Source organism: Ruegeria hyattellae, assembly GCF_041537925.1.
Classification (GTDB): domain Bacteria; phylum Pseudomonadota; class Alphaproteobacteria; order Rhodobacterales; family Rhodobacteraceae; genus Ruegeria_C.
In genome coordinates this window covers 57,672-115,342 of record NZ_JBGOSH010000007.1, presented here as the reverse complement: position 1 = coordinate 115,342, position 57,671 = coordinate 57,672, and the positions used below count along the sequence as shown (strand labels likewise).

Here is a 57,671-nt window from a genome sequence, read left to right as displayed (position 1 = left end):
CTCGACGCGGAGGATCTTTGTAAAGTCCGCCTTTTTGGTTGTCAGCAGCCGTTCGTAAAGGATGTCCGAGATTTTTCCTTTTGCAAGGTCAGCGGCAGCGGCGGCTCCAACCACCTGACCACTTTTCTGTCCCAGTTTTTTGGGGTTTTTAGCCATCCACTTGGATACCTCTAGTTCAACCTCCCCGCTTGAACTGAGCAATTTGCTTAAACCACCGGTCCCAAACCTTATGAAGAATTTCATCAAGGCCTGCGAGACCACCTTGTCGGGGAAATTCTTGATCCCAAGCGAAAAGGCGGCCAGATCTTTCTTTGCCAGTTCTTTGGCAAGAATGGCGGCTTCTTTTTCCAGTACGCGTGACACGACCCTGCTCTGAGACAGGCGGACGACTTGAGCCGAGATCATCGGTCGTGACGCGAGCGCGCTCAAAAGCGGCTTAGCCGCGTATTTCGCAATTCCGCCTGCAATCGCCGAGCCTGCGGCGCCCGCGAGGGCGTTTGTCATAGTCCGCGTGGCGATCTCACCAGCTGAACGCTGCTTCAATCCTGAGTCCCATCGACCCAATGCGTCGGCTCCGTCAAATGCAAGATTGACCCCTGCGCTTGAGAGCCCCCCGACAAGTGCCGCTGCCGGAAGACTGGCGGGGGCCGTGATGGTGACGGCTACAACCGTACCGCAGAATATTCCCGCTTCCTTGACCACTTTGAGACCCGCGACGGTGCTCTCGGCCGTTCCGATTAGCCCCCCAACCCATTTGTGAACATCGTTGGTATAGGCTGTGATTTCTTTGTCTGCCGCTTCTACATGTTTTGCGAAAACACCGTATTTTCGGCCTTTCGTTGTTTGGGCGAGCTGCTTGATTGCGTTGGTGGCAAGTTTTCTTGTTCGTTTCGGCTCGCTTGCCGATGAAAATGTCTCGACGACGGATGACACGAACCACTGATCGTCATTGATCTTGCGCTGGGTATCGTGCCGGCCAATAGCATAATCGTATTTCAGCCGAATAGCGGTAAGGGCGCGATCCATCGTCTTGTGAACGTTCGTCAGATAGGTCCTGTAGTCTTTCTCGTTCAGGACCATCTGCCCTTTCGGTCCGTTCACAACATAAACCTTCGCTTTTGGATCGGGGACCCAGACCACGGTTCCCTTCTTCAGGGCGGAGCCTTTCTTGAGCAGCGGCAGGACCTTCCGGTTCTGGGGATGCTTCAGAACCGCATTCGGATCCTTGATCTTGTACTGCTTGGTGACCGACTGAAGGGTATCGCTTTCATTGGCTTTGTGTTTAACCCACATGGGTAATCCTCGTTACTGAATAATAGGTTGAAATGATTCCTTCGACGCTCGGCGGTCGAAGTGTGTCTATTGAAGGAACGGATCTGGCCGGATGTTCTCAAGAGCACCGTCCCATTTTGTGAATACGGATCGGTCCAAGAAAGCGCGGGTTTAGCAAGAGACGCTCCGGCGCGTCTAAGGGACACGCCATGTGGTCGATCACCTGTTCGCCGTCTCATTCGATTGAAGTTTGCCTTTTCAGTTCACCGGCACTCCTGAAACACTGCCAAACGGTGCGAAGAACAGGTAGCGCGGGCTCTATGCGCCTTCGACAATCAAGAAGTCAGCGTCTGCATTGGCGATGCGAATATTCCGCGCGACGCCGTATTCCGGCGATTGATAACAGGCCAGTGCCGTGTCGTAGTCTTTGAACTCAACGACAACGTTGCGATCACGGGCAATTCCTTCCGGGGCGGTATAGCGACCACCGCGCACAAGAAACTTCGCTCTAAATTTCTCAAATGCTGGCCGGGCAGCGGCCAGATAGCTCGGATAAGTTTCTGTGTCTCTGATAGAAACACGAACCACCCAATATCCTTTTGACAAGATCTTATCTCCTTTTTTATGCGGTTCTTTGGGTTGAGCCAACGGCACTTATGGCGCCCTCTGCTGCTCCCTTGAGCATCTGTTCTGCAATCAGTTGGTAAGCTTGCGACCAGGCGTGATAGGTTTCTTCGGTCCATGCTTCGCCCAAGGCTTGCTCCAATGTCCAAAGCAAAGCCGAACCAACGAGATCATAGTGGTCTGCGGTCACACCATAGCCCGCATGCCGCTGGCCCAGATCTAAGATGTCCTGCAACATTGGCGTGGGGGCATGCAGGCTGGAAATAACGGTGGCCAGCGTCTGCAGCAACTTGACCTTTTGCTCTGCCATATCTGTTGTTGCGAACAATTCCGCGGCTGCGGGATCAAGCTCGAATAGCCGATCATAAAACAGGTCTGCCGCAGTCTTGGCAATCGGCACCACCTTCTGCCAAGTGTGTTGAACCAAATGAATGTCTCTGGGATCCATAATGAAAAACCTTTCTCCAGTTCCGTTCCAACGGCTGTCATTGATCCTCCTGTTGATTGTTTAGGGCTTTTTCCGACTCAGAAAAAATGAATAATGAAGATGGTTATGTTCTCGAAATGAGATTAATGGATCTGCAGGAACTCAGAATTTTTGTCGCCGTTGTACAGGAAGGTGGCATTACAAAAGCGGCGCTGCGCCTGAACCGGGTGCAGTCCAACGTGACCACCCGCGTTCGTCAGCTCGAGGATCGCCTGCAGGTCACCCTGTTTCACCGGGAGGGCAAGAAACTCATCCTGAGCGATGCCGGCCGTACGCTCTACGACTATGCGCAACGTCTGCTTGCCTTGGCAAACGAGGCAGAGGCGGCGTTACAAGAGGACGAGCCGCGAGGTCTGTTCCGTCTTGGCTCAATGGAAAGCACCGCTGCCGTGCGGCTACCGGAGCCGCTGTCTATCTTTTCCCAGAAGTATCCAAAAGTCATTCTGGAGATGCGTACAGGTAATCCGGTGCTTTTGGCCAAAGCCCTTCTGGCCGGTGAGATTGATGCGGCCCTTGTCGCCGAGCCAGTGGCTGAGGCCAAATTCGACTCGATCGTGGCTTTCGAGGAAGAGCCGGTGATCGTGACCGCGCAGAACCATCCACCGATTGGCGATGATGAAGACGTGCCGGCGACCGTCCTTGTATTCGAGAACGGCTGCCCGCACCGTCGTCGCCTCGAAGAGTGGTATGCAGAGCGCAAGGAAGTCCCGCGCAGAACGATCGAGCTCGGATCCTACCACGCCATGTTGGGATGCGTTTTGACAGGCATGGGCGCAGCACTTGTCCCACGCAGCGTGATTTCGACATTTCCGGAAAGCAAACGCTTGCAAATTCACCGGCTGCCCAAGGCCAGGCAAAAACTGAGAACATATATGATCTGGCCGAAGGGTCTCTGCTCTCCCAAAGTCGCAGCTCTCAAACGCATTCTGATGGCGGACAAAAGCGCCCACTAGGGCTCTGTCGGACTGTGTTGCAGGGATCGGTCGCTCAAAGTATTCTCAGCGTTTTCTGTGACGTGAGCGACGGTCGATGCCCCACAAATTCAATGATGCCCGTCGCGACAAGTTTCCCAAAGCTAAGTACCGGGTCTCGAACTGCTCGGAATACAATGAAAGTCTCCGGCGTCGAGGTGACGTGACGATCTGGGTTTCTGATGATGTGGTGCAGAAATGGAGATCGCCGCGCCGCAAGACACGCGGCGGTCAGTCGCGGTACTCTGATTTGGCTATCGAGATCTGCCTCACTCTGCGCGTCGTGTTTCGGCTCCCGCTCAGGCAAACTCAGGGCTTTGTGCGGTCGACTGCCAAGCTGATGGGCATGGCCCTTGTGGTGCCGGACTTCTCGTTCTTGTCGCGGCGCGGTAAGGGGTTGAAGATCACCCCAAACCGGAGCGTTTCAGACAAGTCTATCACCCTCATCGTGGACAGCACGGGACTGAAAGTGCATGGCGGCAACGGCTGGCATGAAGAAAAACACGGCACCAAGAAAGCCCGCAAAACATGGCGTAAGCTCCACATCGGACTCGACCCGGAAACTGGCGATATCGTTGCCTCGAAGTTGACCACGGAGCATGTGGGCGATGAAACGGCGCTGCCTGAGCTACTCACTGACATGGATGCTGATGTGAGCCGGTTTCTAGCGGATGGTGCCTATGACGGCCAGGGGGTGGCAGACTGCCTGATTGGAAAGTTCGGGCGCGGGGTTGAGGTCATTATCCCTCCGCCGAAGAACGCAGCTCACGGCGAGAATGCACAGCGCAATCACCACATCGATGCCATCGCTCAACATGGCAGAATGAGCTGGCAAACGAAGACGGGATACAACGAGAGATCGCGGATTGAGGCCCAGATCGGCAGATGGAAACAGGTCATCGGCGATCGCCTGCAAGCGCGTGACTTCGACAATCAAATAGCTGAGGTGAAAATAGCATCAAAGGCGCTCAACCGCATGACTGGTCTCGGTCGTGCGGCGTATGAACGTGTCTTCTGAAGTGATGGAGTATGGGGCAAATTCGCCTCAATTCTGATCCATGCAAGACGGTCCCAGATTTCTAAAAATGCCCGATCTGACATCCAACCCTCCCCCAAAAGGGAGCAGTCTCCGGCAGTACATATCAACCGTCAATCACAATACCTGTTCATGCCTTGTTCCAAACTATGCCCAAATTTGCAGCTTCGGGCCAGTTAGGCCATATAGCGACTGAACTGCGTCCGAGACAGCTTCTTGCGAAATACAACCGATCCATCTCTGGCAGCCCCGTGCAAATGAAAAACGCGCTTGGCCAACCTCTCATTGATCGCCAGGCGATCAACTGCCGGTCAGTGATCGACCCCAATTAGTGTAACATCGTCCTTGGATACCCTTCTCGTTGCTTGGTGATACTTCATCATTCTGGCACATTGCGATGCCGTAGAGCGGGGGTATCCACTCAATCACAGTCGCGACAGATCCATTTTAGGTCCTTGCGTATTCAAAGTCAGCCCAAACTCTTTCCAGTATTTCGATGTTGAAATCAGGTTCCCTGGCCGGGCCAAGGACGATTGCTTCGCTGGTAATAACGGTTCTGATCGCGTTCTCGAGTGTGGGGAAAATCTCGGCGGGTATTACCAATGCACCGTGGCGGTCTGCGTGAATCAGGTCATTCTGAGATACGCGCATTCCCAAGATGTCCACCTGTGCGCCGATATCTACTGTGTGGACATAGCCATGGCTTGGTCCGACGGAGCCGGCTAGTACCGGAAAGCCCTCGTCAATGACGTCGAGATCCCGCATCACGCCGTTGGTCACTGCTCCCGCGAGCCCCAATCCCTTATGTACCGCGACATGGACCTCCCCCCACCACCCGGCGACGCAATTTGGAAAGTCGACGTCCTCGACCGCTGCAACCGCGGGCCAGGGTCCTGCTGCCATGGACCGGAAATAGTCCATGCGGCGCGCACGGATAACCTCGGGGTCCTCTTGCGGCGGAGCCAGACCCGAAATTCGGGCAGTGCGTGCAAAGCCGACCATCGCCGGTTCTCCCGGACGCGAATGCAGCATGGTGCCGCGTGTAAAGCGGTTGAAACCTCTGCGTCCTTGCGCGACCTCAATCGCATTGCAGACGGTGGGCGTGTCGACCTGGCGTAGAAGAGCCAGCAGGTCGGCGGGGATCATCTGTTCAGCCATTGCAATAGTTCCTTGTTGGTCTCTTCCGGTCGCTCCAGAACCGGCAGGTGGCCGGCGCCGTTGATCAGGGAAAGTTTCGCGCCGGGGATCAGGTCGCGCATAAGTTCGTGTCGTTGTGGCGGGCAAACGGTGTCAAGCGCCCCACACAGGACGAGCGTTGGCACGCCAACGTGCCTCAGCGTTTTCCGCTGGTCGGGGCGGGTTTTCAGTGCGCGCGACTGATCCACAAAGACCTGCGCGCCGAGTGAGGTCGCCATCTCCATACAGAGATCGAGAATTGCCTGCCGGTTCGCTACTTTGGCAAGGTATTTCGGCTTCATTTCTTCCCGCATGACCTTCCGCAGCCCACCGGCGTGTACGGTTTGGATCTGCGGCTCTCGCCCAGCGGCTACCTCCACAAGCTCTGCATTGGGGTTGGTGTCGAGCAGCGCGAGCCGGGACACCCGTTCCGGCGCCTGACGGATGACTTCCATTGCAACGATACCACCCATCGACAGCCCGGCCAAAGCGAAGCGATCCGGTGTTCGTGACAGGATGTCGGCGGCCAGACCTTGGACACTGCTGCGGCCCGTAAGAGGCATGGTCATGACCGGGTGGCCGCCAGAAAACGCTGCAACTTGCGGAGCGAAGAGCCGCCCGTCACACATCATGCCGGGTAGCAGAACAAGTGGCTCGCGCATTAGTTCAGCGGCATGGTTTTGCCCGCAGGATCGTCATTGCTGCGGATCCGGTACATGCTGACCTCTCCGGTCATCGATGGAGCGATCGATCGCGAGAGACCGGCGGGGATAAGGCAGGTATCACCGGCATTCAGGACCGTTTCTCCGCCAACCCATGTCAGCCGCCAGTTGCCGCGCATGGGCATCAGAACTTCTGCAACGTTGCACTTATAGGTGTCCGCCGAGATCGAACCACGCGTGATGAAATCGGCCTCGAATCCAGGGCGGTCCCGCAAAACAGCGTCGGGACCGATAACCTTGGCCGGTTGGCGGTCAGCCAGCGCCATCAGATCCCAGTACCGGGCGACGTAGTTGGGGATGACATCCGCTGTCGTCGGTTCGCTGCGCTTGGCAAGTTCCTCGTCAGACATCGCCGGCATTGGCGCGACGTCATAGGGAAGGCTCTCGCCTTTTTTGCTGTCATAGAGCGTGCCATTTTCACCCAGGATCAATCCGTGATCGGCGGCGTCGTCAATCACCTGTGGGGCCCAGAGTACGCCACCACCAGCGTCATCGCCCCCGAGAAAGGCCATGATCATGCCGTAGTCTTTCCCGATGTTTTCAAAACCCCGAAAGATCCCGGTCGGAATGTTGAAGATATCGCCCTCCTTTAGCAACACCTCACCCGCTGAGCCCCAGCGGCCCCAAAAGAACCGCCAGCAACCTTTGAGAACAAAAAATGCCTCGGCTGTGTTATGGTCGTGCAACGAGTTGCGGCATCTTGGCGGTTGGCCAGCAGCCCCGATGTTGAAGCCGGGCGTTTCGCGGATATGCACATGTTGGTCAGGACTTTCCGACACACCGCCGCCGATGATGGTGAAGTTCTCTTTCTGATCAGAACCGGGGGTGTGAGCATCGATGAAGGCGGCTTTGCACGGCTTCAGTTCGCCATATCGGACGATATTGCTTTCCATCTGTTGCGGGGTCATGTCAAAGCTCCGATCTGTATCAGCTGTGTTTCACGCATTGCGGGTCAGCCCCTTTGGAATGCGAGCTGAGCCGCGTATGACGAGCGCACTTTCAATCTCGATCCGGCCTGGCGACGCCGCACCATTCTCGATCATTGAGAGCAAGATGCTGACTGTGGCCTCCGCCATGCGATTGGCAGGCTGGCGAAGTGTGGTCAGATCAAATGTTTTCCAGGCGGCCATTGCGACATCGTCATAGCCAACAACCGATACATCGCCGGGTACGCTGAGGCCAAGATCCTCGCGTAGGGTCTCCAGCACAGCAAAGGCCATGTGATCATTGCCAACGAAAATCGCGTCTGGCACTCGCGGACCTGAAAATAGATTGCGCGTGGCTTCAACCGCAACGGCCCGGCGATAGTGGCAATCCACCACGTGAAAAGGCGCAAGGCCAGCCTCTTGTAATCCGGCCAGAAACCCCGCGCGTCGCTCTCGACCGTTGAGCGATTTCTGCCAACCCGCGATATGGGCGATATGCTTATGACCGCCCGCAACAAGAAACTCGGCCGCGCGCCTGCCGCCATCGAAATTCGCCGCTGTCACTGAAGCCAGCGAACGGTCCGGCTGGCCACGGTTGAACAGCACGAAAGGGATGCCGTAGTGCTGCAGACGCCCGGTCAGGGTGTTTGACATACTGACAGAGGCAAGGATGATCCCGTCGACCTGATGGGCCAGCAGGTCTTCGACAACCTCGTCGACGTCTTCGGCCATGTTTGACGCGAAAAAGGTCATGATGTGGTAGCCATGCGCGCGGAACCCGGCAGAGAGCTTTTCCAGCGCCTCGGTGTAGAATGGGTTCTTCAGATAGGCGAGCACGATACCAATGGTGCGCGACCGGCCCGTGTTTAGCGACCGGGCCAGCGTATTGGGCAGGTAGCCCAATTGCTGCGCAGCATCACGGACCCATTCTTGCTTTTCCTTAGAGACCTTGGAATTCGGAGTGAAAACGCGGCTGACGGTGGGTTGACTGACGCCCGCCAGTTTGGCCACTTCCGCTGCTGTCACCCGTGTCTTTCGCATCAGCGGAGCCATACCTGCAAAATTGGCGCGGTTGCACGGTGCGGGAAATCAATGCAGCATTTCTCAGCATCGGTCCGATAGGCACCCGATTTGTTGAGTTTGACATTCTCGATGGCCAACTCCTCAATCCTTCCAAATTCGGTTGCCGGTTTCTGGATCGAACAAGTAGAGATGCTCGGTCGACAGCGATATCCCAACGATATCGTCCTGGTTTTTTCGTAGATGCCGGTCACCGCGTGCAATCACGCGTTGCTTACCCCATTGTACCGTCAGCAAGGTGTTTTCACCGGTGTTTTCGAAGGCATAAATAGAGACATCTATGTCGCCCTCGCCGGGGTCGAACACCTTCATGTCGTCTGCGCGTACACCAAGAATGACCGCGGAACGATCTGGAATTCCCACCTGAACCAACCGAGTGCCGCCTGTTGTGATGAACATGCCGCCCTGAACCGAGCCTTTGATCAGGTTCATCGCCGGGGACCCGATGAAACCGGCCACAAACAGGTTGGCCGGGTCGTTGTAGATTTCATCAGGCGTTCCCAGTTGCTGGATCATGCCATGCTTCATGACCGCCACACGATCCGCCAGCGTCATCGCTTCGATCTGGTCATGGGTGACATAGACCGTTGTGATCTTCATCTGGCGGCTCAGGTGTTTCAGCTCTGCCCGCATCGTCACCCGAAGTTTGGCATCGAGGTTGGAAAGCGGTTCATCCATCAGGAATACCTTGGGCGTGCGCACTATGGCGCGGGCAAGGGCCACGCGCTGCCTCTGCCCGCCTGACAATGCCTTTGGCTTGCGATCCAGAAACTCGGTCAGTTCAACCTTTTCGGCAGCTTCATTCACTTTGGGCGCGATGTCCGACTTCGGTGTACCACGCACTTTCAGCGGATACGCGATGTTTTCGAAAATCGACATGTGGGGGTAGAGACCGTAGTTCTGGAACACCATCGCCACATCGCGATCTTTCGGCAGATCGTCATTGACCATGCGGTCGCCGATCCAAATCTCGCCTTCGGTTGGGTCTTCGAGCCCTGCAATCATCCGCATCGTCGTTGTCTTGCCGCAGCCCGAGGGGCCAAGCAGCACCAGAAACTCGCGATCCTGAATGGACAGCGACTGCTTGTCGACGCCGATGAAATCGCCCCAACGTTTGGTCAGGTTCTTGAGAACAACCTCGGCCATCAGCGCACCGCCCCCATTGTCATGCCTTGCACGAAGTATTTCCGGATGATCAGCGCAAGGACGAACATCGGCAGCATGATGATGATCCCCGCTGCGCTCAGTAGGTTCCAGAGATCCCCTTCCTCGCCCTTGAAGAGCGCAAGCCCGATGGGCAGCGTCACGGCGTCCTTGTTGGTGAGGATCAGCGCAAAGAGGAACTCGTTCCAGGCGATAATGAAGCAGAAGATACCAGCGGTTAGCAGGCCCGGAGCCGCCATTGGCAGGACAATGTTCACGATCACCTGCATGCGTGACGACCCGTCAACCATCGCGGCCTCTTCTGTGTCCAAGGGAATGCCGTCGATGAACCCTTTGATCATCCAAATCGCAAAAGGCATGACGATGGCGAGGTTCACCAGGATCAAGCCGAGGCGCGTGTCCAGCAACCCGATATCGCGGAACATCACAAAGAAGGGCAGGATAATGACCACGGCAGGCACGAATTGCGTGGCGAGGATCATCACCAGAATGGCCGTCTCACCCGTCAGGCGAAATCGCGAAAAGGAATAGGCTGCCAGCGTCGCGATCGGGATCGCAAAGACGACCGTGACCAGCGCCACAATGGTGGAGTTCAACAGCTTGTCGCCCAAATTGTAGGGCGCATCGAAGACAGTTCCGAAATTCTCCAAAGTGGGTGTGAAGAAAAGCTTCAACTGATAGACATCGACATGGTTTTTGAAGGCGGCCAGAAAGATCCAGAGGATCGGAACCAACATGATGAAGATGGCGATCAGGATCAGGATGATCTGGATCGCGTTGATGATCTGCCTTTTCTGCCGCCCGGTCATGATGTCTTTTTCCGGAACACGAACTTGGCATAGGCGAATGTCAGAAAGATCATCGGGATCACCATCAGCCAGGCAACGGCTGCGGAATATCCGATCTGGCCGTATTTCATGCCATTGAAATAGATGTAGTGACTCAGCGTCTGCGTGGCGGTACCAGGGCCTCCGTTCGTCAGCATGAAGATTTGGTCGAAGGTCTTGAGGCTAAAGATCGATTTCAGGATGATGACCACGGCAAGGACCGGCGCAAGTTGTGGCAAGGTCACGTCGCGAAAGACACGCCAACCCGAGGCGCCGTCCACTTGCGCCGCTTCGACCGTTTCGGGCGGGACCGACGCTAGGCCGCCGATCAAGACCAGCGTTAGAAATGGGATCCAGCCCCAGACATCCGCCATGACGCAGACCGCAAAGGCCAGTTGCGGATGAGCCAGCCAGCTTACATCTGCCAGCGGCGGGAAAACCGTGCTGAAAAAGGCGTCAAATAGTCCAAATTCAGGATTGAACATGAACCGGAACGAGACACCGATCAGTGCAGGCGACATGGCGAAAGGCAGAATCAACAACGTCTGCACACCCGAGCGCAGCTTGCCGCCGGGTGCCAGCAACATCGCCAGGCCAAGCGCCAGAAGGGTTGTCAGCGCGACGGTCAGAACGGTGTAGATCCCCGTCACCCAGACAGAATTCCAGAAGGCAGGCTCGTCAAGAAAGGCCCAAGTATAATTCTCGACGCCCAGGTAGCCTTGCGGGAAATTCGGCCTGTTCAATCGCCCTACCGTAAAAGAAAGACGGAGCGACTCGATCAAGGGCCAGATCGCGGTGGCAAAGACCACCAGAACTGCTGGCAGCACCAGCAGGTATTTCAGCGTATTGTCACGCATCACGCGTCCAATCTGATGAGGGCGGGCGCGGCTTTCATCAGCCGCACCCGAAAGACGATCACTCGATGCGACCGGCGCGTTTGAGGACGCGGTTGGATTGTTCAGCGGCCTCGGTCATCAGCGCACGGACATCACCACCGGCAGCGGCCTTGGCAATGGCCGCGGACAGGATGTCGCCAACCTCAGGCCATTCCGGGATCTGCGGCATGATGTTTGACTCCTCGAGCGAGGCCCAGGCCGCGGCCTGGATGCCATCATTGGCGGCGTTGACCTCTTCGTCCTGCAGGGACGAGATATGGGTCACCACATTGTTGACGATGGGTTTGCCCGCAACTTCGCGCTCGACCGCGTTGGCCTTGTCCATCTCGGGGTTGGAGAGCCATTTGAGGAACTCCCAGGCCGCTTCCTTGTTGTTGGAATACTCCGAGACGGAGAAGGGCATCGAGATTGCGTAGGTCTTGGTCGCTCCGTCATAAGAGGGCATGCCGGTAAAGCCGACTTGATCCTTGGTCAGCGTCGAGGAATCCGGGTTGTAGAAGCCCGAATAGGCCCACCACCAGACCGGGATCATGGCCGATTTGCCCTGCATGAAACTCTGGCGGGCATCCTGTTCGACAAAGGCGAGACTGTTGGGGTTGGTTATTCCGTGCACCGTGTGCAGCGCGATGTAATCCTCGGTGGCTTTCAGCGCCTCTTCGCTTGTCCAGGCCGCAGTCCAGTCATCGTTGAAAACATCCGCACCTGCGGCCCAAAGGAAGTTGATCCAGATAAACAGGTTCTGCCGGTTGCCGTCATTGTTGTAGTAAAGCGCAAGCGGCGCCACGTCCGGGTTGGTCTCTTTAAGGCTCTTGCCGATCTCGATCACTTCTTCCCAGCTTGTGGGCGGTTCAGCGATCAGATCCTTGCGATAGAACATGAGCTGGGGATGGGCGCGCAGTGGGAAGCCAAGCGTCTTGCCCTCGAACTGCGCGGAACGCGCAAAGGCCGCCGGATAGCGATCCATCGAGATCCCATCACGCTTCATAAGGTCGTCGATCGGCATCAGCCAATGGGCGTTGGGCGGCCCCCAGCTATCGAGGTAATTGACCACGTCAAAGGTGCCGTTGGCAGCAATGCCTTCGGCGTTAATCTTCTCCTGCAGCGATCCGAAGGGAATGAATGTCCATTCGGTTTCGATCCCAGTCAGCTCGGTGAATTCGTCATCACGCAGCATCAGCCCGTCGAACTGGGGCGTCACCACGCTTAGAATGTTGAGCTTGGAACCGGCATAGGGCTTCCCCTCTTGCAGGTTGTAGGGCATGTCGTCTGCACTTGCCGCGAGTGGCATGAGCGAGAGGGCAGCCGCCGCCATCCCAGTTTTCAAGAAACTCCGTTTGTGCATTTCCAACCTCCCCGACGATTCGTATCTGCTGACCCTAGGTTACCCGTGCTGTGAATGCGTATTCAAGACTTTTGTGAATACGCATTCTTGGACCTGGTTGCATGGATCGCAGAGCCGCAGTATCTCCGGCGTTCACTCTGACGCGAGCGACGGTCGATGCCCCACAAATTCAATGATGCCCGTCGCGACAAGTTTCCCAAAGCTAAGTACCGGGTCACGAACTGCTCGGAATACAATGAAAGTCTCCGGCGTCGAGGTGATGTGACGATCTGGATCTCTGATGATGTGGTGAAGAGCTGGAGATCGCCGCGCCGCAAGACACGCGGTGGTCAGTCCCATTACTCCAATATGGCGATCGAGATCTGTCTCACTCTACGGGCCGTGTTTCGGCTTGCCTTAAGGCAAACACAAGGCTTCATGCGGTCGATTGCCAGGCTGATGGGCATTGACGTTGTGGCGCCGGACTTCTCGACCTTGTCGCGTCGCGGTAAAGGGCTGAGGATCACCCCACACTGGCGAGCTGCAAGTAAGCCAATCACGCTCGTTGTGGACAGCTCGGGTCTGAAAGTGCATGGCGGCGACGGCTGGCATGAAGAAAAGCACGGCACCAGGAAAGCCCGCAAAACATGGCGCAAGCTCCACATCGGGCTCGACCGGGAAACTGGCGATATTGTTGCCTCGCAAGCTGACCACGGAACATGTGGGCGATGAAGCAGCGCTGCCAGACTTGATTGCTGAAATGGATGCCGATGTGAGCCGGTTTCTGGCAGATGGCGCCTATGACGGCCAAGGTATGGTTGACTGCCTGGAGGACAGGTTCGGGTCTGGGATAGAGATCCTTATCCCTCCACCGAAGACCGCGGTTCGCGGCGAGAATGCACGGCGCAATCGACACATCGCTACCATCGCTGTACACGGCCGAATGAACTGGCAAACGGAGACGGGATACAACCAACGATCACAAGTTGAAGCCCAGATCGGTAGATGGAAACGAGTTATCGGTGATTGCCTGCAAGCACGTGATTTCGACCGTCAAATAGCCGAAGCGAAGATTGCATCAAAGGGGGCGTGTTGCATGGATCGATCTGCCGAGGTACTTCCAGCGTTTTCTCTGACGAGAGCGACGGTAGATGCCATACAAATTCAATGATGCCGGTCGCGACAAGTTCCCCAAAGCAAAATACCGGGTCACGAACTGCTCGGAATACAACGAAAGTCTCCGGCGTCGAGGTGACTTGACGATCTGGGTTTCTGACGATGTGGTGAAGAATTGGGCTTCGCCACGTCGCAAGACGCGCGGCGGGCAGGCACGTTATTCCGATCTGGCAATCGAGATTTGCCTCACGCTGCGGGTCGTGTTTCGACTTCCGTTCAGGCAAACTCAGGGTTTCATGCGGTCTATTGCCAGGCTGATGGGCATGGACCTCGTGGTACCGGATTTCTCGACCTTGTCGCGACGCGGCAAGGGGCTGAGGATCGCCCAAAACCGGCGAGCTGCAAGTAAGCCGATCACCCTCATTGTGGACAGCACGGGTCTGAAAGTGCGTGGCGACAACGGCTGGCATGAAGAGAAGCACGGTGCCAAAAAGGCCCGCAAAACATGGCGCAAGCTCCACATCGCCCTCGATCCGGTAACGGGCAAAATCGCCGCGACGGAGTTGACCTCTGAACATGTGGGCGATGAAACGGCACTGTCAGCTTTGCTCACTGACATTGATGACGATGTGAGCCGGTTTCTGGCGGATGGTGCGTATGACGGCCAAGGGGTGGTTGACTGCCTGATTGAGAAGTTTGGACACGAGGTTGAGATCATTATTCCTCCGCCGAAAAACGCGGTTCACGGCAAGAACGCACAACGCAACCACCACATCGATGTCATCGCTCAAAATGGCAGAATGAACTGGCAAACGAAGACGGGATACAACGAGCGATCACGGGTCGAAGCCCAGATCGGCAGATGGAAACAAGCTATCGGCGATCGCCTGCAAGCGCGTGATTTCGACAGTCAGATCGCTGAAGCGAAAATTGCGTCAAAAACGCTCAACCGCATGACAGCTCTCGGTCGTGCGGCGTATGAGCGCGTCGTCTGAAGTGAGGGGGTAAGGGGCAAATCCGCCTCAGTCCTGATCCATGCAACACAGCCATCAGAAACCCAGATCGTCACATCGCCCCGCTGCCGGAGGCTTTCGTTGCATTCCGAGCAGTTCGTGACCCGGTACTTTGCTTTGAGAAACTTGTCGCGACGAGCATCATTGAATTTGTATGGCATCGACCGTCGCTCACGTCACAGAATACGTTGGAACACTCTGAGCGACCGATCCCTGCATCAAGGTCGTTTGTTCCCTAGTCAGTCAGATATGTACGCACGCGCGCCGCTGCACTGGCGCCAGCCATATCTCCGATCTTGCTTTCCAAATGAGAAAGCTCGTCTATGTCGAGCGGTAGGCCTTGAAGCTTGCTCCTCCAAATACTCAATGAATGGCGCATGAACGTTGCATCAAGTTCAGCGCCAACATTCTTACAGTGACTAATTGCTTTCTCGAAATTGGCAATCACGGGTTTGCTGTCGCCTCCGTCAATCGACAGGCGAGCCTCGATTTCACAACACCTCGCCAATAGATACTCGTTATCTATGTCTTCCCAGAATATCCTCGACTTCAAGACGAACTCACGACATTCCTCGCGAGAATCAACGGTCCATTCTTTTAGCGCCTTTTGAGCTTTAACCAAATTTATTAGGGCAGAAACTTCAGCGGATGGATAGTCGCCGATCAATTTTTCGACTGTCTTCATGTAGTTGTCAAAACTGCGTCCTTCATCATCAGATTCCAAAGATGCAACTGCGGGTTCTAAGGATGCAACTGTCGCAAGCGAGAGAAAGACGCGTGGCCGTAACTCATGATCCGCAATATAGTCGGCATGCGGTTTAGCGTTTCTTAGGAAGTGTTTCGAACCATCGAAATCAAATCTGGCTAGGCAAATATCCCCCAGAATCAATAAGTCACGTACCACGCCGTGTTTACGGTTTAGTCGGACATTTATTTCTTTGGCTTCTTCCGCCAGTTGTTTCGCCACGTCTAACCTACCCCAAACCATTTGATTGCGAGCCAAAAGGTTCAAGTTGTCAGCGGAGCACGATATTCGCTCCTTTCTCACGTTGATATCATAAGAGATGCGGGCTTTTGCTTCTGCTTCAACGAATTTGCCTTTTGATTGAAGTGTTAGCGCGAGTTCGTTGAGCGCATCAGCTTTGCCAGAATCATAATTGCGCTCGTCGAAAATGCTCAGCGCCTCGTATAGCCGCTGCTCTGCTTGGACAAAATCACCGTTTAAGCGACAGATACGTCCGTAGCAGCGTAAGCTGTCGGCTTTGCCAAGCTCGTGTCCGAGCTCTTCGTTTCCAACAAGAGAATGGGTGATTAACTCTTCTGCCGTGCGAAAATTTCCACGCGCCACCTCAATCGTAGACAAATTGGCATTTGCGCGCGCTTTCCAACCAACTTCTGTGTCGCCGCATCTTTCTAATATTAAATGATAATTCTTCGCAGCGTTGCTGTACTCTCCGATTCTATATAAAAATTTCGCGCAATCACTCAATACGAGAAAAGAGTTTGGATAGATCGCAAGTAATTCTGCATAAATTCTCCTTGCGCCTTCTATGTCGCTATCATCGGCTCTCTTGTCCGCTTCTTCTATTCGGCTAATAAATTCCGCAGATTCATATACTTCTGGCCCAGATTCTCCCGGAAATGGTAGATGGTTGATGTGCTTGCTAGCAAATGGGCTGAATTGCCATTCTTGCCGATCTTGTATGACACCATCTTTGATGTCATTCAGCCACTGATTAAACAAGCTCTGCAGCCTAGACTTGAATGCCGCCAAATCATCAAATGGTTGACTTATACCAAGTCGCTCATCTTGAAATTTTTTTCTGAACTCAATGACTCGACCCAATTGTTTACCTGGGTCAGCTAGAAGTTCTTGGTCGATATCCTTAAACAGCACAGCGATGTCTCGCATTGGCATATTCGGGTCATTGATAATCTCCCGTGCTCGCTTATACTCCTCTTCGGATCCCGATGTGTGCTCATCGTGTCCTGTAGGGCTTCCCCAACGTTTCCACATCAACAAAACTAAGAAGTCACATTTTTCCAAGCTTTGAATTATTCGTGCCTGTGGCCGTTGGTTGCCGCCCGGCGCTATCTCTTCCCAGTAGATCGGCCAAAAGTACACCGCACGCTTCAGCGCTACATTTGAGTTGAAAGAACTTAGCTCTCGCAGAAAAACTTCGCGCTCTGCATCGACGTCGCTAGGAGAAGCAAGAAAGACGCGAACGATTTCTGCCTTGAAACTCAATGGCAACCTCCTGATTGGAAGTCGCAGTTTAACAATCCCGGCTGCTCGAGTCGATATCTCAGGACAATGGCCTGAGGGCCATGGTTCTCGATTTAATGTTGACCATGGATTGGTTCGTAACTAACGCCCAGATTCTCCGCTCAGCCTAAAGATAAGTGTGTGTTTGGGTCTCCTTTTGGTTGGTAGCGGACTGATGCGACCGCAGAAGTGAGGTCAAGGAGCATGAACACTCTTGGCTCGCAGCCCGGTTTCGTTTGAGCTTAAATCAATGAGTCTGGAGCCTAAGTGTTCAGCTAGAAATTCATGAATTTTAGAGTCCCAGAAACTCAAATCTCTAAGTGATTGATTTTGTTGAAACCCCTGTCTCACTATCAAAGAGATCCGACAACGGCTTTGATGGAATGGACATCCCCTGTTTTCTCATCTGATAGGTTTTGGGGATGGAGCCATCAAAGCCGAAAACAGAAGCCGGGATCGGCGTCCGAGTTCTCAACCGGATGACCGGCCTTGGTCGCCCAAGTTTCGAACGCACCGCCTGAATTCCGTCTCGGGTAGGGCGCGTTCCGAGCTCCAGATCATCCGTGCAACAAGCCCTATCCACACATGCAACAACGTCCCCTCAAGGTACGGTCGCTCCCGCAGCCGAAGCGCGCTCGTTAAGGTTCTGGACTTCTGACTCGGATCGGTCAGGCCACAGCCGCACCGAGAGCGCCAAGTAGCGCCTCCCTGCCTCGATCATCGCCGCTTCGAACGCGCCAGCCGGAAAGACCTTCGGCTCGATATATTCACCTTTCAATTCGATCTCATCTCCATTTCGCTGCATTGCGATCTTCTCGTCAGAGGCGAAGAGATCCAAGGTGTATTCGCCCGATTTTCGCAGCGCGACGATCCCGTCGAAGCACAGGGCCGGCACCATCCATTGCAAGGCATCACTGATGTCCACCATGACCTCACGCGTTGAAATCTGCAGGCTGCCCTCCTGCTGGTAACTGACATCAAGCCGGGATCGTTCGAACCCAGCCAGTTCGGCCTCGGGCACTATCTCATCAGGTGGGACAAAAATGAACAACGTCACCGAAACGGGTTGGTCCATCATAGATCGGTCCCTTCTGTTGTTTTACGTGAGTGCATCTTTCATCCCGTGCATATCGAGGTTCTTGATTTGTAGGACATTTGTACCGCCGCGAGGAAAAAATTGGCCAACCCAAGCTGCCTGCGGATTGGCGCCCGAATTCGGATCCTTGTTGAAACCAATCTTCGCCGTCCCACCGTTACCATCATTTACATTGTCTTCGTAGGAATAGGTACCGCCGTTGTTCAACGCGGTTTCGTCAAGTGGCTGTGGATTCGCCAAATGTTCCAACGCCCCTTTGACTTTTCCCTCGATATTTGTGACATCGGTGCCTCTGGGATAAAGCGTGACGGGCGAGTTGTTGTTCGGTGGGCTCAGAGTGAAGTTGCAGTGCTTGCGCGTATGCCGTTCGACGATGTGATCCAAACGCACCTCTGTCGCGACACCGCCGGTCGGTGTAACCGAGGTTCGCGGAGGATGCGTGGTATCGTGTTCGAGCGAAGCGGCATGCTGGATCAGTTCGTCTTGACTGAGCCTTGGAACGTTAGCGGGACCGCCCGCGGTTGGGTCATTGGCGCGCTGATCGAGCTGGGTGAAGAACTTGCTGTGCAAATGGGTCACGTTGCCGCCATGGCCTGGCGCGCAGACTACGTTTTGCATCCCTTTGCCAGGCTGGTTGGGCTCCTTCGCCTTCGACTCCTCCAGAATCCAATCCTCGGCGGTCTCCATCGCATCCAGCATCGAATCCAGATCACCCAGATGATCGCCCGCATTGTTCTTGAAGGCGTTATAAAGCTCTTTGAGCTTCTTTCCATCCGGCTTCGTGCCGCCTTTGGGCGTGAACCCGTAACGCATGACGCTGGCCAGTCGGTCACGGTGGATGTCGCGTCCACCAATATTGGCCTTGCCGCGCTTGGCAAACCCGCCCGCTGTCAGCAAGTCATTGAATTTGGCCGCCTCGGTATCGCCCCGGAATTCGCCCACCATGTCGATCAGGATCTGCGGGTCCTTCGCTCCGGCCCCGTCCACTGGACCGGTGGAATCATCCAGACAACCGTGCTTGTAGAGCGACCCGAGGACCTCGGGATGGTGCCCCAGCACGCCGGTGGTCATCACACCCTTCAGATCGCTCAGCGCGTTGGGGTTGGCCGTTGTATCGCTCAGCCCCTTCATCAGCTTGATCAATTCGGCGGGATCGCCATCACAACCCGGCTCGAATAGGCTGCCCAGACATTTTGCACTGGTTCCCGTGGGTTTATTCGCATCGTCCCGGGTGCCCAGACCACCCTTCTGCAGCAAATCGGTCAGGTTGCTCTTGTTTTGTCCCTTGGTCAGTTCAGTTGTCAATGCCCCAAGTTTGGCGCCGTCTCCCTTGCAGCCAATGCCCACAAGATGCCCCAACACCACAGGGTCATTGCCCAGGCCGCTGTCCTCCAGCACCTCTTTCAGCGCATCGCACTCAATATTTCCCATACCGTCGCACAAAACCGCCAGCGCCTTTGCACGACGGGTATCCTCGGGATCAACCGCTGCGTCGGGACGCGGGCCGCCACTGTGTTTGAGCAGTTGCGCCAGACAGGTTGGATCGACCTTAGGCCTGCCATCGACGCCCACAACGCTGCTATCCAGCCCGCCCTTCTTCAGCATCTTCGCCAACCCCTCGCGCTTGGGCTTGTCATCGAACGCGCCGATCGTCGCCTTCAGCTTGGCGAGATTGCCATCACACCCGACACCGATCAGATGGCCCAGAGGCTCGGGCGCCTGACCCAGACCGCCTTCGCCCAGCACATCCTTGAGGGTTTCGCAATCGCCCTTTTCCAGCCCATTGATCAAATCGGCCATCTTACCCATTCGGGTATTGGCATTAGCTGGGGTTGGGCCTGCGCCATGTTTCAGAATTTGACCCAGGCATTTCGGATCGATATCTCCGGACGCCAGCGGGCCGGATTTACCTTTTAACCCGCCATCCGTCAGCAATTGCTTCAACTTATTCGGACCCGGGTTGACCTTGAAGGCACCTGCGAAGGCCGTAAGCTGTGCCGCATCGCCACCGCAGCCGATGCCAATGGCGTGGCCCAAAGCTTCCGGCGCCTGACCCAATCCGCCGTCGCTCAGAGCAAGTCTGAGATCCTTGCATCCGTCTTCGTCCATGTTGGTGAACAGTTTTGCAAGCGCGTCGGAGCGGCGCCTCGCGTCATTGTCGGCAAACCCGTGCGGTGCGGGCCCGGCAGCGTGTTTCAGCATCATCGCCAGACATTTGGCGTCAATCTCCTTATCCGCCAATGGAGGCGGTGCTGTCCTGCCGGCCAGTCCGCCATCGGACAACATCCGCTTCATCCCATCGCGCTTTTCATCGGTATCAAAGGCGCCACCAAGATCGATCAGTTTGGCCGGATCGCCATCGCATCCGGTAGCCAGCAGTTCCCCAAATGCCTCGGGCGCATCCCCCATCCCGCCTTTGTCAACAAGACCTTTGAGGTTTGCGCGTTTGAGATTGTCGGCGTCCTCGTCTCCGGAGAAACTGGTGCAAAGGGCCTGAAACTTGTTGGAATCGCCCTCGCATCCAGTCGTGAACAACGCCATCATGGCCTTTGGTTTGGCGCTCAGCCCTGCATCCTTGGCCAGAGTTTTGAAATCACCGACTTTGTCGCCGATGGCCGCATGTAGTTTTTCGATGTCCTTTGCACTGACACCGGCACCCAACATATCAGCCACCAGCTTGGGTTCCAGATCGGCGCAAAGCTTCTTGATCTCTTTGTCATCCAAATTGGTGTCGTTGAAAAGTTTGAGCAGAGCGTCCTTCCCGCCAAGCTCGCTCAGTAATTTCTGCAACTCTTCAGCATCGCCCAATTCTTTGATCAGTGCCCCAAGCTTGTCGGCACCGCCTAGGTCTTTGCACAGACCTCCAAGCTCTGTCGCAGAAAATACGGCGCGGCATGCCAGCATTTCTCTCCGGTTGCCCAAGCCGTCTTCTAACTCCTGATATTTATCGTGTGTGACACCAGCCGCGTCGCAAAGGTCTTGGATGCCCTTGGCATCACCCAGAACAGCCAATTCATCCGAAACACTGGTCGCGATCTTTTGCAACTCTTCAAGCTTGGATTGCGCGGCTTCGTTGTTTTCCTTTGTCACATCTTTGGAAAGCTCGAAAGCCAGCTCTTCGCGCGCGGTTTTCAGCATTTCAAGCTGATCTGCCAGAATCCCGACAACCTCGACATGTTCGCCATCTCTTTGGATCTGATCGTGAGTGTCGCGTCGGATTTGGGCGGCTTCGCTCAGATCACGTGCTTTCTGTTTTGCTTGTTCCAGCAGCGATTGAGCATCATCCAATACTGTCTGTATCAACGGCGTTTCAGCCAGCTTGTTCGCAACCTTATCCCGGGCCTCAGCCAGCGCAGTCTTTTCCTGCTCAACGGCATCACCATGATCCTCGAGCTGTTCGGCCTCGGAAATGATCCGCCGTTTTTCTTCCTGACGTTTCTGCACCGCTTCCCGGATACGTTCGGCCAGAACCTCGGCTTCCTCCAGTGCTACGGCGGCTTCCGCCAGCACCTGATCGGTCAGTGGCGTCTCGGCCAGCGTGTTCGCAACCTTCTCCCGCGCTTCAGCCAGCGTCGACTTTTCGTCCTCATCGGCATCACCATGATCCTTAAGCTGTTCGGCCTCGGAAATGATCCGCCGTTTTTCTTCCTGACGTTTCTGCACCGCTTCCCGGTTACGTTCGGCCAGAACCTCGGCTTCCTCCAGTGCTACGGCGGCTTCCGCCAGCGCCTGATCGGTCAGTGGCGTCTCGGCCAGCGTGTTCGCAACCTTCTCCCGCGCTTCAGCCAGCGTCGACTTTTCGTCCTCATCGGCATCGGCATGTTCCTCAAGCTGTTCAGCCTCGGAAATGATCCGCTGTCTTTCTTCCTGACGTTTTTGCACCGCTTCCCGGATACGTTCGGCCCGTTTCCTGGCTTCCTCCAGTGCCAAGGCGGCGTCCGTCAGCACCTGATCGGTCAGTGGCGTCTCGGCCAGCGTGTTCGCAACCTTCTCCCGCGCCTCCGTCAAGGCCTGTCTATCTTCGTCATTCGCACCGGCGTCCAACTCTATCCCGGACAGTTCTTCGGAAATTTTCCGGTGGTTCTCTAGCCGGCGATTCACATCGGTTTCGATTTCAGACGCGACATTCTTCGCAGCTGTTAACGCAGCATCAGCCTTCGTAAGGGCCTCATCCGTCAAGGGTTGAACTGCAAGCAGATCCGTGACCTTCTTTCGAGCTTCTTCGAGCCGCCGTTTTTCGCTGTCATGCGCCGTTTCCGGCACAGATATGTGGGCTTCTTCATTCCGGATACGGTCGGCCTCGTGGTTTCGGCTGGCAACCTTTTGTTTGATTTCCGCGACTTCATCTTCGACCGCGGGCACATCGTTTCCCGCGTAGGACCGTAGGGTTTGCAGATCGGCGGTTGCGATTTTTGCCAACAGATCTTCGGCCTGCAGAATAAGACTGATGAGTTCGGCAGGATCCGACCCCGGCACTACATCCTCGCTGGTTGATTTTTCCGGAACGACAGCGCGAACGCGGCGATGCAGTTGCTCGCGCAAATTGTCCGCTTCTTTTTCTTCCGGGTCATCATCTTCGGGTTCGTCAGGATCACGTTTGTCCTCGTCTTGGTCTCCCTCGTTGCCTGCTTCGTTCTCATCCGCGCCGTGATCTTTGGGCGGTGGAAAGTTTTCGTCGTCCTCGCTGTCTTCATTGTCGTCGCGGTCTGTCCCTCGGCTTTGTTGATCCTGCTGAGAGCCTCCGCCTTTGCTCAAAGACACGCCGTAGTGAGGAGCCAGCGCCTTCCCCCAATCCACGTAATCGGACGGAGGGTTTTCATTTTCCTCGGTGCCGTTTTCGTTTTCGTTGTTGTTGTTGTTCGGCATGGCGAAAGCCTTTCCGATCAGGCAGCCAGTGCGCGATCAATCTCATCCAAAGCGTTGGTCAACGTCACCCTGATTTTCAGAGGCACTTTCAGAGGATTGGCGTCCAGCAACGGCAGGATCGGGCTGGTTTCGACGAAACTGCGCATATTCTGCATGGCGGCGCGCAGCGTCTGCTCGGCCTTGGTTCGCGTGTCGGCGTCCGCTGCCGCGTCAACCTCCAACAATCCAACCTGTAAGGCGACCAGCCGGGTTTCTGTGGCACTGTTCAGACCCACGTCCGCTATGCGTTCAAGGAGCGGCACGCCACTGTTCTTCATCGCATCTTGCAATTGACCAAGCTGGTCATTCGTGTCGTCCTTGGCATTACGCCAGATCGGCAGGGTCAGCGGAATTCCGACCTGAACCGGCTGTAGCGCTTCGCGCAACTCCGCAATATGGGTGATGGCCTTGTCCGGGTCTTGGGCTTTCAGCGCAGCACTGCCGTCTTGTGCCATCGCGATTAGGGTTTTGCGTTTTGGAGCATCAATCCCCTCGACCGTCGCGATCTGACCGGCCAAGTCCTTGAGCCGCCCATGCAACGCGGTCACATTGATCGGTGGAGGAGGTGGTGGTTCTGGAACGGCAGCGTCCTGCGCGGCAGGGCTGACTTTTTGCAGCGCCGCCTGCACCGACCTGATGCCCTTTGCAGACGCTTCACTATGCCCTGAATCGAGCATTTGCCCGATCTTCTGAAGCGCCTGTCTCAGTTTGCCTTTCACCGCTTCATCACGATGCGCACCCACAAGCTCAGTCAGCCGGGCATGCGCCTGTCGCAGCTTTTCAAGCTTCGGATCTGCCGCTCCGTGCTGGACCTGATCACCATCGCTTTGCGTAACGCAGGCCAAAGCCTGGTCCAGCTTGTCCAGCAATCCCGCCGCCGCTGTCAGTTTGCCGCCTTTCATCAACGCGGCGGCCTGCATCATCGCGGCGGACAGCTTGGCGCGTTGAGGGTCGGAAACCGCCTGAATCTGTGGTTGCAGCGCCTTGAACCGCAGTGCCAGCGCGCGCGCGTCAAGCGAGGAAACGGCCGGTTCAGGACCTCCTGCAGATGCGGATGGTTTGTCGGCGGGTGCGGTCTCTTCGAGGATCGCTGGTTTGGTGCCATCGCCGTCGCCGTCATCGATGTCCGACTCGAACACCGAACCGTCCGGTCCCAGAACCTGAACGTCAAGAGGCGCACCGTTGAGCTTTAGAAACGCCTTCAGCTTCTTTGCCATCGTCGGCAGCGGTTCTTCGCAAACCAGAGTCATCAACTTGCCATCGACAGAACATGTCCCAAAGGCGGCCTTGGCACCCGGCCCTGATTTCTTGACCGACCGGCCAACCAAATCGGGGGCCTTGCGCTTATCCAATCCGAACATGTGCTCGTCGGGCCCTTTTCCCGGATTGAAAGCGAACGAGAGTGAGGTTTTGCGGGCGAGCGTCACCAATTTTTTCAGAGCACCGCCAGAAACCGCAAAGTCAGACATGAATCCGTCTCCAACAGTGCTATCAAGTAGGTGTGCCTAGAGTCTCCGACATCCGCCGTCTCAAATCAAGCCAGTTGAAATCAACTTTACCGCGAGAGACGCGGATTCGGGCGGCAAAACAGTTTTTGGCAATCGGGCCATCCATTGTGACTGGAGCTTGTCCGTGATGACCCGATCAGAAATGAGACCAAGGGGACCTGTTGCAAAGTGGATGTGTCGCAAACTTTTGGAACGGCCAGCGCCAGCGACCTACCGGACACACCTATCCTGCGATCTCGGCAAACAGCCGAAAGCCCGACGTGGTAGTGTTGGAGAATTGCTGCTTTCGGATCATGTTGGCGACCTCAATGCCGTCCAGAGTAGCCGAGGCGGATCTGAACGATTTGAACCCACACATGTGCCGTATGCGACGCTTGATGAACCTATGATCCTGCTCGATCAGGTTGTTCAAATACTTGGACCTGACCGTTTGGATTTTGGTTGAGCAGCCAAACCGATTAAGGATTTTGTTCACTTCTCGAATGCCCGCCGCATTAGCTCCACTTTTGTCGATAACGATCTTTTCTGGAATTCCATTAGAAGACAGCGCTTTGGCAAAGAAACTAGCTGCTGCTGGACGGTTCCTCCGCTCAGACAGCATGAAATCAAGGGTATTTCCAGCTTTGTCGACGGCCCGATAAAGGTACATCCATTTGCCGCGAACACGAACGTATGTCTCGTCCATGCGCCAGGAACTCAGCGTTGGTCGCTTCTTCGATTGCGCGTTCACAGCGATCATCGGTGAATACTTAACAACCCACCTATTGAGAGTGGCGTGGTCCACCTGCACGCCTCGTTCAGCCATGATTTCTTCCAAATCCCGATACGACACTGTGTACCGCAGATAGAAAAAAACAGCGTACAAAACTGCGTCTTTGGGGAAGTGACAGCCTTTCAATGAGATCATGTCGAAACCTGTTCGAAAACTATTCGGCGGGAACAAACGCCAGATCCGGCGTGCCCGTCAATCGGGCATCGAAGTTTGCGACACATCCAGTTGAAGCCCAGATCGGTAGATGGAAACAAGTTATCGGTGATTGCCTGCAAGCACGTGACTTCGACCGTCAAATAGCCGAAGCGAAGATTGCATCAAAGGCACTCAACCGCATGACATCTCTCGGTCGTGCGGAATATCAACGCGTCTTCTAAAGTTTTGGGGTTTGGGGCAATCTCGCCTCACTTATGATCCGCGCAACACGGTCGTCGGTAGGTTGCAACTTCGCCCGGTTTGATCCAACTGGTGCTTGGTCTGTAACGCTATTCGGGAATGTCCGGTGATAAATTTCAAAGGTGCGCACTATCCGCAATCGGTGATCCTGTACGCGGTCTATTTCTACGTTCGCTTTTGCACCTCGACAGGAGCCAAGGGAGAGAATTTCACTACCCATATGCTGAGCTTCGCGTGATCGACCGCGACGCCGCGCTTGGCCAGGATCTCCTCCAGATCTCGAAGGGAGACCGAGTATCGCAGGTGGAAAAATACCGCATGAAGAATGGCTTGCTTTGGTAGATCGTAACCTTTGAACGCGATCAAATTGTGCACTTGCTCCACAAATTCTCACATACATCATGTCGGTAGGGGGTGCACCAGGCAATCAAGTCAAAAAGTTAACGACAAAGCCGCGACAGATCCACACACGGCTCTTCAGATCCATGTTTTTGTTCATACTTTTTTCAGAACAAGGTCAGCGCATCTTTCTCCGAGCATCATTGCAGGCGCATTTGTGTTGCCAGCATTTATGTCTGGAACAGCTGACATGTCGCACACCCGCAACCCTTCGATACCACGTACGCGCATTCGTGCGTCGAGTACGGCCATGGCGTCGCCATCCTGGCCCATCCTGGCAGTTCCCGCCGGATGATAGTTTGTCTTCACGAAGCGCTTGCAGTGGGCGCGGAGCGTTTCATCGTCATCCGCTGTTGGTATCACGATCTCTCTGGTGCGTTTTGCCAGAGGACCGGTTGAAAACGCTTTGCGGAAGAACCTTTGGCCGCGGATCATTTCAGACATGTCGTCTTCGTGTTTGAGGAGATTTGGTGAGACACAGGGCATAGCGCTGGGATCAGCGGAACGAAGGCGGACTTCGCCTCGGGACTTGGGCTTGACCACAACGGTGGTAACAGTAAGGCCATAACCGTCCTGCACTTCATCAAGTGCATCGCGGTCAAGATAGACAATGGGAACACAGAATGCCTGAATCGTTGGTTCTTTTTCGGGGTTTGCCGGATTGACGAATGCTCCGGCTTCCACCCCGGCGGATGTGACGGGGCCGCTGCCGAATAGCTTGAACTGGATGCCGTTGCGCAGCATCCGCCATCCGTTGCCTTGTTTGAAATACCCGTAGGGACCGTTCGCAAATGCGGTAATTGGGACTTCGGGATGGTCTATCAGATTCTGGCCGACGCCCGGCGACGAACAGACGATATTAATTTCATGAGACGCCAAATCCTTTTCTGGCCCGATTCCCGAAAGCAATAGGATCTTGGGCGTGACCAGCGCACCAGCGGCAATTATGACTTCACCGTCGCAGTGCACTCTATGTTTTCCCGTCTTGTCGCGATATTCGACGCCCACAGCCCGGTCTTTTTCGATGATGATCTTGCTGACTTCTGAATGAAGGCGCACAGTCAGAGCGGGGCTCGAGCTCAAAGGGCTGAGGAAGGCGTATGCGGATGAACTACGCCGACCGGTGCGATTGGTAAATTGGTAGAAGCCCACCCCGCGCTGGGTTGGTCCATTGAAGTCGGGGTTGAACGGTTCGCCAAGCGTCTGGACGGACTGCACAAACCATCGGGACATGTCATCAATATGCCCAGGGTCCGAAACTAGTAGCGGTCCTTCAGTGCCATGGAGATCATTGGCAAAGCGATTGTTGTCTTCCATTCTGATGAAATAGGGCAATACGTCGTCCCATCCCCAACCCACGCCATCGTTGCTTTGACGCAGCATGTCGTCCCAGGCTTCGTAATCTGAGGGTCGACCACGCATATAAACTTGTGCGTTGACGGATGACCCACCCCCCAGGACATGTCCCTGTGGAATGTCATGAACCCGGCCATCCAGATGATCCTGAGGCTCGGTTCGGTGATACCGCATGAATTTTGAGCCATTGATCATCTTGAAAATACCTGGTGGCATATCAAGAAGCGGGTGGCAGTTGGAGTGCCCGGCTTCCAGAACAAGCACGCGATGCTTGCCATCCCCCGCCAGTCTTCCAGCCGCAGCAGCACCGGCCGAACCGCCTCCGATGACGATATGATCGAAAGTTTCGTTCATGACATTGCCCTTAGCCACGCGTTTTGGGTTGGGTGATCGAGTCGCGTTCCACCAGTTCGCATTCCAGCTTTACCAAAGGGTGTCTTTGATCTCCGGTTGGGCCATGAAACAATTGTTCAATCACCCAACGGCCCATCGCACGAGTCGGCAAGATCATCGATGTCAGCGGTGGCGACAAATGGCGAGCTGTCTCATCATCATCGAAGCCGATGACAGACACATCTTCCGGAATTGCCAATCCAAGTTCTTTTAGAGCCTCGTAGCATCCGATTGCCATTCTGTCGTTTTGACAAAAAATGCCAGTAGGCGGGTTCGAAAGGCCCATCAACTTTTGTGTGGCGGCATAGCCCGCGCTTGGAAGCCAATTTCCTTCTACGACCAGATCTTCGTCGAACGGGATGTCAGCGGAAGCCAAAGCGTTGCGATAGCCCGTTGTCCGCCCCGCAGCACATTCCATGAATGGCTCTCCGGTGATCGTCGCGATGCGCTCATGACCGGCTCTGATCAGAGCATTGGTTGCTGAATGCCCTCCGGCGATTTCCCCGGGGATGACCGCTGGAAACAACAGATCTTCGGAGAAACAGTTTAGCAAAAGGACCGGTGTGGCGGTTTGGCGGAGTAGTTCCGGCACAACCACGCGGCGGGTAAATACAGTGGCGTAGATTATGCCGGCGACTTTCTGGTCCAAAAAGAACTGCAACGTACTTGGCTCAACCTCCGGGTCGTTCTGGGTTTCAGCCAGGAGCACAAGGTTTCCAGTCTCCCGCACGGCTTGCTTAACGCCGTTGAATGCGTTGACCATTTCGGGACTGCTTGCCAGATCATCCACAACAAAGGCGATAGCATCATCAAGAATCGTCGACCTGCGTTCTTTTGTGCTGGGTTTGGTGTTTTGATTGGGTACCGAATAGCCGAGCGTCTTGGCAGCATCGAGAACTCGTGTTTTTGTGTCCTCTGAAATCTTGACCGAGTCATTCTTGTTAAGAACAAGAGACACCGTTGTTTGTGAGCATCCTGCCACCCGCGCGATGTCATGCATAGTTACCCGCTGCCGACCGGCAACTTTCCCAACGCCTCTGTGCTGACTTGATTTTTTTGCTTGTTCATTCATCTGGCAACCCGATTCCTTCCGACATTAGTAACCTCTGAACACAAGGTGCGCAACTAATATTAGCCAGAAAAAGTAATATTAGTGTTGACGAGCGGATAATATTAATGCCACGAATTAGCCGTGACAGTCGTATTGCGACTCACTCATCGCAAGAAGGGAGGGCGGGCAATGCAGCCAGCGTCGGGCATTGTCGAAAACAAGGATCAGCGGTCGATGTATATCGGCGGTCGGTTCATTGAACTGAATGACTCGGTCGTAACAGTGGAAAACCCCGCGACCGAGGCCGTCATAGCATGTGTCCCTGATGGAAATGCAGTGCACGCGGACATGGCAGTTGCTGCCGCAAAGGACGCTTTTCCAGCGTGGGCAGCGCGACCTGCCATTGAGCGCGGGAAAGCTATTGCAGCCCTCGCAGATGCGATCGAACTGGACACTGAGCGGCTGGCAATCTTGGTCACTTCAGAACAGGGCAAGCCAATATCGCAGGCCAAAGGAGAAGTGGTTGCGGCTGTTACGTTCCTGCGTTACGCCGCTGAAGAAGCGCGCAGAATTACTGGCGACATCATGACGTCGGATAACCGGTCAGAGGAAATTCAGATCAGGCGACACCCCTACGGCGTAGTTGTTGCCCTAACGGCCTGGAACTATCCGCTTGCACTCGCTGCTCGAAAGATCGGTCCGGCGCTGGTTGCCGGGAACACGATCGTTTTGCTGGGCCATGAAGTCACCCCCCTTTCCGGACTCGCAATTGCTGAACTGGCTGACAAAGTTGGCATCCCACCCGGGGTTCTGAATGTTGTTACTGGAAGAGGGCCCGTTGTTGGTCAGAGGCTGGTTGAACATCCCGACACAGCCCTGGTGACAATGACCGGAAGCACGCGCGCCGGACGCGAAATATTCCGAACTGCGGCCGATCAGATCAAAGTGGTTCGCCTGGAGTTGGGGGGAAAGGCGCCGTTCATCGTAATGGAAGACGCAAACATTGATTCGGCTGTCGAGGCGGCAGTGGTCGCGCGTTACACAAACTGCGGCCAGATATGCACCTGTAACGAGCGCATGTATCTGCATCGCGCCATCGCCGAACAATTCCTTGAGAAATTCGTCACGGCGTCCAGAGCCCTGACGATCGGGGATCCGATGGCCGATCACGACATTGGTCCAAAGGTTAGCGCAGTCGAAGTGGCGAAGGCCGCAGAGATAGTGGATCGAAGCGTCGCCGGGGGCGCAAAGGTGCTTCTATCCGGCGGCCCGCTGAACGGCGGTGACCACGAAAGAGGTCACTGGATGTCTCCGACCGTGCTTGAAGTCACCAACAACAATAACGCCATCATGCAAGAAGAGGTCTTTGGCCCCGTCGTTCCGGCCATGCGTGTTGACAACTTTGATCAAGCTATCGCGCTTGCAAACGACACGTCCTTCGGGCTTTCGGCGTATTTGTTTACCTCCAATCATCAACGGCTGATGGAGGCGCCGCGCCGCCTGAAATTCGGCGAACTTTATCTCAACCGCGCCAATGGCGAAGCGGTCCAGGGGTTTCATACCGGTTGGGACTTGTCGGGCATTGGCGGCGAAGACGGTGCATATGGCTTCGACGGCTATCTCAGAAAGCAGACAACTTACATGAATTGGGCATGACCTGATAATCCGCGGTCAAACGGAGGAGACCGCACCATTAGTGGAGGAAAACTATGAAACGCAGACATCTTTTGATCACATCGGTTATCGCCGGTGCACTCCTGGGGACCACGGCGCTGGCTCAGGATTTGCCGCCCCTGGAACAGAAAGAACGCTACCGGGTCGGATTTGCGCAGATGGAGTCGAACAACCCCTGGCGGATTGCGGAAACCAAGTCGTTTCATGATACCGCCGAAGCCTGCGGCTGGGATCTGATTGCAACGGATGCGGCGGGATCAGCGGCCAAGCAGGTGGCCGATGTCGACAGCATGATCGCCCAAGGGATCGATGTTCTTTTCTTGCCGCCGCGAGAGGAAAAGCCTTTGATCCCGGCCGTGATGAAAGCGCGTGCCGCGGGCATTCCGACCTTCCTCGTTGACCGCTCGGTGGACCCAGCGGTTGCCAAGCCCGGCGAACACTTTGTTGCATTCCTCGGGTCGGACTTCATCGATCAGGGAAACCGTGCAGCCGGTTGGCTGATGGAGAACTTTGATGGCGACAAGGGCATCATCGTTCAACTTGAGGGCACGACCGGTTCCTCGCCCGCAAATGATCGCAAAAAGGGCTTTGACGATGCCATTGCGGCGGATGACCGCTTTGAGATTGTTGCTTCGCAGACCGGCGATTTTGCCCGCGACCTTGGGCGTCAGGTTATGGAAACGCTGCTGCAGGCGCATCCCGACGTAAACGTGGTCTACGCGCATAATGACGAGATGGCGATTGGGGCGATCCAGGCGCTGGAACTGGCTGGCCGGAAACCGGGAGAGGACGTGACGATCGTGTCCATAGACGGAACACGCGACGCCCTGCAGGCCGTCATTGACGGCAAGATGGGAGTGACGGTTGAAAGCTCACCGTTCTTTGGGCCGCTGGCGTGCGAGGTCATGAAGAAATACGCGGCAGGGGAACAGATTCCTGAATGGGTAAAGGTCGAAGACCGTATCTTCACCCAGGACAATGCTGCCGATCACATCGACGAGGCTTATTGATCCTCCCTGGTGGGTGGGGCCGGCAATCCGTCGGTCCCGCCCGCGATTATTTGGAGTTCGAGATATCATGAACGCTCTTGTTTCGATGTCGGGTATCGAAAAGTCTTTTGCGGGTGTACCAGCGCTAAGCCAGGCTAGCCTTGAGATCGAACCAGGTGAGGTTCACGCCCTCATTGGCCAGAACGGCGCCGGAAAATCGACGATGATCAAGGTCCTGACGGGGGTGTACCGCCGGGACGGCGGCAGCGTTGTGATTGGACGCCGTGAAAGCGACATATCCAGCCCCCGCGACGCGCAGGAAGCGGGGATCGCAACGATCTACCAGGAACTGAACCTGGTTCCGTTGCGCAGCGTCACCGAGAACATCATCATGGGCTATGAGCCCAAGCGCTTAGGTCTGTTTGTAGATTGGCGCGAAGGCAACAGGCGTGCACTCGAGGTCCTTGCGCGCTTTGGGATCGACATAGATGTCACTGAGCCGCTGGGCAATTTCTCGACAGCGATTCAACAGCTTGTGGCAATTGCCCGGGCTGTGTCGCTTGACGCAAAACTTGTGATCATGGACGAACCCACTTCTTCGCTTGATGCCAGTGAGGTGGAGGTTCTGTTTGGCGTGGTGCGAGAGCTGAGGAATCAGGGCGTATCGGTTCTGTATGTGTCGCACTTCCTCGACGAGCTTTTCCAGATCTGCGACCGCGTCACCACCATGCGAGATGGCAGAACAGTCAGCACCCGCAATGTCAGCGAGACGAAAAAGCTTGAGATGATTGCCGATATGCTTGGCAGGAACACGGACGAGATCGCGGCCGAGGGCATGACCGATTTTGCCGGGGCCAAGGCAAAGCGGGGCGATATACTGCTGCGCTCCGAGAACGTCTCGACCGGGCCCCGGTTGACGCATTTTGACCTGACACTTCATCGCGGCGAGATCGTAGGGCTTGGCGGGCTGCTGGGCTCGGGCCGGACTGAGGCGGCGCGCGCGCTTTTTGGCGTGGACGCGCTTGAAGACGGGGTCATCGAGCTTGATGGCCATCCCGGCCAACCTTCGGGTCCCGGCGAAGCGATCAGAAAGCGGATTGGTTTCCTGCCCGAAGACCGCAAGGCTGAAGGGATCATTCCGGACATGTCCGTGCGCGAGAACATGACCCTCGCGTTGCTGCCTAAACTGGCCAAACGCGGACAGATAGATTTCGAGCGTGAGCGCGAGATTGTTGACGCGTTCATCAGCGATCTGGGGATCAAGACCGCTCATATGGATCAACCCATCCGGGAGCTGTCTGGCGGTAACCAGCAGAAGGTTCTGCTTGCCCGGTGGTTGGCGACCGAACCCGACATCCTGATACTGGATGAACCGACCCGCGGCGTGGATGTGGGCGCAAAACGCGAGATACAGTCGTTTATCCGTTCATATGTCGACAAAGGCTTCGGTGTCGTACTCATCAGCTCCGAGTTCGAGGAGTTGGTGGAAGGTGCTGACCGTATCGTCGTCATGCATGAAGGCCGCTCGGTGACGGAACTGGCCAACCCGGGCATCACAGAGAATATACTGGTGGGCGCCCTCGCGCATCACGACGCAGGAGCCGACACATGGAACGCACAATGAAGCTTCCGAAACGGGTCGCATCGATGCCTTTGCGTTTCCACGGCGGGATCGTCGCCCTGGTTGTGCTTTTGGTGTTCAATGCGCTGTTCACGCCGAATTTCCTGCAGTTGCAGACCCTGTTCGTGAACATCAGCCAGGTCGCGACGATTGCGATCGTCGCAATGGGAATGACGCTGGTGATCGCCACCGGTGGCATCGACCTGTCCGTGGGCGCGGTTATGGCTCTGGCCGGCGCGCTTGCGCCGCTCATCTTCCTTTCCGACCTCGGAGCGGCAAATCCAGCTTTGGGCGTGGCTCTGGCGATCATCCTGCCGTTGCTGGTGGCAGGGCTGTGCGGCGTGTTCAATGGGGTCATGGTTGCCGTGTTGAACGTCCAACCGATCATCGCAACGCTCATTCTGTTCATCTCTGGCCGTGGCATTGCGCAGGTCCTCACCAACGGGAACCTGCAGACCTTCTCGAACCCGTCCTTTAGCTATCTTGGGACGGGCAAGATCCTAGGCCTGCCGTTCCAAGGCTGGTTGGCTCTTGTGATAGCGTGTGTCCTGTTCTGGGTGATCACCAGAACCACCTGGGGGCGTTACCTGCTGGCGATCGGGGGGAACGAACGTGCGGCATTCCTGTCCGGTGGCCCGGTGCGCAGGGTAAAGATCGGGGCTTATGTTATTTGCGCGGTGTTATCCGGCTTTGCAGGGCTGATTGTAGTGGCAATCAACTCTGCCTCGGACGCTGCGCGAAACGGCAACTTGATGGAACTTGACGCGATTGCCGCCGCGGTCGTCGGCGGCGCGCTGCTGCAAGGCGGCAGAGCGCCAATTTTCGGCGCCATTCTGGGCGCTGTGATCATCCAGCTCGTAAAATATACGCTGCTTGCGAACGGAGTAGAGGATGAGGTCGCTCTGATCGCAAAGGCTGCAATCATCATCCTCGCCGTGTGGATGCAGCAGCTTCGGAGGACCTGATCAATGCTTAATGAAACAGCTTTTGATCTACGCAAATACCTGCGCCGCAACTCTGCTTCGGTCACGGTTTGGGTGGCCCTGGGTGCGCTGATCCTGTTCGGGCTGATGCGATATGACAACTTTGGCAGCGCCTATAACTTTTCGTCGTTCCTGAATTACAACGCCATGTTCATCGCGATTGCTTTGGGAATGTGCTTTGTGATCATGACCGGTGGGATTGATCTGTCGGTGGGATCTGTCGCTGCGTTCACCTCTGTCGTGGCGGCTTATCTGAGCCCTCACGGAATACAGGTCGCCCTGCCCGGCGCGATCCTCGCTGGTGTTGGGTTTGGCGCCATTAATGCGTTCTGCATCATCCTTTTGCGAATTCCTCCTTTCATAGCGACCTTGGCGACGATGCTCGCGGCAAAGGGGGGTGCATTGGTGATTTCGGGGGCACAGACGATTTCGGTCGATTGGGGATCGAACTTCACCAAACTCGGCATGGGGCAGGCATTCGGCTTGTTCCCATGGGCCATTGTCATCGTCGCCGGATTGGCGCTGGTTCTTTGGCTTGTGCTTGAGAAAACAACGATCGGCCGAACCGTCCTTGCCATTGGCGGCAGCGAAGATGCCTCCAACCTCATGGGGCTGAAGGTCAATCGCGCCAAGGCGTTTGTGTACCTGCTTTCGGGAGGCTGCGCAGGATTGGCGGGGCTGATTCTGGCATCCGGTTTCGGAGCAGGTCAGCCCCTGGAAGGCATCGGATGGGAACTGTCGGCCATCGCGTCGGTTGTCGTTGGCGGGACGCTTTTAACCGGGGGCATGGGGTCGATCCCGGCAACTGTGGCTGGCGCATTGCTTCTTGGTCTCGTCTTCAATGTTCTGAACTTTGAAAACGGTCAGGGCACGATCAGTTTCAGCGCGTATTGGCAGATGGTGATACGAGGCGGCTTTCTATTTGCTGTTATTCTTCTGCAATCCCGCGTTATCGCGAAGCAACAAAAGGTCATTGGCTCGTGAACCGCATAACATCTGTCGAGGCACAGCTCTTCAACGTTCCGCTGGTCGAAGTTCTGGTTGATGCCAAGCACGGCGATCACACGTTTTTCCAGTTGATCACTGTCGCGATCCGAACGGATGATGGGGTGGAAGGCGTCGGTTACACTTATACCGGCGGCAAAGGTGGGCATGCCATTCTGGCGATGGTCGAACACGATCTGGCACCGTTCCTGATCGGGAAGGACGCCAGCCAGATCGAGGCACTACACGATGCCATGCAGTGGCATGTGCATTACGTGGCCCGAGGCGGGATCGCATCCTTTGCGATATCGGCTGTAGATATTGCGCTGTGGGACATTCGCGGAAAAGAGCGCGGGGCCCCACTGTGGAAAATGGCCGGAGGCGCGTCGGATCGGTGCAAGGCCTATGCGGGCGGCATTGACCTGAACTTCTCTCTGGACAAGCTGCTGGCCCAAACCGAGGGCTATCTGGCACGCGGCTTTAACGCGGTGAAGATCAAGGCCGGCCAACCCGATCTGGCCGATGATCTTGCGCGTGCCAGGGCTGTACGGGACATGCTTGGTCCCGATCGCTATTTCATGGTTGACGCGAATTATTCGATGACGGTCGAGCAGGCTGTTGTGGCGGCACGTGGCTTTGCGGAAACCGACATTCTTTGGTTCGAGGAGCCAACCATTCCCGACGATTACAAGGGGTACGGGCGCATCGCACTGGAAACCGGCGTGCCGCTGGCGATGGGCGAGAACCTGCATACGATCCATGAGTTTGAATACGCGTTCGAGGATGCTCGCCTCAGCTTTGTCCAGCCGGATGCGTCGAATTGCGGTGGGATTACCGGTTGGCTGCGGGTCGCGGCCCTGAGCCATCAACACGGGATACCCGTTTGCAGCCACGGTATGCAGGAACTCCATGTGAGTCTGGTTTCGGCACAATCGAATTCAGGTTGGCTTGAGGTGCATTCTTTTCCAATCGATCAATACACCTCCCGCCCGTTGGTCGTGGAAAATTGTCTGGCAGTTGCTCCGGATAAACCGGGTACAGGCGTGGTGTTTGACTGGGACAAGCTGAACGCAGAACACAAGGAAATGCATCTATGACGGGCCAAACGATTTCGGCGGCGTTCTACCGGGGCGACAAGAGTTTTGTCGTGGAAGACACGCAGTCCGTGCCACCTCGACCGGGACAAGCCACGATCCGCGTCGCCTATTGCGGGATTTGCGGAACGGATATGCATGTCTACCACGGCAATATGGACGCGCGCATCGGCTTGAACCGGGTGATCGGGCACGAAATGTCAGGGATTGTCGAGGCGGTAGGAGACGGGGTCGATATGGTGACTCCGGGACAGAAGGTTGTCGTGCGACCGTTGGATCACTGCGGCAATTGCCCGGCCTGTCGGCGTGGCCACAGGCATATATGCCAGAACCTGAAATTTCTGGGCCTTGATACGGATGGCGCCATGCAGGAGTTGTGGACTGTTCCGGCCCATACGCTGCACGTTCTGCCTGATGACCTGAGGATGGATCACGCCGCGCTTATCGAGCCAATTGCGGTGGCATGCCATGATGTGCGCTTGTCTGCATTGCAGCCGGGCGAAGATGTGGTCGTGATCGGTGGCGGACCAATTGGGATCCTGGTCGCCATGGTCGCCCGCGATGCGGGTGGTGACGTGGTCATTTCCGAAGTTAACCCCAATCGGTTGGCGATTGCGAAAAAGCTTGGCTTTGACACGATCAACCCGACCGAAGCCGATATAGTTGGCACGATAAATGCGCTTACCCGAGATAAGGGGGCTGATGTGGTCTTTGAGGTATCGGGAAAACAGCCAGGCGTGGATGCAATGACGGCGGTCGCCGCGACCCGGGCCCGGATTGTTATGGTTGCTATCCATGCGAAAAAACCGCAGATCGACCTGTTTCAGTTTTTCTGGCGCGAGCTCCAACTGATCGGTGCCAGGGTCTATGAGCCGGAAGATTACGAAAAGGCAGTCTCTGTCGTAGCCTCCGGCGCCGTTGCTGCGGATGTCGTGATCACAGATGTCAGCCCCTTGTCGGACATTCAGGCTGCATTCGATGCGCTGGATCGCAGTCCGACCGCCATGAAAAGCCTCATCAAAGTAGGTCCCAGTTCATGAATGTTTTACAAAGCTTTGACCTGACCGGGAAAACCGCGCTGGTGACAGGCTGTAAACGTGGCATCGGGCGGGGCATGGCTGAGGCCTTGGCATCGGCCGGTGCCGACATCATCGGCGTGTCCGCCTCGCTGGATCTTTCAGGGTCCGAGGTTGAAAAGTCGATCACAGAATTGGGTCGGACGTTCCGTGCCTATCGGTGCGACTTTTCCGATCGATCCGCACTGCGTGGGTTCATCGACCAACTCAGGTCGGACGGAGCAACTCCGGACATTCTTGTGAATAATGCCGGAACCATCAAACGCAAACTCGCCGCCGAGCATCCGGATGAATGGTGGGACGAGGTGATCGAAGTCAACCTGTCGTCCCAGTTCGTACTGTCCCGAGAGATCGGTAAGGACATGCTCGCGCGCGGATCGGGCAAGATCATTTTCACCGCCTCGCTGCTGACTTTTCAGGGTGGGATCACGGTTCCGGGATATTCAGCCTCGAAAGGTGGGATTGGACAGCTAACTAAAGCGTTGGCCAATGAATGGGCTGGACTGGGTGTGAATGTGAATGCCATTGCCCCAGGGTATATCGCCACAGACAATACGCAAGCATTGCAGGACGATCCAGTTCGCGCGAAGTCAATCCTCGAACGCACGCCCCAAGGGCGTTGGGGAACGCCCGCCGACTTTGCCGGACCGGTGGTATTTCTGTCCTCGGCAGCATCGGACTTCGTGAACGGTGAAATCCTGGTTGTCGACGGTGGGTGGATGGGACGCTAGGTATTCAGCTTCAGTACCTGACGCGTTGGAGAGCCTATAGTCGGTGCGCGGAAATCTAGACGACGATGAAGTCGGTGACGTACGTTTCGAGTTGAGCGAGCGTGTCGTGGTGATATCGTTAGACCGTCGCTCCTTTGATCTCCCGTTTCATTGATTCATCTTGGCCGTTCGCCCAAGATTGGTTCACTATGGTCGGGCACTGGGTGATATCACGCTCGCGGCAAACGCGGCTGAAGATGTGTTGGAACGCAAGACTATCCTGTTTTCGATCGGGGGGCCTGGCGACTACCTCTGGGTTTGCTTTGTTTATGCAATAGAAATGGACGCCTTCGGGGAACGTCAATTCGTGCTCGGGTGACTTGAAGGCGGAATTGCGGTTTCCCGCAAAAATATAGCGCGCTTGGCAGTTCCCGATTTCGCGGAACTCCGACAAAACAAGATTCCATGCTCCATGATTTGGACTACTGAGAAGCTGGGCGAAGGAGAACAAATGATGGCGTTGTTGCACGGATGATCTGGAGCTCGGAACGCGCCCTATCGGAGAGGGAATTCAGGCGGTGCGTTCAAAACTTGGGCGACCAAGCCCGATCATCCGGTTGAGAACCCGGACGCCAATCTTGGCTTCCGTTTTCTGATTTTCGAAGTTGCGCGCCTTTAGCTTGGACCCGATGACGGCTTTCCAGCGGCCCATGAGGGTTTCACCTCGGCTGCGTTGATTGTAGCCAGAGGCTTTCTGCCAGGCCATCCGCCCGCGGACTGCGATCTCGGCGACATGGCAGTCACGTGCCGTCGGATCTTTGGCCGCATTGGGGCTCAGTGTTGCGTTTTTAGGAGGTGGGATCGTGACCTCAATTGTTGATCCGAACCGAGCGGCAAGCAATTCAGATGTTGGTTCTCCGTCGTAAGCCCCGTCTGCCACAAACAGAGCGACCAGACCGTCGACTTGATCCAACAGGCATGGCAGGGCCGTTGGGTCGCCGATTTCGTCCATGGTCAGATCGGAGCAAACAATCTCACCGCTGACAAGATCAAGACCGAGGTGGAGTTTGCGCCAACTCTTACGTTTCGCCCTGATTTTATGCTTCTCTTCCAACCAGTCACCCTCGCCAAAGATCTTCAGCCCGGTGCTGTCCACAACCAGTTGCACTGGTTTGTCCCTCTTGGGCGTCGGCTTTGTGTGCAACGTCAGCTCATTGCCCCGGCGCGATAGGGTGGAGAAATCCGGCACTGCGATCTCAACCCTTAACAACCTTGCAATGGAGCGCATCAAGCCTTGGGTTTGACGCAGCGGTTGGTGGAAAACCGCTCCCAGCGTCAGAAAAATCTCAACCGCTAGGTCCGAGTATTTCCGCTGGCCACCCCGGGTTGTCCGAGGCGGGGCCAACCACAACCCAAGCGCCTCATCACTGACCCAAACAGTCAGATCTCCTCGCCGCCGTAAGCCTTCGTTGTACTCAGACCAGTTGGTCACTTGATGCTTTTGCTTTGGGATTTTGTCACGACGATCGCCGTTGAACTTGTGCGGCATTTGCAACATCCTGAAGGGTACAGACTGCATCGATATCAGCGGTGGGACGATCACTGCAACAAGGCCCATATTTGGGCATAGTTTGGAACAAGGCACCATCACCTTTGATCTGGAGCGGCGCAGAAACCCAGGCAAAATCGGCGAACACAACACTCAAGGAGCTGTAAATCACATGCGTTGAGGGGCTGTGAGGACCATACTGAACAAAAACAGGTGCTTAGCTAAAGGTACGTAAATAAAACCGTTCAATAACAAAAGCTTGCTTATGCAACATACGGCAGCTTCGTTACGATAACCCCTTATAGCACCAGCCCGTGTTGGGGTTGTGCAGGGTCTTGAAGTAACCAACCGGGATGTGAATCCACGGATTGGTGTCCTTACCCCCGGCCTCCAGAAGCAGAACCCGGATTTTCGGGTCGGCAGACAATCTGTTTGCGATGACGCAACCAGCAGATCCTGCGCCTACGATAATGTAATCATACGACACTCTTACACCCGATCAGGTTTGGCCGCAGCCACATAGGGAAGGCGCGCGCGGGCCTTGGTGTCCGCTGCGCCAGCATTGCGTATGTAGCGTTCATCGTCATCTTTGCGGACGGTATAGACGTAGATTGGATCGCCTTCGGTCACCTTGTGAATGGTAAGGCGACGGACCTGACTGGCACGGATTGTGTCGTACAACTCGTCCGGGTTCCAGTGGTCGAACAGAAGCGCCTCTAGCTCGGCACGGATATCCGCGCAGTCCGGATCGCCTGCGCGGTTGTTCACTTCGTTGGGGTCTTCGTCGATGTTGTAGAGCAGCGTGTCGACCCCTTCGAGCCACATCAGCTTCCACGGACCTTTCTTGACCATGCGGCTAGGGCCGGTGGAGCCGTCTGCAGCAAACTCCGAGATCACCACGTCCGACAGGCCAGCGGTGTTGCCATTCAGCGCGGGGACCAGAGATTGGCCGTCGATGGGTGCTGCATACTCCTCGAATGAACCATCAGCGGCGAGGTCCGTGAGTGTGGGGAGTAGGTCAACAAGCGAGATGTTCTCCTTCACCCGCGCCGGTTTGAAACGATCCGGCGCGTAGACGATGAAGGGCACGCTGGAGGCCCATTCGAAGAAGTGCTGCTTGAACCACATGCCACGCTCGCCCATCATCTCGCCGTGGTCGGCAGTCAGGATGACGACGGTGTTGTCGATCTGGCCGGCCTTTTCCAGAACGTTCACAAGGCGCCCGACCTTTTTGTCGATATACGAGATCATTCCGTAATAGCCGTGGCGGGCTTTGCGGCGGTCTTCTGGTGTTACAGTGAATTCGTGCCGCGACTGGCAATAGTGCAGGTTGCGGCTGAGGTGATCCATCTCGTTCAATTCCAGAGGCGGGACGGCCGGGTTTTCGATCTCATCATGGTCGTAGAGGTCCCAGTACTCTTGCCCGATCACGAAGGGTGAGTGCGGAGACGTGAAAGACACCGTCAGCATAAAGGGGCGGTCGTCGCCTTTTCGCGCCAGATCATACAGCGCCTGAACGCCGTAGTATTCAACCTCGTCATCATAATCCATCTGCATGGTGCGGATCGCGGGGCCGCTTTCCAGGATCGGGGCCATTGTCAGGTTGGTGGGTTTGTATTCTCGGCCTTTGGACCAGTCCACGGTCCAGGCAAAGTTGGCCGGGTAGATTTCGGTCGTGTGGCGTTTGTCATAGCCGTGCAGCTGATCGGGGCCGACAAAGTGCATTTTGCCGGACATCTCGACCCGGTAATCCATGCTGCGCAGATAGTGAGCGAAAGTCGGGATATCGGCGTGGAACTCGCTGGCGTTGTCATACATGCCAATTGAGAAAGGCAGCTTTCCTGCGTGCATCGACGCGCGGGACGGTCCGCACATGGGCAGGTTACAATAACAGTTCTCAAACACCACCCCCGCTTGCGCGAGACGGTCGATGTTTGGCGCTTTCACCGTCTTGTTGCCATAGGTCTTCAGCGCATTCGCAGCGAGCTGGTCAGCCTGAATAAAGAGGATGTTCGGACGTGCCATTGTTGGTTCCCAAATAAAGATGAAGTTTGTCCCGGGCGGCGAAGGGGAGGAGAAGCCGCCCGGGGTGCCGATTGGTTATTGGATCACCATGTCCAATTTTTCGGCGGTTGTGCTGAAGGTATTGACCTGCCCTTCGACAAAGGACTTGGTCTCTTCTGGTGACAGTACAATTGGAACCGACCCCAGCTTTTCAGTTGTTTCGACCCAGCTTTCATCGGCGGAAATAGCGCCCAGAACCTCGACCCATTTCGCTACGACGTCTTCCGGCAAATCTTTCGGACCCCAGACGCCTGTCCAACCAATGACGTTTTCGAGATTCGGGTGACCAAGTTCCTGCGCGGTCGGCGTATCTGGGATCGCAGCAAACCGCTCAGGTGTTGTGGTGAGCAACGGACGGATTTGATCGCTCTCGATTGCGCCTGACAAGCCGGACAGATTGTGGAAGATCAGGTCGGCATGGCCACCCACGACCGCCGCAGTTGCTTTGCCGCCGCCTTTGAAGGGTACATGGATCAGGGCTTCGGAGTCGACGCCCAGATCGTCCAGCATGATCAGCATCGCCATATGCAACAGCGTACCAACACCGGCGGACGCATATGAAAGGCGCTCGCCACCCTCGATCGCCGCTTTCAGCTCATCAAAGCTTTGGTAAGGCGAATCCGCACTCACCCCCAATACAAACGGGTTCTTCTCAATCAGACCGAGGAATGTGAAGTCGTCCCACTTGTAGGGGATCGTGCGGTTGATCGCAGGAACCGTGGCCTGAGAACCAACTCGCGCCATCAGCAGGGTGTAGCCATCCGGGCGCGATTTGGCGACCTGAGTCGAGCCGACGACTCCACCCGCACCGGTCTTGTTTACCACCAGAATGTTCTCGCCCAGGTAGTCGGGTGCCTCTGTACTGAGGGTGCGAGCGGCCAGATCGGCGGCGCCGCCGGGGCCGTATGGAACCACCAAAGTCACTGGTTTGCTAGGATAATCTTTCGCTGATGCTCCCATTGGGATCGCGAGCAGGGCAAGGCTGCTCAGCGCGGCGGTTACTGTGTTTCTGAGTTTCATTTGTTGCGTCTCCCTGAATCGAATGAGGTTCACCATAATAAAATACTTGCAGTAAGTAAATAATTAAGTAAAGATATATTCAGGAGGTGCAAAATGGCAGGTTGGTCACAGGAAGAAATCGGCCGAGGAAACAGGCAGAGGGTTCTTGGTGAAATTCTGGGATCGGGCACGATTTCCCGAACGCAAATTGCCGACAACCTCGCTCTAAATACCGCGAGTGTCTCAAGGATAACCCGAGACCTGATCGAGGCGCGTTTGGTCCAGGAAGTTGGCATTTCGCAGCCGGAGGGTCGCAGAGGGCCGCGAACAAAGCAGCTTACTATGGACCGATCCGGCGGTTATGTGATCGGTGTTGGCATTAATGCCTATCAGCAAGTGGTCACGCTGGCAGATCTGTCAAACAACCGAATTGCCTCGTGGGATGCTGGCGGCAAAGGCCTGTCAGACGGCGATGGCTTTTTGAAGACGTGCTGCGAAAAAGCGCGAAAGCTTATTGAGAAACATGTCCCTGAAAAAGAAAGAGTGTTCGGTGTCGGTCTTACGATAGCCGGTAATCTTGATAAGGCGCGCGGTACGGTCATCTCAGCTCCGACGCTTGGCTGGGAGAAGGAGATCAAAGTATGCGAGATTGTCAGAGAGAAGCTTGGTGTCCCTGTGGTTTTAGAAACCCCGAGTGCAGCGATCTGCCAATCAGAAGTCAATTTTGGAGTTGCGCGAAATATCGAAAATGTCGTCGTGATCTACTGTTCTCTCGGGTTCGGCATCGGGTTGCAGGTCAACGGGCAGCCGTACAGCGGTATCAGCAGAGTGGGTGGCGTATTAACCGAAGCCAAAACCACGGACGGGTTGGGCTGCAAATTGCCGGTCGCACTATCGGATATATGCGGTGGAAAGGCCCTGTTACGGCAGCTTCTAACGCCTGACGTTTTCGACGCGCTATCCGACCAGGAAAAAGCACGGAAAATCTGGGATGTAGTCTCGCAAGCAGAGCAGGTGGATGGAGACTTCAGGTTAGCTTTGGAAGACTTTGGCGCGCGGGCAGCAAACTGCTTTTCGTTGAGTTTAACAGTTCTGCAGCCGGAATTGGTGCTGCTGGCGGGCCCGCTTGCACAGTCACCCATTTACCTCGAAGCGTTCCGGAACCAGATCGATAATCTTAAGTCGGACCTTCAACAGCCTATCAAGATCAAATCCAGCGAGATGACCCATATGGGCGCGGCCCGACTGCTTTCGCTCAGCGAGAACATTGCAAATGCAGAGCTGGATTTGAATTTTCTGAAGGGAGGATATTGACCGTGGAGCCATCAAAACGAAGAGATCTTTTTGCCGGGGCACTGTTCCTGGTTCTCGGGGTCCTGACGATCGTGATCCTTATTCCGTCAGGGGTAGATTCACCCGGAAATGTCGAAATCTCGGCGCTATCGCCCGAGTTCTGGCCGCGCGTCATAGCCCTCGCGGTTGTGTTCGTCGCGCTATGTTTGGTGGCAGAATCCTACTTTCTCAAAATACCTGCTGCTGATCCGGATGAGGATGCAGAAGCAGACGCAATCTACCAGCTGGACACTCTACCGGGAACGTTGCGAACGGTCATTTTGATCTTTGCCCTTTTCCTGTTTTACTTCGCGCTCACCACGCTGGGGGTGGTCGCCAGTTCCATCGTGCTGATGCTATCCATGATGCTCTTTTTTGGTGAGCGCAAATGGTACTTTATCGTACCGATCAGCGTCCTTCTGCCCATCTTTCTGTATCTTTTCTTTCTGCATGTCGCCGGTGTGCCGATGCCATTGGGCATGTTCGAGAATATTGGCTGAGGAGAACCGAAAATGATCGAGAATTTATCAATAGCCTTTCAGTTGTTCTTCAGCGTCGAGAACATTCTGGTAATCGGCATCGGTGTTCTGATTGGCACCATCATTGGCGCGATACCGGGAATGACTACGCCAATGGGTGTAGCGCTGGCCCTGCCATTCACATTCACCATGCAACCCGTAACCGGCATTCTGCTGCTGCTTGGTGTGTACAAGGGAGGCTTATACGGCGGGTCCCTGACGGCAATCCTGATTAAGACGCCGGGAACACCCGCGGCTTCATGTACCATTCTCGACGGATATCCGCTGGCGCAGAAAGGGCAGGCACGAAAGGCGTTGGACATTGCGCTTTACGCATCCTGCGTGGCCGACTTGATTTCCAATATTGCACTGATCCTGTTCGCCGGTTTTCTGGCGACTTTTGCACTGCGCTTCGGCCCGCCGGAGTTTTTCACTCTGATCGTCTTTTCGCTGACAATCATCGCAGGTGTTGCCGGGCCAAGCCTGACCAAAGGCATTCTGTCTGCCTGTCTGGGCCTGATGCTGGCAACAGTGGGGCTTGATCTGATTTATGGAACCAACAGGTTCATCTTTGGCAATTACGAACTGATGTCCGGTCTGAACTTTATTCCGGTGCTCATTGGCCTGTTCGCCATCCCCGAAATCCTTGATCGCGCAACACGCCGTGCGCGGCCGGCAGGAGCGCAGCGTCAGGAACTGGGCAACGGCGCAAGTTTTGCTGAATTCCGCAAGACGTTGAAGTCGGTTATTCGCGGCAGCTTTATCGGTGTTATTCTGGGCGCAATTCCCGGCATCGGTGGCGCTCCGGCGGCTTTCCTGAGCTACAGCGAGGCGCGAAGAAATTCGAAGAACCCGGAAAACTTTGGTAAGGGTGAGCCCGAGGGTGTTGCCGCTGCCGAGGCCGGGAACAACGGCGTGGCCGGAGCCACCATGATCCCGCTGCTGGCGCTCGGCGTGCCAGGGGACGTGATCACGGCGGTCATTTTGGGTGCGTTCATGATCCACGGCTTGCGTCCGGGACCTATCCTTTTCGCGGAAAACCTGCCGATGATCTACGCGCTGTTCATGGGGATATTGCTGAGCTCAGCCTATCTGTTCATCGTGGGTAAGGTCGCCATCAAGACTTTTAGCCGCGTTGCGTTGATCCCAAACCGCATCCTGTACCCGATCGTCTTCACCCTGTGCGTTTATGGCGCCTATGCGGTGAACAACAACCTGTTCGACATCCTGGTGATGCTGTGCATGGGGCTTGTTGGATTCGCGATGCTACGGCTTGATATCCCGGTTGCTCCGTTTCTGATTGCCTTCGTTCTTGGGCCGCTTCTTGAGGACAATTTCCGTCAGTCACTGCTGTTGTCTGATGGCAGCCTGTCGATCTTTGTCCGTAATGCGATTTGCTGGCTGTTCTGGATGCTGACAGCGTTGTCGATATTTGTGCTGATCCGATCTCGCATTCGTGCGTCGCGAACAGGACAGGCATCGGTCCTTACAACCGGCGGCTGATCCGAACGATTTAAAGAACGAGGAACGCAATAATGGTCAACGTGAATGCGCCGGGTTTGGGGCGCTTTGAATACAGCTTTGCCGTCATCTCAGACACGCATGTCAATCCGGATGAAGATAGTTGCAATTCACCCTTTCCGGTGAACGCTCGTGCCAATCGACGATTTCGATTTGTGGTCGCAGATATCAATCGTAGAGAAGTGGACTTTGTCATTCATCTCGGCGACCTTCTGCATCCGGTTCCTGAAACCGGGGAACTTTACGCACATGCCGCGAACGCGTATCGCAAGATCGTGTCCGACTTGTCCGTGCCGATCCATGTTCTGCCGGGAAACCATGACATCGGTGACACGCCGATTAGCGGCGGGCCGGCCAGTCCGACTACGCCCGAAATGATCGATGCCTGGGAAGGTGAGTTTGGTGCCCATTTCCACAGCTTCGAACAGGGTGGGATACGCTTCATTCTGTTGAATGCACAACTGATCAATTCTGGTCTTCAGGCCGAGGCGGATCAGATGCAATGGGTTGAATCCGAACTTGCTGCGGCCAGCAGCCAGCGCGTCATGTTGATGCTGCATCACCCGGCCTATCTGTGTCACCCCGAAGAACTGGATCACTACGACAATACCGATCAGCCGGGCAGGGGCTGGTTGCTGGGGTTGCTTGAAAAGCATGGGGTCGAGGCCATGTTCTCGGGCCATGCCCATAACTTCTGGTATGATCGTTATGGCGAGACGGATTTCTACCTTGCTCCGGCCACCAGCTTTGTTCGGCAGGATTATTCGGAAATGTTGCGCGCGATCCCTCCCGAAGGCAGCGAATTTGGACGCGATGACGCCGCCAAGCTGGGGTACTTTGTGGTGAACGTCTACGAAAACGGTCACGTCACCAGATTTGTGCGCACGAACGGGGCCGAGTTGGCACTAGGTGAAAAACCGGCAGGTGAGATGCTGAAACTTGCTCCGGAGCCGCGAGAGAACACCAGCCCGCTGATCGGGTTCGACCTGCGCCAGAACTGGGCCGAAGTCTCGGAAGTACCGCCCAGCGGCGGTCTGGACGAGTTTGACCGCAAGCCCGTGCGTAACGACTATCACCTTCTGGCGCTGCAAGAGATGGGCGTGCGCGACATTCGCATCCCGCTCCATGATTTGCTGGATCCTTCGCGGCGCGCGCGATTGGCCGTTCTCAAACATCTGGGGTTCCGGACAACGCTGTTCGGTTGGAGCGTCAATAAATCGGTGCTGGACATAATCGCGGCCGAAGCAGGTAATCTGTCGGACTGGGAAATCTCGCTGAATTGGCGCGATGTCGAGGCCTCCGCTGATCTGTTGACCAAGGCGCATCAGGCAACGGGTTTGCCGATCTATATCTCCCGGATGCGCACGAAGGACGACATCAAGGCCGAGGGCACCTATTTCCACGTCATCAACCACGGGTTCAACGCGACGGATTCCGACCAACTGGCGGCGCTGGCGGCGATGCCAAAATCCTGCGGAATCGTCGGTGCGGTTTTTCGGGTGGGAAACACCGATCCTGTGGCTGAGCGGCTTACCGCAATGGACAACGCGGCCGCCGTCCACGGCCTGAAAGCATCGGCACATCTGCGGGTCGCCGGAGACAATCCAGCCGTGCCGCATACCAACGACGATGCGACCGCCGCACGGGTGCTTGAGGCGATGGATATTCGGCCAAGGCTCAGAAACACGCGTGTGTACTGCGATACTCTGGTTGATGTGGATCGGGGATATTTTGTGCGCAACGGAGCCATTGACCGCTGCAACAACCCACGACCGCTGCTTGAGGCTGTCCGCGCAGGACACGCCCGGAAAATCTGAACTCCCCAAGACGGGAGTGGAAAAGCTTTGGGGATTATGCCGCCCTAAGTAGCCCTAGTGAAAGCCTTCCATCCAAGACGGCAGCCCTGACAACCGCAACACGATGCGCGCCTCTTGGGGACCATCTCATGCGTTGTTTCTTTCCCATGCGCACATTGGCGATCTCATTTACGAGGCCTTCTGCCCTTGAAGTTGAGACTGCTTTCCCTTGCTGACGTCTTCGCCCGTAGTTCGCGATGGCTGAAAGGTTGTGGCTCAAGTATGTTCTCAGATCCAATGCGCGTGAGGCGACCGAGAGCGCCGCATCGATTGACTGACCATGGGTGTGTTCGCGCACGCGCATCGCGAAGCGGAACAAGACATCAAGCGTATCGCGTGCTCGGTCTGTCTGGCCATGCCATATGCGCCAGCGAAGTGTCCCAACAAGGGCAGCAATCTCTGCGCTACTTTCGGTTCCGGTGTGTGATGCCAGCGTTTGAAATGTTGTCTCCACATGTCGGATGCGCGCCGATATATGCCACCAATCTAGTATGTGACGAACATCGGCACCCGTTGCGTTTCTGATCAAGCGATGCAGCGCGGGATCCCCATCAGAAAGAACAGTGACTGCAACGCCATCCTCCCAACCAGCGGCTTTCAGGCTGGACCGCAGGTGTTCAATCGGGTGATCGGCACCCATCTGGTTCAATCCAAACCGCCGTTTTTCAGCTGTTTCGCTTTCAATCGACCCCACAATGACTTCGAAATTTCGCCTTTGATATTTTAGGCGTGAACGAACATATGCGCTGTCTAGAATGACCGTCACCTCGGTAGGTTTTGCTTGAATGGCCGTATCCGTCGGTTCCTCGCAACAGCGATCTTCCAGGGCCTTGGCAACCGACGCAAGCCGGTTCCGGATCGTTGCGTGGTTCTGGGTGGCGCAAGGTGTGAGCTCGTTCAACAGACGCGCGGCTTCCCGAAAACTATGCCGGGCACCCAGTTCGGCTTGAAGCCTCCTAAATTCGGGTGTGGCATTGTCTTTCAAAATCCGCGTGAGCGGAGAATACGCTGCCTTGAACGCAGGAAAGCCCGGGAAGCCGCACATACACATCCGGACCCGAGGCGCTTCGACAGTCACACGACCGAAATGAGTATCGACACGTCGCTTACGACGATCATGCACAGGCAAATACGAATGCCAGTGACGGCATACCCGCGCGACTTCGCTGATTTCTTCCACTTGATCCTGGAGAACAGCACGCTGGACTTCTTTCAAGATCGATTTGCCCTCAGCGAGGCTGATACCAAGGCCGTCTTCCGACGGATCGATAGAACACCGCTCAATGACGCCAATATCATGGGACCGGCACTCGCCCCACCCAAACTCCGTTTCAATCCTGATCCGAACTTTCACACCAAATCCTCCTGCGACAAAGACATCAGGATAGACCGAAATCAATTTAGGTCCCCAAGATTTTTCCACTCCCCTCTCATTAGCCGGTCAATCAAAAAAGAACTCTTCGACGGAAGTATCCATTTCACTTGACTGTACAAACCCCATCTCGCGGCGAATTTGACTGGGGGTATTGCCAATTCGCGCTTTCAGGCTTCTGGAAAAATGGGACACGCTTTTGAAACCGCACTCAAAAGCGATTTGCGCGTGACTGAGACGGGTGTGAACCAACAATTGCCGCGCTCTGGCCGCGCGTATCTGCCAGAGATATTTGCCCGGCGTAATGCCCATGGTCGTCTTGAAGGAAGCAATCAGGTGCTGCGGAGACATTTCAACATGTCGTGCTACGGCGTTCACCACGACAGTTTCGTCGCTGATATTGTCGTCCATGAACCGTTTGGCCATCAAAACGCGCACAGGCATTTTCTTTTCCGATTCGTCTTGACGCGCTTCTAGCAAAAAAGCGCGAAGTACCGACAGGCCGATTGCGTTGCGCAGGCTATTCAGGTCAGCCGATGAGGCATGGCCGGTACTCACTCCGACGCGTTGCAACCGTCTGAGCCGCTCCGATATCGGGATTGGTTCGAAATGCGTGAACTGCGCCTCGAATACTGGCGGGTCTATGTCTGGGAGAAACCCCTCGCACCAGCTTACGGTTGTACTCTCTCCTCTGAGGTAGTCGAATTCGAACCGTTTGCGCCCAGCCAGAACACCGGCCTGACCGGAGCGGACAGTTACACTCCCAGCATCCGAGCGCATCGTGCAGCTGCCGCTTTCGATGACAATCACCGAGAGGTAGGGGCGCATGATCGGGCCGAAGAGGCCGCCCTTTTCATAGGTCATCCCCCCGAAAGAGTAGCCCCGGATCTGATTGATGAGTTGGTCCATGTGCCAGGTATCGCGACTCGGATTAACGATCAGAAGGATGCAACCACCAGTCTGAATGCTGGCGGCGTTGCTGGTTTAGAGAACATGCATGAAATATGACGGTTTTATTCATTACAGTCAATTTTAGATGATTTTCTGTCATGTATTTATTGATCTTGAGCAAACACAGTGTGGGTGTCATCACCCTCAGCCACCCGCGGAAAAAAGCCGCCAGCCCGGAGTGCCAGCCATGTTCCAGTCCGTAAATCACTCAAAATTCGCAAGTGATTTGCCGCGCAATTGCACCTTTGACGAAAACGATTGGCGCATTCTGTGCAACTTTTGGCATCCCATCGCTTATGCGCATGAAATTCAGGACGAACCTGAAAAGGCACGGTTGCTGGATGTGGATCTGGTTGTCTACCGCACGTCTCAAGGCGTGTCGGTGGCGCGCGACATTTGTCCCCATCGCGGAACACGGCTGAGTGCTGGGTGGGTTCGCGACGATAACCTGGTTTGTCCGATGCACGGTCTGTGTTTCGATCATTCCGGCCAGTGCACCAAGATTCCCTCAATGCCGCACCAGAATGCGAAGATTCCGCCCAAGATGCGTCTGTATTCCGTTCTGAGCGAAGAGAGATACGGCATCGTATGGGCCTGCCTGAGCGGCGAGCCAAACTGGACTCTGCCAACATGGGAGATGTTGGATGACCCCAGCATCAAGCTAAACTTCATTCCGTCCGGCACCTGGATGGCTGCAGCCAGTCGGCATGTCGAAAACTTTAACGATCTGGCCCATTTCCCGTTTGTGCACGGCGGTACGTTCGGAAACGAAACCCCCGCGCCGTTGCCGCTGTATAAAGTTCATGAAACCGACTACGGGCTGACCTTCGACATGCCTTATCTGGAAGGCGGGAACCGCTTTCCGGACGGGGTGGAGGCCGATGATCGCGAGGTGGTCTATACCTACGAACTAACATTCCCGTTCAGCACCGCCATCTACATCAGGCCGGTCGACAGCGATTATGTGCAGATCATCGCCGATACGGTCTGCCCGGTTTCGGCTCATGAATCGAAGCTGTTCCAGATCATTACTGACAACACGGAAGAGCCGAATGCAGAGTATCTGGTCAAGGAATCCTCTCAGATCAACGAAGAGGACAAACCTCTGGTCGAAGGCCAGCACCCCGAGGATCTGCCACTGGATCTGACCGAAGAAATGCACATTCCTGCGGACCGGATTTCCATGGATTACCGGCGTGCGTTGGTCAAGAAATTCGGCCTCGGCGCTCCGATCGCAAGTTAATCAGAAAGAGCAACGATGACGGTCACCCTTATCACGGTGGAAATCAGAGAAAAGTCCGTTCTGGCGCAGGATATCGCCGGGCTGGAACTGGTCGCGGCGGATGGGAAGCCCTTGCCCTCATTCACCGCCGGATCCCATATCGATATCCATCTACAGGATGGCGTGATCCGTCAGTATTCTCTGTGCAACGATCCATCCGAGACGCACCGCTATTGTCTGGGTGTGCTGCGAGAAACCGACGGCAGGGGCGGCTCCGAGGCCGTGCACCAGTTGGATGTCGGCGAGTGCCTCGAGATCAGCGATCCTCGTAACCATTTCGCACTATCGGACAAGGCCGAGCATTCCCTGTTGATCGCAGGTGGCATTGGCATCACTCCGATCCTGTCAATGGCACAGGCGTTGCATGCGAATTGTACGTCTTTCGAATTGCACTACTGCGCCCGAACCAAAGAGCGCATGGCCTTTCGCGAAGACCTGCAGGCCTCGGAATTCTCAGAGCGGGTGCATCTGCATTTCGATGACGGGGACGAGGATCAGAAATTCGACATTGCGGGGCTGAGCCAGGCTCCGGACCCGGGAACGCACCTGTATGTCTGCGGCCCGGCCGGGTTCATGGATGCGGTGTTGGACGCGGTCCACAAAGGCTGGCCGTCCGAGGCTGTCCATCGCGAGTATTTCGCGGTCGATCCGCCTGCAATGGATAGCGATGACCGCGCATTCAAGATCAAGGTCGCGAGCACTGGCGAGGTTGTCGATATCCCGGCTGACCGGGTTGCCATCGATGTGCTGGAAGAGATGGGATTCGACATCCCCAAATCATGTGAGCAGGGCATCTGCGGTACCTGCATCACCAAAGTCCTCGAAGGTACGCCGGATCACCGGGACTACGTGCTGACGGATGAAGAACACGCAGAAAACGACCAGATGACGGTGTGCTGTTCACGGGCGCATTCGGACCTACTGGTTCTGGATCTATGACATCCACAAATAACAGGGAACGAAAGCAATGCGAAAAAGAACATTTCTGAAATCCGCCAGTGCTCTGACTTTTGGGCTGGGTACGTTTCTGGCCTCGACACAGTTCGCGGCTGCTGAGAACCCCGAGGATCTGAACATCGCCGTCATATTGTCGGCAGGTATCGAATCCAGCTGGGACGGTACCCTCATCCAGTCGCTGGAGCGGGCAAAAGAGGCAAAGCCGCACGGACTGGATATCAGCTGGCAGTATACCGATCCGCTCTGGGGCGATGACGCAGGCGATGCGATGCGCCTGTTCGCTGAGTCGGGTGAGTATGACATCATCTGGGCGCATTCGACCTATTCCGATCAGGTGAAAAAACTAAAGGATGAGTTTCCTGAAATCATGTTTGTCGTGGTGGGTTCAGGCAATGAAGGTTTAGGGGGCAACCAGTACTGGGTCTACAAGCGCGTGCATGAATCAGCCTATGCGCTGGGAATTCTTGCAGGCAATCTAACTGGTTCCAACACGTTGGGAGTTGTCGGCACATATCCTGCCGATGACATTAACGACCTGATCAATGCCTTTTTCGCGGGGGCTAAATCGGTCAATCCCGAAATCAAGCAAAAGGTCGCCTTTATCGAAAGCTGGTATGATCCGGGAAAGGCCTCGGAAATGACCTCGGCGCAAATCTCAACCGGCGCGGACATCATTTACCAGCTGGCTGGAAATTTTCAGCCCTGTGAAGAGGCCGGTATTCTGTGCTTCTCGAACTTTGGAGACGACCATCACTATTCTCCGTCCACGATCCTGTCCAGTTCGCTGGCGAATTGGGACCCTGACGTGAAATGGGTTGTAGATGAATGGTGGGCTAATAAGGCCGATGGCAAACCGTTTGAGGGCAATACCGAGATCATCTGGCGCGGCGTGGCCGAAGGCGGCACCAGCATTGCCCCCTACTATGATCTGGCTGACAAGGTGCCGGACGATGTACAGGCACAAGTTCAGACCGCACTGGACGATATCGCATCGGGCGCACTGACGGTCGAACTGGACGTATCGCCGCCCAAGTCCGATTGAAAGGCTTGTAGATTGTGAACTCGCCCCCGGCGCAATGCCTGCGCCGGGAGAGGTTTAGACAGTCAGCCCAAATGATGGGAAAACCAATGTCTCCGATTTTACGAACAGTGAACCTGACCAAGCGGTTCCCCGGTGTGATCGCGAATGAAGATGTGAACTTCGATCTCGTCGCCGGGGAAATTCACTGCCTGTTTGGAGAGAACGGGGCCGGAAAATCAACCCTATCATCCTGCCTGTTCGGTTTCTATCAGCCCGAAGGCGGGGGGCTGGAGCTGCGCGGCGAACCGGTCAAGTTCCGCTCGCCCCGTGATGCAATTCATGCCGGAATCGGCATGGTGCATCAGCATTTCGTACTGGTGCCCGATTTCACCGTTTTGGAAAACATCGTTGTCGGAACCCATGAAAACGGCTGGAAACTCAATTTGGACGAGGCCCGCGGCCGGGTCGAGGACCTGTGCCGGGAATATGACATCGATCTGGATCCGAACGCGACGGTGCGCAACCTCGCGGTTGGGCAGCAGCAGTGGGTCGAGATTCTCAAGGCGTTGTATCTGGGAGCCGAAATTCTGATTTTGGACGAACCCTCGGCGGTGCTGACGCCCGAGGAGTCCATTCGCCTGTTCCGCATCATCAACCATATGAAGGAGCTCGGCCTGTCGATTGTGCTGATCAGTCACAAGATGGTCGAAGTGATGCAATCCGACCGGGTGACCGTCCTGCGCAAAGGCAAAGTGGTCGATACCGTCCGGCCCGGCGAAGTGACTCCCAAAGAACTGACCCGCATGATGGTCGGGCGCGACGTCGAGTTGCGCGTGATCCGGGATCGCTCGGCCGAAGGGGCGGCGGCACCGGAAACTGTTCTGGTTGTTGACAACGTGAGCTATCGCGACAACCGGGAAAATCTGGCGCTGGATCAGATCAGTCTGACCATCGGCAAGGGCGAGATACTGGGGCTGGCCGGGGTGTCCGGCAATGGACAGAAGGAGTTGTTCGAAATCCTTTCGGGCATCCTGATCCCCGAAAGCGGCAACGTGACCCTTGCGGATGAGCGGATCGAGGGACTGCCGTCGCGCCAGTATATGGATCGCGGCGTGGGTCTGGTGCCCGATGACCGGTTTCGCGAAGGGCTGATCCCCGAGTTCGACATTCAGGAGAACATGATCCTGGGCTGGCAGCGCCATGATGACTACACCCAGGGGCCTTTTCTGAACCAAAAACAGATCGGCACCATCGCCGAAGGTCTGATCGACGAGTTTCAGATCAAGACGCCATCCGCCACTACCCCGGTTAACCACCTGTCTGGCGGTAACGCGCAAAAAGTCATTCTTGCCCGCGAATTCGTGCATTCGAACAAGTTGTTGCTGGCCAATCAGCCGACGCGGGGGCTGGATCTGGGCGTGATCGAATATGTCTACAAGCAGATCATCGCAAAGCGCGACGAAGGCTTTGCCGTGCTGTTGGCTTCGGAAGAACTGGAAGACCTGCTGAACCTGTCGGATCGCATCGCGGTGATCTCGGGCGGCCGGATCACCGGCGTGGTCGACCCCGAAAACACATCCATCGAAGAGATTGGCCTGCTGATGGCCGGTGAGAGAAAGGAGGCTGCGGAATGACCTCCATCGAACGCGATACCGGGGCACCGCGTCCAATTACCCGGATCAGGATCGAACCCCGTGTGAACCGCAAACCGATCTGGACATTCTCCATGTATCTGGCGGCGACCCTGTTCGGGCTGGTTCTGTCGGCACTTTTGTTGTGGACCAGCGGCGCAGATGTGATCAAGGCCTTCTCGGCCCTGCTGAACGGCGGTTTTGGCAGCCAGAAGGCGCTTGTCGCAACGCTGGCCAAGGCGACGCCGCTGATCCTGACTGGGTTGGCGACCGTTGTGGCGTTCCGCGCCCAGGTCTGGAGCATCGGGCAGGAAGGTCAGGTCTATGCGGGTGCGATGGGGGCCTATACCGGCTATCTGATGCTGGCTGGTCTGCCGCCCGCCTTGTACATCGCCGGGATCATCCTTTGCGGCATGATCGGCGGTGCGGTTCTTGGCGCACTGGCGGCGATCTTGAAAGACCGGTTCGACGTGAACGAGATCATCTCGACCGTTATGATGAACTATCTGATCGTGTTCCTTCTGTCGTATCTGATTGGCGGCGGTCCCTGGACCGAGGTATCGACTTCGGTTGTTTATCAGCAAACCGCGCCTATCAGCGAGGCCGCTCAATTGCCTGCTTTGTTCGGCAGCAGCAAGCTGCATCTGGGTTTTGGTTTCGCCATTGTCGCGGCGTTGGTCTGCTACGTTGTTCTGGACAAGACCCCGCTTGGCTATGAAATCCGCGCCATGGGCTACAACCCGGTGGCACTTGCCTATCGCGGCACCAATATCGGGCGCACCATCGTGCTGGTGATGATCCTCAGCGGCGCTATTGCCGGGCTGGCGGGTGTGTCGGAAATCTTCGGAACTGCGCACAGGTTGCGGTCCGACACGCTGTTCAACCTCGGTTATACTGGCATCATCATCGGCATGATCGGCGGCCTGCGCCCTCTGGGGACGGTGGTGGCTGGGGTCATCTTTGGCGGACTCAGCAGCGGTGCGCTTTACATGAAACTTCTGGCGCAGGTTCCGGCAGCGCTTGTACCGGCGATGGAAGGCATTCTGATGCTGACCTTCCTCTGCGCGGGTGTGGCTGCCCGCTACAAGATCGTGAGGGTTCAGACCGATGGGTGAGTTGTTCCAGCAAACCATTCTGATCAGCATCCTTGCGGGGATGGTCCGTATCGCCACACCGATCCTATTCGCCGCCATCGGTGAGCTTGTGACCCAGCGCGCAGGCATCTGGAACATGGGTGTCGAAGGCACAATGCTGATGGGCGCGTTTACCGCCTACTTCGTTGCTACCGCCACTGGGTCGATCTGGCTTGCCGTGGTCATGGCCATGGTGGCCGGGGCACTGGTCGGGCTGATCATCGCCTTCATGACTGTGACCATGCGGGTGGACCATTTCATCACCGGGCTTGCAGTCAATCTGCTGATCGCGGGACTGACGCTCTATTGGTTCCGCATGTATATCAAGGGCCGCGCGCAGCCGACATTTGACGGGTTCGAAAACGTCCCGATCCCGGTCCTGTCCTCGATCCCCATTGTCGGAGAAATCCTGTTCGACCAGCGTCTGCTGACCTATGTGGCCTTCGCCGCCGTGCCCGCAGTCTGGTATCTGCTCTACCGCACCCGCTGGGGGCTGGAGCTGCGCTGTCTGGGTGAAAACCCCAAGGCGTTGGACATCAAGGGCCTGAGCGTTGCCGTCCGCCAATATGCCGCCGTGTTGTTCGGCAGTGTGATGACTGGGCTTGGAGGCGGGTTCCTTATGCTGGGTTTCTCGGATCGTTTTCTGGCCGACATCACCGCCGGTCGCGGCTGGCTAGCCATCGTAGCTCTGATCGCTGGCAACTGGATGCCCAAGGGCGTGCTGGCCGCCGTACTGGTCTTTGCCCTGCTGGAAAGCGTGGCGACCCATGTGCAGGTCTTGGGCATCGACGTGCCGCATCAGATATTCCTGGCGCTGCCGTACCTCGCCTCAATCCTGTTGCTGATGGGTCTGCGCCGTCAATCGCGCCAGCCGCAGCGCCTTGGCATTCCTTATTTCCGCTGATCCGTGAAAAGGAGAGCATTCATGACACCCACAACATGCACTGACCCGGTTGTTCTTGAGCACTGGCATCCCCTTTCCTCGGTGGACGAAATGACGGTGGGCATCGTTCACAACACTGTCTTGCTGGGCCAGAAACTTTCCTTTGCGCTGGCCCCCGATGGGCAGGCACATGCTTGGTATCCAACCCTCGGTGTGTGCGAGGGGGTGATCTTCGATCCGGCAAAGACCGGTGATCGGGTGAATTGTCAGATTGAATACGGTTATGTCTGGGCCAGCCTCGGGAACAATCCCGAACCGCTGTTCCCGTTCCCGGAATATGCGGAATCGGATCGCCGTTTTGTGCCCACGGGGATGTTCGGCGTGAATGTTTCCGCCGGGCGTGCGGTCGAGAACTTTCTGGATATGGGCCATTTCCCCTATGTCCATACGGGCATTCTGGGCGAAGAACCGCATACCGAGGTCAAGGAATACGATGTAGAGGTTTCTGAAACCCGCGATGAGGTTTTGGCCACCCGCTGCCGGTTCTATCAGCCGCAGGCGGCCCTGACCTCGGATGAGGGGGCGGATGTGGAATACACCTATCGTGTGCCGCACCCAAATTGCGCCATCCTTTACAAATCCAGCCCCAACGACCCGGCCCGTCGAGATACAATTTTCCTGTTCATCCAACCGGTCGG

At 55.9% G+C, this 57,671-nt stretch carries 47 protein-coding genes and 2 pseudogenes (2 of these 49 cut by a window edge); 25 read left to right on the top strand and 24 right to left on the bottom strand.

The genetic code is table 11. The features are described from left to right. The 3 genes from AB1E33_RS17325 to AB1E33_RS17315 all read right to left on the bottom strand — a co-directional run. Nucleotides 1–1,293, bottom strand: partial view of a hypothetical protein gene (locus AB1E33_RS17325; protein WP_372578526.1) — the 5' portion only. Its footprint begins 39 nt before the window's first position; the window shows 1,293 of its 1,332 coding nt (coding positions 1–1,293); the start codon lies at nucleotides 1,291–1,293; the stop codon falls past the left edge of the window. Between the two features lie 297 nt (nucleotides 1,294–1,590). Then, nucleotides 1,591–1,878: a DUF1330 domain-containing protein gene (locus tag AB1E33_RS17320; protein WP_372578525.1), complete on the bottom strand. Its 288-nt coding sequence runs from the start codon at nucleotides 1,876–1,878 to the stop codon at nucleotides 1,591–1,593. A 16-nt stretch (nucleotides 1,879–1,894) separates the two neighbouring features. Then, nucleotides 1,895–2,344, bottom strand: coding sequence for a globin family protein (locus tag AB1E33_RS17315; RefSeq protein ID WP_372578524.1), 450 nt, complete (start codon nucleotides 2,342–2,344; stop codon nucleotides 1,895–1,897). An 86-nt stretch (nucleotides 2,345–2,430) separates the two neighbouring features. On the opposite strand from AB1E33_RS17315, the gene AB1E33_RS17310 reads away from it, so the two are divergent. Then, complete coding sequence (locus tag AB1E33_RS17310; RefSeq protein WP_372578523.1) at nucleotides 2,431–3,336, top strand: LysR family transcriptional regulator; 906 nt, start codon at nucleotides 2,431–2,433, stop codon at nucleotides 3,334–3,336. Between the two features lie 76 nt (nucleotides 3,337–3,412). Beyond that, nucleotides 3,413–4,372, top strand: a complete 960-nt coding sequence (locus AB1E33_RS17305) for an IS5 family transposase (RefSeq protein ID WP_372578522.1) — start codon at nucleotides 3,413–3,415, stop codon at nucleotides 4,370–4,372. Nucleotides 4,373–4,837: 465 nt separating this feature from the next. Here AB1E33_RS17305 and AB1E33_RS17295 read toward each other — a convergent pair whose 3' ends face one another. The 8 genes from AB1E33_RS17295 to AB1E33_RS17260 form a co-directional block, all read right to left on the bottom strand. Beyond that, nucleotides 4,838–5,548 (bottom strand): RraA family protein, encoded by a 711-nt coding sequence (locus AB1E33_RS17295; protein WP_372578521.1) that lies wholly within the window; start codon nucleotides 5,546–5,548, stop codon nucleotides 4,838–4,840. Beyond that, nucleotides 5,533–6,228, bottom strand: a complete 696-nt coding sequence (locus AB1E33_RS17290) for an alpha/beta fold hydrolase (RefSeq protein WP_372578520.1) — start codon at nucleotides 6,226–6,228, stop codon at nucleotides 5,533–5,535. Before AB1E33_RS17290 ends, AB1E33_RS17295 begins: the two co-directional genes overlap by 16 nt. Beyond that, nucleotides 6,228–7,196, bottom strand: a complete 969-nt coding sequence (locus AB1E33_RS17285; protein WP_372578519.1) for a cupin domain-containing protein — start codon at nucleotides 7,194–7,196, stop codon at nucleotides 6,228–6,230. Before AB1E33_RS17285 ends, AB1E33_RS17290 begins: the two co-directional genes overlap by 1 nt. A gap of 30 nt (nucleotides 7,197–7,226) precedes the next feature. Further along, nucleotides 7,227–8,255 (bottom strand): LacI family DNA-binding transcriptional regulator, encoded by a 1,029-nt coding sequence (locus AB1E33_RS17280; RefSeq protein WP_372578518.1) that lies wholly within the window; start codon nucleotides 8,253–8,255, stop codon nucleotides 7,227–7,229. 123 nt (nucleotides 8,256–8,378) lie between these two features. Continuing rightward, a complete protein-coding gene (locus AB1E33_RS17275) occupies nucleotides 8,379–9,440 on the bottom strand; it encodes an ABC transporter ATP-binding protein (RefSeq protein WP_372578517.1) in 1,062 nt (353 codons plus the stop codon). Further along, a complete protein-coding gene (locus tag AB1E33_RS17270; protein WP_372578516.1) occupies nucleotides 9,440–10,267 on the bottom strand; it encodes a carbohydrate ABC transporter permease in 828 nt (275 codons plus the stop codon). Before AB1E33_RS17270 ends, AB1E33_RS17275 begins: the two co-directional genes overlap by 1 nt. Continuing rightward, nucleotides 10,264–11,142 (bottom strand): carbohydrate ABC transporter permease, encoded by an 879-nt coding sequence (locus AB1E33_RS17265; protein ID WP_372578515.1) that lies wholly within the window; start codon nucleotides 11,140–11,142, stop codon nucleotides 10,264–10,266. Before AB1E33_RS17265 ends, AB1E33_RS17270 begins: the two co-directional genes overlap by 4 nt. A 58-nt stretch (nucleotides 11,143–11,200) precedes the next feature. After that, the gene (locus AB1E33_RS17260; protein ID WP_372578514.1) at nucleotides 11,201–12,523 is read right to left on the bottom strand and encodes an ABC transporter substrate-binding protein; all 1,323 of its coding nucleotides are present in this window, start codon (nucleotides 12,521–12,523) and stop codon (nucleotides 11,201–11,203) included. Between the two features lie 156 nt (nucleotides 12,524–12,679). Here AB1E33_RS17260 and AB1E33_RS17255 point away from each other — a divergent pair, with 156 nt between their 5' ends. Genes AB1E33_RS17255 through AB1E33_RS17245 form a run of 3 tightly spaced genes read left to right on the top strand, consistent with a single transcriptional unit; the run spans nucleotide 12,680 to nucleotide 14,613 of the window. Then, complete coding sequence (locus AB1E33_RS17255; RefSeq protein WP_372578513.1) at nucleotides 12,680–13,234, top strand: IS5 family transposase; 555 nt, start codon at nucleotides 12,680–12,682, stop codon at nucleotides 13,232–13,234. Then, on the top strand, nucleotides 13,197–13,673 hold the full coding sequence (locus AB1E33_RS17250; protein WP_372578512.1) for a transposase: 477 nt from the start codon (nucleotides 13,197–13,199) through the stop codon (nucleotides 13,671–13,673). The genes AB1E33_RS17255 and AB1E33_RS17250 overlap by 38 nt, the downstream gene beginning before the upstream one ends. Then, the gene (locus tag AB1E33_RS17245; protein WP_372578511.1) at nucleotides 13,654–14,613 is read left to right on the top strand and encodes an IS5 family transposase; all 960 of its coding nucleotides are present in this window, start codon (nucleotides 13,654–13,656) and stop codon (nucleotides 14,611–14,613) included. Before AB1E33_RS17250 ends, AB1E33_RS17245 begins: the two co-directional genes overlap by 20 nt. A 253-nt stretch (nucleotides 14,614–14,866) precedes the next feature. On the opposite strand, the gene AB1E33_RS17240 is transcribed toward AB1E33_RS17245, so the two are convergent. From AB1E33_RS17240 to AB1E33_RS17220, 5 genes are all read right to left on the bottom strand, one after another. Further along, nucleotides 14,867–16,879 carry a DUF4062 domain-containing protein gene (locus AB1E33_RS17240; RefSeq protein WP_372578510.1) on the bottom strand — a complete coding sequence of 671 codons (2,013 nt, stop codon included), beginning with the start codon at nucleotides 16,877–16,879 and terminating at the stop codon, nucleotides 14,867–14,869. Between the two features lie 619 nt (nucleotides 16,880–17,498). After that, nucleotides 17,499–17,975, bottom strand: a complete 477-nt coding sequence (locus tag AB1E33_RS17235) for a hypothetical protein (RefSeq protein WP_372578509.1) — start codon at nucleotides 17,973–17,975, stop codon at nucleotides 17,499–17,501. 21 nt (nucleotides 17,976–17,996) lie between these two features. Further along, nucleotides 17,997–22,859, bottom strand: coding sequence for a coiled-coil domain-containing protein (locus AB1E33_RS17230; RefSeq protein WP_372578508.1), 4,863 nt, complete (start codon nucleotides 22,857–22,859; stop codon nucleotides 17,997–17,999). 17 nt (nucleotides 22,860–22,876) lie between these two features. Then, the gene (locus tag AB1E33_RS17225; RefSeq protein WP_372578507.1) at nucleotides 22,877–24,367 is read right to left on the bottom strand and encodes a hypothetical protein; all 1,491 of its coding nucleotides are present in this window, start codon (nucleotides 24,365–24,367) and stop codon (nucleotides 22,877–22,879) included. 262 nt (nucleotides 24,368–24,629) lie between these two features. Next, nucleotides 24,630–25,313: an IS6 family transposase gene (locus tag AB1E33_RS17220; RefSeq protein WP_372578506.1), complete on the bottom strand. Its 684-nt coding sequence runs from the start codon at nucleotides 25,311–25,313 to the stop codon at nucleotides 24,630–24,632. 367 nt (nucleotides 25,314–25,680) lie between these two features. On the opposite strand from AB1E33_RS17220, the pseudogene AB1E33_RS29600 reads away from it, so the two are divergent. Further along, nucleotides 25,681–25,761, top strand: a pseudogene (locus tag AB1E33_RS29600) (IS6 family transposase); the annotation flags it as partial. 308 nt (nucleotides 25,762–26,069) lie between these two features. Here AB1E33_RS29600 and AB1E33_RS17210 read toward each other — a convergent pair. Together AB1E33_RS17210 and AB1E33_RS17205 are read right to left on the bottom strand one after the other, a co-directional pair. After that, complete coding sequence (locus AB1E33_RS17210; RefSeq protein ID WP_372578504.1) at nucleotides 26,070–27,683, bottom strand: GMC family oxidoreductase; 1,614 nt, start codon at nucleotides 27,681–27,683, stop codon at nucleotides 26,070–26,072. Between the two features lie 10 nt (nucleotides 27,684–27,693). Further along, nucleotides 27,694–28,794: a LacI family DNA-binding transcriptional regulator gene (locus AB1E33_RS17205; protein ID WP_372578503.1), complete on the bottom strand. Its 1,101-nt coding sequence runs from the start codon at nucleotides 28,792–28,794 to the stop codon at nucleotides 27,694–27,696. A gap of 168 nt (nucleotides 28,795–28,962) precedes the next feature. On the opposite strand from AB1E33_RS17205, the gene AB1E33_RS17200 reads away from it, so the two are divergent. From AB1E33_RS17200 to AB1E33_RS17165, 8 genes are all read left to right on the top strand, one after another. Continuing rightward, nucleotides 28,963–30,429 carry an aldehyde dehydrogenase family protein gene (locus AB1E33_RS17200; protein WP_372578502.1) on the top strand — a complete coding sequence of 489 codons (1,467 nt, stop codon included), beginning with the start codon at nucleotides 28,963–28,965 and terminating at the stop codon, nucleotides 30,427–30,429. Between the two features lie 53 nt (nucleotides 30,430–30,482). Next, nucleotides 30,483–31,457 carry an ABC transporter substrate-binding protein gene (locus AB1E33_RS17195; protein WP_372578501.1) on the top strand — a complete coding sequence of 325 codons (975 nt, stop codon included), beginning with the start codon at nucleotides 30,483–30,485 and terminating at the stop codon, nucleotides 31,455–31,457. Between the two features lie 67 nt (nucleotides 31,458–31,524). Next, nucleotides 31,525–33,060, top strand: a complete 1,536-nt coding sequence (locus AB1E33_RS17190; RefSeq protein ID WP_372578500.1) for a sugar ABC transporter ATP-binding protein — start codon at nucleotides 31,525–31,527, stop codon at nucleotides 33,058–33,060. Further along, nucleotides 33,045–34,022 carry an ABC transporter permease gene (locus AB1E33_RS17185; protein ID WP_372578499.1) on the top strand — a complete coding sequence of 326 codons (978 nt, stop codon included), beginning with the start codon at nucleotides 33,045–33,047 and terminating at the stop codon, nucleotides 34,020–34,022. The genes AB1E33_RS17190 and AB1E33_RS17185 overlap by 16 nt, the downstream gene beginning before the upstream one ends. A 3-nt stretch (nucleotides 34,023–34,025) precedes the next feature. After that, nucleotides 34,026–35,024: an ABC transporter permease gene (locus AB1E33_RS17180; protein ID WP_372578498.1), complete on the top strand. Its 999-nt coding sequence runs from the start codon at nucleotides 34,026–34,028 to the stop codon at nucleotides 35,022–35,024. Next, the gene (locus AB1E33_RS17175) at nucleotides 35,021–36,121 is read left to right on the top strand and encodes a mandelate racemase/muconate lactonizing enzyme family protein (RefSeq protein WP_372578497.1); all 1,101 of its coding nucleotides are present in this window, start codon (nucleotides 35,021–35,023) and stop codon (nucleotides 36,119–36,121) included. The genes AB1E33_RS17180 and AB1E33_RS17175 overlap by 4 nt, the downstream gene beginning before the upstream one ends. Next, the gene (locus AB1E33_RS17170) at nucleotides 36,118–37,158 is read left to right on the top strand and encodes a zinc-dependent alcohol dehydrogenase (protein ID WP_372578496.1); all 1,041 of its coding nucleotides are present in this window, start codon (nucleotides 36,118–36,120) and stop codon (nucleotides 37,156–37,158) included. Before AB1E33_RS17175 ends, AB1E33_RS17170 begins: the two co-directional genes overlap by 4 nt. Next, entirely contained in the window at nucleotides 37,155–37,925 is a 771-nt protein-coding gene (locus tag AB1E33_RS17165; RefSeq protein WP_372578495.1) for an SDR family oxidoreductase, read from the top strand. The genes AB1E33_RS17170 and AB1E33_RS17165 overlap by 4 nt, the downstream gene beginning before the upstream one ends. A 550-nt stretch (nucleotides 37,926–38,475) precedes the next feature. Here AB1E33_RS17165 and AB1E33_RS17160 read toward each other — a convergent pair. The 4 genes and pseudogenes from AB1E33_RS17160 to AB1E33_RS17145 form a co-directional block, all read right to left on the bottom strand. Beyond that, nucleotides 38,476–39,453 carry an IS5 family transposase gene (locus AB1E33_RS17160; protein WP_372578494.1) on the bottom strand — a complete coding sequence of 326 codons (978 nt, stop codon included), beginning with the start codon at nucleotides 39,451–39,453 and terminating at the stop codon, nucleotides 38,476–38,478. A gap of 298 nt (nucleotides 39,454–39,751) precedes the next feature. Then, nucleotides 39,752–39,940 (bottom strand): annotated as a pseudogene (locus tag AB1E33_RS17155) (lycopene cyclase family protein); the annotation flags it as partial. A 2-nt stretch (nucleotides 39,941–39,942) separates the two neighbouring features. Continuing rightward, entirely contained in the window at nucleotides 39,943–41,478 is a 1,536-nt protein-coding gene (betC, locus tag AB1E33_RS17150) for a choline-sulfatase (RefSeq protein WP_372578493.1), read from the bottom strand. A gap of 75 nt (nucleotides 41,479–41,553) precedes the next feature. Further along, the gene (locus tag AB1E33_RS17145; RefSeq protein ID WP_372578492.1) at nucleotides 41,554–42,537 is read right to left on the bottom strand and encodes a Bug family tripartite tricarboxylate transporter substrate binding protein; all 984 of its coding nucleotides are present in this window, start codon (nucleotides 42,535–42,537) and stop codon (nucleotides 41,554–41,556) included. A 93-nt stretch (nucleotides 42,538–42,630) separates the two neighbouring features. Here AB1E33_RS17145 and AB1E33_RS17140 point away from each other — a divergent pair, with 93 nt between their 5' ends. Genes AB1E33_RS17140 through AB1E33_RS17125 form a run of 4 tightly spaced genes read left to right on the top strand, consistent with a single transcriptional unit; the run spans nucleotide 42,631 to nucleotide 47,704 of the window. Next, a complete protein-coding gene (locus AB1E33_RS17140) occupies nucleotides 42,631–43,830 on the top strand; it encodes an ROK family transcriptional regulator (protein WP_372578491.1) in 1,200 nt (399 codons plus the stop codon). Nucleotides 43,831–43,832: 2 nt separating this feature from the next. Then, nucleotides 43,833–44,348 (top strand): tripartite tricarboxylate transporter TctB family protein, encoded by a 516-nt coding sequence (locus AB1E33_RS17135; RefSeq protein WP_372578490.1) that lies wholly within the window; start codon nucleotides 43,833–43,835, stop codon nucleotides 44,346–44,348. A 12-nt stretch (nucleotides 44,349–44,360) separates the two neighbouring features. Beyond that, entirely contained in the window at nucleotides 44,361–45,869 is a 1,509-nt protein-coding gene (locus AB1E33_RS17130) for a tripartite tricarboxylate transporter permease (RefSeq protein ID WP_372578489.1), read from the top strand. A gap of 32 nt (nucleotides 45,870–45,901) precedes the next feature. Beyond that, on the top strand, nucleotides 45,902–47,704 hold the full coding sequence (locus AB1E33_RS17125) for a metallophosphoesterase family protein (protein WP_372578488.1): 1,803 nt from the start codon (nucleotides 45,902–45,904) through the stop codon (nucleotides 47,702–47,704). Nucleotides 47,705–47,738: 34 nt separating this feature from the next. Here AB1E33_RS17125 and AB1E33_RS17120 read toward each other — a convergent pair whose 3' ends face one another. Beyond that, nucleotides 47,739–49,097 carry an ISKra4 family transposase gene (locus AB1E33_RS17120; protein WP_372578643.1) on the bottom strand — a complete coding sequence of 453 codons (1,359 nt, stop codon included), beginning with the start codon at nucleotides 49,095–49,097 and terminating at the stop codon, nucleotides 47,739–47,741. 87 nt (nucleotides 49,098–49,184) lie between these two features. After that, nucleotides 49,185–50,024, bottom strand: a complete 840-nt coding sequence (locus AB1E33_RS17115) for an AraC family transcriptional regulator (protein ID WP_372578487.1) — start codon at nucleotides 50,022–50,024, stop codon at nucleotides 49,185–49,187. Nucleotides 50,025–50,253: 229 nt separating this feature from the next. Here AB1E33_RS17115 and AB1E33_RS17110 point away from each other — a divergent pair, with 229 nt between their 5' ends. The 7 genes from AB1E33_RS17110 to AB1E33_RS17080 form a co-directional block, all read left to right on the top strand. Continuing rightward, nucleotides 50,254–51,309 carry a Rieske 2Fe-2S domain-containing protein gene (locus AB1E33_RS17110; protein WP_372578486.1) on the top strand — a complete coding sequence of 352 codons (1,056 nt, stop codon included), beginning with the start codon at nucleotides 50,254–50,256 and terminating at the stop codon, nucleotides 51,307–51,309. Between the two features lie 15 nt (nucleotides 51,310–51,324). Beyond that, nucleotides 51,325–52,287 (top strand): PDR/VanB family oxidoreductase, encoded by a 963-nt coding sequence (locus AB1E33_RS17105; protein ID WP_372578485.1) that lies wholly within the window; start codon nucleotides 51,325–51,327, stop codon nucleotides 52,285–52,287. A gap of 28 nt (nucleotides 52,288–52,315) precedes the next feature. Next, the gene (locus AB1E33_RS17100) at nucleotides 52,316–53,347 is read left to right on the top strand and encodes a BMP family lipoprotein (RefSeq protein ID WP_372578484.1); all 1,032 of its coding nucleotides are present in this window, start codon (nucleotides 52,316–52,318) and stop codon (nucleotides 53,345–53,347) included. An 86-nt stretch (nucleotides 53,348–53,433) separates the two neighbouring features. Next, nucleotides 53,434–54,960, top strand: coding sequence for an ABC transporter ATP-binding protein (locus AB1E33_RS17095; RefSeq protein ID WP_372578483.1), 1,527 nt, complete (start codon nucleotides 53,434–53,436; stop codon nucleotides 54,958–54,960). After that, nucleotides 54,957–56,072, top strand: coding sequence for an ABC transporter permease (locus AB1E33_RS17090; RefSeq protein ID WP_372578482.1), 1,116 nt, complete (start codon nucleotides 54,957–54,959; stop codon nucleotides 56,070–56,072). The genes AB1E33_RS17095 and AB1E33_RS17090 overlap by 4 nt, the downstream gene beginning before the upstream one ends. Further along, nucleotides 56,065–56,994 carry an ABC transporter permease gene (locus AB1E33_RS17085; protein WP_372578481.1) on the top strand — a complete coding sequence of 310 codons (930 nt, stop codon included), beginning with the start codon at nucleotides 56,065–56,067 and terminating at the stop codon, nucleotides 56,992–56,994. The genes AB1E33_RS17090 and AB1E33_RS17085 overlap by 8 nt, the downstream gene beginning before the upstream one ends. Nucleotides 56,995–57,015: 21 nt before the next feature. After that, nucleotides 57,016–57,671, top strand: partial view of an aromatic ring-hydroxylating dioxygenase subunit alpha gene (locus AB1E33_RS17080; RefSeq protein ID WP_372578480.1) — the 5' portion only. Its footprint extends 253 nt past the window's final position; 656 of the gene's 909 nt are visible here — the first part of the coding sequence; its start codon is at nucleotides 57,016–57,018; its stop codon lies beyond the right edge, outside the window.

Coding starts and splice junctions, on each gene's coding strand:
- AB1E33_RS17315 (WP_372578524.1), bottom strand. CDS start 2,344: ATGGATCCCAGAGACATTCATTTGGTTCAACACACTTGGCAGAAGGTG.
- AB1E33_RS17310 (WP_372578523.1), top strand. CDS start 2,431: ATGAATAATGAAGATGGTTATGTTCTCGAAATGAGATTAATGGATCTG.
- AB1E33_RS17305 (WP_372578522.1), top strand. CDS start 3,413: ATGCCCCACAAATTCAATGATGCCCGTCGCGACAAGTTTCCCAAAGCT.
- AB1E33_RS17295 (WP_372578521.1), bottom strand. CDS start 5,548: ATGGCTGAACAGATGATCCCCGCCGACCTGCTGGCTCTTCTACGCCAG.
- AB1E33_RS17290 (WP_372578520.1), bottom strand. CDS start 6,228: ATGCGCGAGCCACTTGTTCTGCTACCCGGCATGATGTGTGACGGGCGG.
- AB1E33_RS17285 (WP_372578519.1), bottom strand. CDS start 7,196: ATGACCCCGCAACAGATGGAAAGCAATATCGTCCGATATGGCGAACTG.
- AB1E33_RS17280 (WP_372578518.1), bottom strand. CDS start 8,255: ATGCGAAAGACACGGGTGACAGCAGCGGAAGTGGCCAAACTGGCGGGC.
- AB1E33_RS17275 (WP_372578517.1), bottom strand. CDS start 9,440: ATGGCCGAGGTTGTTCTCAAGAACCTGACCAAACGTTGGGGCGATTTC.
- AB1E33_RS17270 (WP_372578516.1), bottom strand. CDS start 10,267: ATGACCGGGCGGCAGAAAAGGCAGATCATCAACGCGATCCAGATCATC.
- AB1E33_RS17265 (WP_372578515.1), bottom strand. CDS start 11,142: ATGCGTGACAATACGCTGAAATACCTGCTGGTGCTGCCAGCAGTTCTG.
- AB1E33_RS17260 (WP_372578514.1), bottom strand. CDS start 12,523: ATGCACAAACGGAGTTTCTTGAAAACTGGGATGGCGGCGGCTGCCCTC.
- AB1E33_RS17255 (WP_372578513.1), top strand. CDS start 12,680: ATGCCCCACAAATTCAATGATGCCCGTCGCGACAAGTTTCCCAAAGCT.
- AB1E33_RS17245 (WP_372578511.1), top strand. CDS start 13,654: ATGCCATACAAATTCAATGATGCCGGTCGCGACAAGTTCCCCAAAGCA.
- AB1E33_RS17235 (WP_372578509.1), bottom strand. CDS start 17,975: ATGATGGACCAACCCGTTTCGGTGACGTTGTTCATTTTTGTCCCACCT.
- AB1E33_RS17230 (WP_372578508.1), bottom strand. CDS start 22,859: ATGCCGAACAACAACAACAACGAAAACGAAAACGGCACCGAGGAAAAT.
- AB1E33_RS17225 (WP_372578507.1), bottom strand. CDS start 24,367: ATGTCTGACTTTGCGGTTTCTGGCGGTGCTCTGAAAAAATTGGTGACG.
- AB1E33_RS17220 (WP_372578506.1), bottom strand. CDS start 25,313: ATGATCTCATTGAAAGGCTGTCACTTCCCCAAAGACGCAGTTTTGTAC.
- AB1E33_RS17210 (WP_372578504.1), bottom strand. CDS start 27,683: ATGAACGAAACTTTCGATCATATCGTCATCGGAGGCGGTTCGGCCGGT.
- AB1E33_RS17205 (WP_372578503.1), bottom strand. CDS start 28,794: ATGAATGAACAAGCAAAAAAATCAAGTCAGCACAGAGGCGTTGGGAAA.
- AB1E33_RS17200 (WP_372578502.1), top strand. CDS start 28,963: ATGCAGCCAGCGTCGGGCATTGTCGAAAACAAGGATCAGCGGTCGATG.
- AB1E33_RS17195 (WP_372578501.1), top strand. CDS start 30,483: ATGAAACGCAGACATCTTTTGATCACATCGGTTATCGCCGGTGCACTC.
- AB1E33_RS17190 (WP_372578500.1), top strand. CDS start 31,525: ATGAACGCTCTTGTTTCGATGTCGGGTATCGAAAAGTCTTTTGCGGGT.
- AB1E33_RS17185 (WP_372578499.1), top strand. CDS start 33,045: ATGGAACGCACAATGAAGCTTCCGAAACGGGTCGCATCGATGCCTTTG.
- AB1E33_RS17180 (WP_372578498.1), top strand. CDS start 34,026: ATGCTTAATGAAACAGCTTTTGATCTACGCAAATACCTGCGCCGCAAC.
- AB1E33_RS17170 (WP_372578496.1), top strand. CDS start 36,118: ATGACGGGCCAAACGATTTCGGCGGCGTTCTACCGGGGCGACAAGAGT.
- AB1E33_RS17165 (WP_372578495.1), top strand. CDS start 37,155: ATGAATGTTTTACAAAGCTTTGACCTGACCGGGAAAACCGCGCTGGTG.
- AB1E33_RS17160 (WP_372578494.1), bottom strand. CDS start 39,453: ATGCCGCACAAGTTCAACGGCGATCGTCGTGACAAAATCCCAAAGCAA.
- betC (WP_372578493.1), bottom strand. CDS start 41,478: ATGGCACGTCCGAACATCCTCTTTATTCAGGCTGACCAGCTCGCTGCG.
- AB1E33_RS17145 (WP_372578492.1), bottom strand. CDS start 42,537: ATGAAACTCAGAAACACAGTAACCGCCGCGCTGAGCAGCCTTGCCCTG.
- AB1E33_RS17140 (WP_372578491.1), top strand. CDS start 42,631: ATGGCAGGTTGGTCACAGGAAGAAATCGGCCGAGGAAACAGGCAGAGG.
- AB1E33_RS17130 (WP_372578489.1), top strand. CDS start 44,361: ATGATCGAGAATTTATCAATAGCCTTTCAGTTGTTCTTCAGCGTCGAG.
- AB1E33_RS17125 (WP_372578488.1), top strand. CDS start 45,902: ATGGTCAACGTGAATGCGCCGGGTTTGGGGCGCTTTGAATACAGCTTT.
- AB1E33_RS17115 (WP_372578487.1), bottom strand. CDS start 50,024: ATGGACCAACTCATCAATCAGATCCGGGGCTACTCTTTCGGGGGGATG.
- AB1E33_RS17110 (WP_372578486.1), top strand. CDS start 50,254: ATGTTCCAGTCCGTAAATCACTCAAAATTCGCAAGTGATTTGCCGCGC.
- AB1E33_RS17105 (WP_372578485.1), top strand. CDS start 51,325: ATGACGGTCACCCTTATCACGGTGGAAATCAGAGAAAAGTCCGTTCTG.
- AB1E33_RS17100 (WP_372578484.1), top strand. CDS start 52,316: ATGCGAAAAAGAACATTTCTGAAATCCGCCAGTGCTCTGACTTTTGGG.
- AB1E33_RS17095 (WP_372578483.1), top strand. CDS start 53,434: ATGTCTCCGATTTTACGAACAGTGAACCTGACCAAGCGGTTCCCCGGT.
- AB1E33_RS17090 (WP_372578482.1), top strand. CDS start 54,957: ATGACCTCCATCGAACGCGATACCGGGGCACCGCGTCCAATTACCCGG.
- AB1E33_RS17085 (WP_372578481.1), top strand. CDS start 56,065: ATGGGTGAGTTGTTCCAGCAAACCATTCTGATCAGCATCCTTGCGGGG.